34 protein-coding genes are annotated in these 45023 nt (G+C 58.9%); 25 read left to right on the forward strand and 9 right to left on the reverse strand.

Annotation, left to right across the window (positions count from 1 at the left end; genetic code table 11):
- Positions 1-2151: ATP-dependent Clp protease ATP-binding subunit ClpA (clpA, locus tag EV660_RS11545; protein WP_134047590.1), on the forward strand; the 2151-nt coding region annotated here is incomplete at its 5' end.
- 85 nt (positions 2152-2236) lie between these two features.
- On the forward strand, positions 2237-3013 hold the full coding sequence (locus EV660_RS11550; protein WP_071480591.1) for a rhomboid family intramembrane serine protease: 777 nt from the start codon (positions 2237-2239) through the stop codon (positions 3011-3013).
- A gap of 9 nt (positions 3014-3022) precedes the next feature.
- Here the strand turns inward: EV660_RS11550 and EV660_RS11555 are convergent, their stop codons facing one another.
- The 3 genes from EV660_RS11555 to EV660_RS11565 are packed head-to-tail and all read right to left on the reverse strand — an operon-like array spanning position 3023 to position 6705.
- Positions 3023-4120, reverse strand: coding sequence for an ABC transporter ATP-binding protein (locus EV660_RS11555; protein ID WP_198510629.1), 1098 nt, complete (start codon positions 4118-4120; stop codon positions 3023-3025).
- A 9-nt stretch (positions 4121-4129) separates the two neighbouring features.
- Positions 4130-5719 (reverse strand): ABC transporter permease, encoded by a 1590-nt coding sequence (locus EV660_RS11560; protein ID WP_071480592.1) that lies wholly within the window; start codon positions 5717-5719, stop codon positions 4130-4132.
- A complete protein-coding gene (locus tag EV660_RS11565; protein WP_071482076.1) occupies positions 5716-6705 on the reverse strand; it encodes an extracellular solute-binding protein in 990 nt (329 codons plus the stop codon). The genes EV660_RS11560 and EV660_RS11565 overlap by 4 nt, the downstream gene beginning before the upstream one ends.
- A gap of 238 nt (positions 6706-6943) precedes the next feature.
- Here EV660_RS11565 and deoC point away from each other — a divergent pair, with 238 nt between their 5' ends.
- The 8 genes from deoC (at position 6944) to EV660_RS11605 (ending at position 19843) form a co-directional block, all read left to right on the forward strand.
- Positions 6944-7885 carry a deoxyribose-phosphate aldolase gene (gene deoC / locus EV660_RS11570; protein WP_071482077.1) on the forward strand — a complete coding sequence of 314 codons (942 nt, stop codon included), beginning with the start codon at positions 6944-6946 and terminating at the stop codon, positions 7883-7885.
- Between the two features lie 10 nt (positions 7886-7895).
- Positions 7896-10190 carry an aldehyde dehydrogenase family protein gene (locus EV660_RS11575; protein ID WP_071482078.1) on the forward strand — a complete coding sequence of 765 codons (2295 nt, stop codon included), beginning with the start codon at positions 7896-7898 and terminating at the stop codon, positions 10188-10190.
- A 71-nt stretch (positions 10191-10261) separates the two neighbouring features.
- Entirely contained in the window at positions 10262-11299 is a 1038-nt protein-coding gene (locus tag EV660_RS11580) for a zinc-dependent alcohol dehydrogenase family protein (RefSeq protein ID WP_071480593.1), read from the forward strand.
- Positions 11300-11377: 78 nt separating this feature from the next.
- On the forward strand, positions 11378-12046 hold the full coding sequence (gene purQ / locus EV660_RS11585) for a phosphoribosylformylglycinamidine synthase subunit PurQ (RefSeq protein ID WP_071480594.1): 669 nt from the start codon (positions 11378-11380) through the stop codon (positions 12044-12046).
- Positions 12047-12104: 58 nt separating this feature from the next.
- On the forward strand, positions 12105-13868 hold the full coding sequence (locus EV660_RS11590; RefSeq protein WP_071482079.1) for a sensor histidine kinase: 1764 nt from the start codon (positions 12105-12107) through the stop codon (positions 13866-13868).
- Between the two features lie 80 nt (positions 13869-13948).
- A complete protein-coding gene (locus EV660_RS11595; protein WP_071480595.1) occupies positions 13949-15280 on the forward strand; it encodes a sigma-54-dependent transcriptional regulator in 1332 nt (443 codons plus the stop codon).
- Positions 15281-16113: 833 nt separating this feature from the next.
- Positions 16114-18945: an Rne/Rng family ribonuclease gene (locus EV660_RS11600; RefSeq protein ID WP_071482080.1), complete on the forward strand. Its 2832-nt coding sequence runs from the start codon at positions 16114-16116 to the stop codon at positions 18943-18945.
- A 145-nt stretch (positions 18946-19090) separates the two neighbouring features.
- Positions 19091-19843 (forward strand): cytochrome c biogenesis CcdA family protein, encoded by a 753-nt coding sequence (locus EV660_RS11605; RefSeq protein WP_071480597.1) that lies wholly within the window; start codon positions 19091-19093, stop codon positions 19841-19843.
- A 62-nt stretch (positions 19844-19905) separates the two neighbouring features.
- Here EV660_RS11605 and EV660_RS11610 read toward each other — a convergent pair whose 3' ends face one another.
- Complete coding sequence (locus EV660_RS11610) at positions 19906-20337, reverse strand: DUF1489 family protein (protein WP_071480598.1); 432 nt, start codon at positions 20335-20337, stop codon at positions 19906-19908.
- A gap of 116 nt (positions 20338-20453) precedes the next feature.
- Here EV660_RS11610 and EV660_RS11615 point away from each other — a divergent pair, with 116 nt between their 5' ends.
- Complete coding sequence (locus tag EV660_RS11615; protein ID WP_071480599.1) at positions 20454-22718, forward strand: adenosylcobalamin-dependent ribonucleoside-diphosphate reductase; 2265 nt, start codon at positions 20454-20456, stop codon at positions 22716-22718.
- Between the two features lie 160 nt (positions 22719-22878).
- On the opposite strand, the gene EV660_RS11620 is transcribed toward EV660_RS11615, so the two are convergent.
- Positions 22879-24633: an ABC transporter ATP-binding protein gene (locus EV660_RS11620; protein ID WP_071482081.1), complete on the reverse strand. Its 1755-nt coding sequence runs from the start codon at positions 24631-24633 to the stop codon at positions 22879-22881.
- Positions 24634-24828: 195 nt separating this feature from the next.
- Here EV660_RS11620 and EV660_RS11625 point away from each other — a divergent pair, with 195 nt between their 5' ends.
- The 10 genes from EV660_RS11625 to EV660_RS11665 all read left to right on the forward strand — a co-directional run bounded on the left by EV660_RS11625 (position 24829) and on the right by EV660_RS11665 (position 35981).
- Positions 24829-25974 carry a glycosyltransferase family 2 protein gene (locus EV660_RS11625; RefSeq protein WP_071480600.1) on the forward strand — a complete coding sequence of 382 codons (1146 nt, stop codon included), beginning with the start codon at positions 24829-24831 and terminating at the stop codon, positions 25972-25974.
- Between the two features lie 336 nt (positions 25975-26310).
- Complete coding sequence (locus tag EV660_RS11630; RefSeq protein WP_168800673.1) at positions 26311-27459, forward strand: glycosyltransferase 61 family protein; 1149 nt, start codon at positions 26311-26313, stop codon at positions 27457-27459.
- A gap of 188 nt (positions 27460-27647) precedes the next feature.
- On the forward strand, positions 27648-29603 hold the full coding sequence (locus EV660_RS11635; protein WP_100319149.1) for a protein meaA: 1956 nt from the start codon (positions 27648-27650) through the stop codon (positions 29601-29603).
- Positions 29604-29845: 242 nt separating this feature from the next.
- Positions 29846-30127: a LysE/ArgO family amino acid transporter gene (locus EV660_RS19055; RefSeq protein WP_331250869.1), complete on the forward strand. Its 282-nt coding sequence runs from the start codon at positions 29846-29848 to the stop codon at positions 30125-30127.
- Positions 30128-30178: 51 nt separating this feature from the next.
- A complete protein-coding gene (locus EV660_RS19060; protein WP_331250870.1) occupies positions 30179-30304 on the forward strand; it encodes a hypothetical protein in 126 nt (41 codons plus the stop codon).
- Between the two features lie 145 nt (positions 30305-30449).
- Entirely contained in the window at positions 30450-31883 is a 1434-nt protein-coding gene (locus tag EV660_RS11645; RefSeq protein WP_071480603.1) for an FAD-linked oxidase C-terminal domain-containing protein, read from the forward strand.
- Between the two features lie 100 nt (positions 31884-31983).
- The gene (locus EV660_RS11650; protein WP_071480604.1) at positions 31984-33084 is read left to right on the forward strand and encodes an FAD-binding protein; all 1101 of its coding nucleotides are present in this window, start codon (positions 31984-31986) and stop codon (positions 33082-33084) included.
- 6 nt (positions 33085-33090) lie between these two features.
- Entirely contained in the window at positions 33091-34407 is a 1317-nt protein-coding gene (gene glcF / locus EV660_RS11655) for a glycolate oxidase subunit GlcF (protein ID WP_071480605.1), read from the forward strand.
- Between the two features lie 76 nt (positions 34408-34483).
- Positions 34484-35314, forward strand: coding sequence for a trypsin-like serine peptidase (locus EV660_RS11660; protein ID WP_100319150.1), 831 nt, complete (start codon positions 34484-34486; stop codon positions 35312-35314).
- Between the two features lie 193 nt (positions 35315-35507).
- Positions 35508-35981 (forward strand): Hsp20 family protein, encoded by a 474-nt coding sequence (locus tag EV660_RS11665; protein ID WP_071482083.1) that lies wholly within the window; start codon positions 35508-35510, stop codon positions 35979-35981.
- Between the two features lie 365 nt (positions 35982-36346).
- On the opposite strand, the gene pgeF is transcribed toward EV660_RS11665, so the two are convergent.
- From pgeF to lgt, 3 genes are read right to left on the reverse strand one after another with little or no spacing between them, the layout of a single operon-like run.
- On the reverse strand, positions 36347-37111 hold the full coding sequence (gene pgeF, locus EV660_RS11670) for a peptidoglycan editing factor PgeF (protein WP_071480606.1): 765 nt from the start codon (positions 37109-37111) through the stop codon (positions 36347-36349).
- Entirely contained in the window at positions 37108-38172 is a 1065-nt protein-coding gene (locus tag EV660_RS11675; RefSeq protein WP_071482084.1) for a class I SAM-dependent methyltransferase, read from the reverse strand. The genes pgeF and EV660_RS11675 overlap by 4 nt, the downstream gene beginning before the upstream one ends.
- The gene (lgt, locus tag EV660_RS11680) at positions 38169-39059 is read right to left on the reverse strand and encodes a prolipoprotein diacylglyceryl transferase (protein ID WP_071480607.1); all 891 of its coding nucleotides are present in this window, start codon (positions 39057-39059) and stop codon (positions 38169-38171) included. Before lgt ends, EV660_RS11675 begins: the two co-directional genes overlap by 4 nt.
- Before the next feature lie 119 nt (positions 39060-39178).
- On the opposite strand from lgt, the gene EV660_RS11685 reads away from it, so the two are divergent.
- On the forward strand, positions 39179-39433 hold the full coding sequence (locus EV660_RS11685) for an accessory factor UbiK family protein (RefSeq protein ID WP_071480608.1): 255 nt from the start codon (positions 39179-39181) through the stop codon (positions 39431-39433).
- Positions 39434-39490: 57 nt separating this feature from the next.
- Here EV660_RS11685 and EV660_RS11690 read toward each other — a convergent pair whose 3' ends face one another.
- Complete coding sequence (locus EV660_RS11690) at positions 39491-41359, reverse strand: hypothetical protein (protein ID WP_071480609.1); 1869 nt, start codon at positions 41357-41359, stop codon at positions 39491-39493.
- Between the two features lie 142 nt (positions 41360-41501).
- Between EV660_RS11690 and EV660_RS11695 the strand changes: the two genes are divergently transcribed.
- From EV660_RS11695 to EV660_RS11705, 3 genes are all read left to right on the forward strand, one after another.
- Positions 41502-43805, forward strand: coding sequence for a DNA topoisomerase IV subunit A (locus EV660_RS11695; RefSeq protein WP_071480610.1), 2304 nt, complete (start codon positions 41502-41504; stop codon positions 43803-43805).
- Between the two features lie 79 nt (positions 43806-43884).
- Positions 43885-44523 carry a hypothetical protein gene (locus EV660_RS11700; protein ID WP_134013927.1) on the forward strand — a complete coding sequence of 213 codons (639 nt, stop codon included), beginning with the start codon at positions 43885-43887 and terminating at the stop codon, positions 44521-44523.
- A 156-nt stretch (positions 44524-44679) separates the two neighbouring features.
- On the forward strand, positions 44680-45023 hold a 344-nt coding region (locus EV660_RS11705), incomplete at its 3' end, for a GTP-binding protein (protein WP_184409749.1).

Raw genomic sequence — 45023 nt, forward strand, 5'->3', positions numbered from 1 at the left:
CGCAAGACTTTGCAAGAATTTGTCGAAGAAGAACTCGCATCGCTTGTCACAGATATCGAGGGATCAGAGGCGGTTCCGACAGCCGCATTCCAGCGGGTCATCCAGCGCGCTGCCATTCACGTCCAGAGTTCTGGACGCAATGAGGTAACAGGCGCCAACGTTCTGGTCGCTATTTTCGCGGAACGCGAATCAAACGCGGCCTATTTCCTGCAAGAGCAGGACATGACCCGCTATGACGCGGTTAATTTTATCGCCCACGGCGTCGCAAAGAATTCACAATATTCCGAAAACCGCCCGGTTTCCGGGGCCGATGAAGAAGAGGCCGCGCAAGCCAAGACTGATGAAAAGGCGAAAGAGACCGCGCTGGGTAAATACTGTGTGGATCTCAATGCCAAGGCGCGCAAGGGTGAAGTGGACCCGCTGATCGGTCGCTCCTCAGAGGTTGAGCGCTGCATTCAGGTCTTGTGCCGCAGGCGCAAGAATAACCCGCTTCTGGTGGGCGACCCCGGCGTCGGCAAGACCGCGATTGCCGAGGGGCTGGCAAAGAAGATTGTCGAGGGTCAGACCCCTGACATTCTGGCGAATTCAACAATCTTTTCGCTGGATATGGGCGCATTGCTGGCAGGGACGCGGTATCGGGGCGATTTTGAGGAGCGCCTGAAATCAGTGGTGCAAGAACTGGAAGATCACCCGGATGCCGTTTTGTTTATCGATGAAATTCACACGGTGATCGGCGCTGGCGCTACATCGGGCGGGGCGATGGATGCATCGAACCTGCTGAAACCTGCTTTGCAGGGGGGCAAGCTGCGGTGCATGGGCTCTACCACATACAAGGAATTCCGCCAGCATTTTGAAAAAGACCGCGCCCTGTCGCGCAGGTTCCAGAAAATCGACGTGGTCGAACCAACGGTGGAGGACTCGATCAAGATCCTCATGGGCTTGAAACCCTATTTCGAGGAACACCACGATATTCGCTATACCAATGATGCGATCAAGATCGCGGTGGAACTGTCCGCGCGCTATATCAATGATCGCAAATTGCCTGACAAGGCAATCGACGTGATTGACGAAGCGGGCGCTGCCCAGCATCTGGTGGCCGAATCCAAGCGCCGCAAGACGATTGGCCCGAAAGAGATTGAAGCGGTTGTCGCCAAAATCGCGCGTATTCCGCCGAAAAGTGTCTCGAAAGACGATTCGGAAACGCTGCGCGATCTGGAAGCGGGCCTTAAACGGGTCGTCTTTGGGCAGGATCAGGCGATCGAGGCGCTGTCCTCTGCGATCAAGCTTGCGCGTGCCGGCTTGCGCGAACCTGAGAAACCGATTGGCAACTATCTGTTCGCGGGTCCAACCGGGGTCGGCAAGACCGAGGTTGCCAAGCAACTGGCGGATACTCTGGGTGTCGAGCTGCTGCGTTTCGACATGTCCGAATACATGGAGAAACATGCTGTTTCGCGCCTGATCGGGGCACCTCCGGGTTATGTCGGGTTCGACCAGGGGGGGCTGTTGACCGATGGGGTGGACCAACACCCGCATTGTGTCTTGCTGCTGGACGAGATGGAGAAAGCCCATCCTGATGTCTACAACATCCTGTTGCAGGTGATGGATCACGGCCAGTTGACCGACCATAATGGCCGCACGGTGAATTTCCGCAACGTGATCCTGATCATGACCTCGAATGCGGGCGCGTCCGAGCAGGCCAAAGCGGCAATCGGCTTTGGCCGTGACCGGCGCGAAGGCGAAGATACCGCTGCAATCGAGCGGACATTTACACCTGAATTCCGCAACCGTCTGGACGCTGTGATTAGCTTTGCGCCATTGCCGCGTTCGGTGATCATGCGTGTGGTCGAGAAGTTCGTTCTGCAACTTGAAGCGCAGTTGATGGACCGCAACGTGACCATCGACCTGAGCGAGGACGCGGCCGCATGGCTGGGTGAGAAAGGCTATGATGACAAGATGGGCGCGCGGCCTCTGGCCCGTGTGATTCAGGAGTACATCAAGAAGCCGCTGGCTGAAGAATTGCTATTTGGCAAGCTGGCCAAGGGCGGGGTTGTGCATGTTCATGTTCGCGATGGCGAATTAGAGCTGACAATGGATGGCCCGGATGCCAAGCGGATCACGGGCAACAAGCCGCCACTGCTCACCGCCGAGTAAATTTGCCTGCGCTGCATCAATAATTGGACAACGGCGCCCATGAAAGCTTTTCAGGGCGCCGTTTCTTTTTGGAACACACGCCTCTATGCTCATTCCGATCCGCGATCATAACCCGTCCGCCCAGCGTCCATATGTGACCTATGCGCTTCTGGCGGCGAATGTCGTGGTTTTTGTTTTGTTTTTCCCTTTGTATTCAGATGAATACGCCCTGATGCGGCTGTTTCATGAATGGGGCATGTTGCCCGCACGCCTGACATATGGCGAAGGCTATGCCACGCTGATCTCGCACCAGTTTCTGCATGGTGATTTGCTGCATCTGGGCGCAAACATGCTGTTCCTGTGGATATTCGGCGACAATATGGAAGAGGTCTGGGGGCACTGGAAGTTCCTGCTCTTTTATCTTGTATGCGGGCTGGCAGCGGCCGGGCTGCAATATGCGACAGAGCCCACCTCCATGATCCCGATGGTTGGTGCATCTGGGGCTATTGCCGGGGTGCTGGGGGGGTATTTCCTGTTCTATCCCCGCGCGCGGGTGGATATGTTTTTGTTCCTGATCATCATTTTCCGCATCATCCCGGTGCCGGCATGGCTGGTTCTGGGCAGCTGGTTTGTATTCCAGATTCTTGGCGGGCTAAGCACGCCAGCCGATGCCGGCGGCGTGGCATATTGGGCGCATGCAGGCGGGTTTATCGCGGGGGTGGTCCTGTGCCTGCCCCTGTGGTTTCGGATGGGCGGGCGCGCCTATTGGCAACGCTGCGCAGGCCATCCACCCCATGCAGAGGCGCAGTATCGTTTCGTAAAGTCAGATATTCCAAAGGCCGGGCGCAAAAGCCGTTTCAAACCAAGCCCGTGGCGCCGATAAACGCGCTTGTTATGCGAGGGGCACGACGCAATCGCAAATGCGCAGCCGCACCCGCGCGCCAACATCAATCATCGCACCCGCGCCAGAGATGACGAGCATACAGCGCTCACCCTCTTGCACCCAGTATAGCTGGTCATGCCCGCGAAATTCCCGCCCGACCACACAGGCCGGTCCATTGGGGTCCGCTTCAAGCATGATCTGTTCGGGCCTGACAGACAAGGAAACCGCGCCATTCGCCGCACGCGAGAGGGGCAGGGTGCCAAACTCGGTCTTGACCTCCATCCCTGAAGCCGTGCCATTGAGAATGTTCGAGCGGCCCAGAAAAGAGGCCACAAAGGCTGAAACGGGGTTGCGATATATCTCGTCTGGAGTGCCGATCTGGATGACGCGGCCTTTCTCCATCACGGCAATCCGGTCTGCGACAGCCATCGCCTCTTCCTGATCATGGGTGACAAGGATCGCCGCTGATCCTGCTGATTTCAGCAGTTTTCGAACTTCTTGCCGGGTCTCGACGCGCATGGCGGCGTCGAGGTTTGAAAACGGCTCATCCAGCAAGACAAGCGGGGGCGCGACGGCCAAAGTCCGCGCCAGTGCCACACGCTGTTGCTGCCCGCCAGACAATTCATGGGGTTTGCGCGTGCAAAGTGATTCCAGCCCGACAAGGGCCAACATGTCTTTGGCGCGCGCCTCTGCCTGCGCGCGGCTGAGTTTGCGTAGGCCGAATTTGACATTGTCGAGTACGCTCAGATGCGGAAACAGGGCGTAGTCCTGAAAAACGAACCCGATCCCGCGGGCTTCGGGGGGCAGATGCGTGATGTCGCGGCCATTCAGGGCAATGCGCCCTTCATCGGGGGGCTCGAACCCGCCAATCATGCGCAGGGTCGTCGTCTTGCCGCAGCCCGATGGGCCAAGCAGGGCCAGCATCTCGCCTTCGCCAAGATCGAAGCTGACACGCTCTACTGCCGCCACGTCGCCTGTTGTGAATTGCTTGCGCAGTTTCTCGACGCTTAGCAAGGTTTTCGTCGGTCGAGTTCGATAGCCAAGGGGCGAGGCATCGGCAGGCATCTTGAAGCTGAGGATCTTGGGGCGCGTGGTCATGTCATTCATGATCGTGATTTATCCTGCCTTTTTGTCATGACGCAACACGAAGCCAACAAAAATGGCAGAGAATGCCATGATGGCTGCGGCATAAGGGGCGGCTTCGACCAGCATCCCTTCAGAGGTGCGCGAGAACATCGTGATTGACAAGGGTCTGAACCCCGTCGGTGCCAGCAAAAACGCGATGGGCAGTTCCTTCATGGCGATCACGAACACAAGCACCATTCCCGCCACGACCCCTGGTCTGATCGAAGGCAGCGTGACACGCCAGAACACCGATAGCGGGCCATGCCCAAGCGAACGGGCGGATTCCTCTATCGATGGCCGCGTCTGATAAAAGGCCGAGCGGATCGGCCCGATCGCCAGCGCCAGAAAGCTGAGCGCATAGACCAGGATCAGCAACAAATGCGTCTGATACAACCATCTTGCGCCCTGCAACGAGAAGAACACGAATGCCAGAGCGAAGGCCAATGCCGGAATTGCATAGCCCACAAAGGCCAGTCGGTTAATCAGCGTTGACAACCGCGAGGGGTAACGTACCGCCAGCACCGCGACAGGCAGTGCCATCAGGGCGGCCAATAGGGCCGATGGTACTGCAACGGAAAGCGACTGCATGAAGCTGTTGAACAAAGGCTGAAGGACAGGCCCGATGGCTGAGCGCGTCATCCAGAAGCTGAGTACGGCAACCGGCAGGCCCAGTGAAACAAACACGACAACGCCTGAAAAACTCCATCCCGCAAACTTGCCAGCCCATCCAAGTTTCAGCCGCTTCGATCCGGTGCCACTGCCAGACCCGGTGCGCGCATAGCTTGCGCCCTCGCGCAAGCGGCTTTCCCACCAGACAACCGACAGCGCAATCGCAATCAGGATCAGTGCCAGCCATGATGCATATAGCCTGTCAAAAGCAGCGGTATATTGCTGGTAGATCACAAAAGAGAACGCTTCATAGCGCATCAGGGCCACTGCGCCGAAATCGCCAATCACATAAAGTCCGATCACCAGCCACCCCGCCATCAGGGCAGGCAACAGATGGGGCAGGGTGACGCGGGCGAACACTTCTTTCGGGCCGCAGCCAAGTGCACGCGCGCTTTCTTCCAGTCCCTGATCCAACCCGGCAAAAGCGGCGCGCAGGTTAAGGTAAAGATAGGGAAAGCAATAGAGCGACAGCGCAAGCGATGCCCCCCACAACCCTTGCATTCGCGGTATGGTCACGCCGAAGACCTGATTGAGAAAGCCGTAATTGCCCGACAATCCAATGAGGGCGTAGGCCATCACATAGCCCGGTACCGCAAGCGGTAGTACCGCCAGCACATTGATAACCCGCCGACCCGGCAGGTCAGTGCGGCTGACCAGCCATGCCAGCGGCAGGGCAATCACCGTGCACAGGGCCAGAACGCAAGCGGTTAGCAAGAAGGTATTGACCAGAAGCTGTCCCGTGCGCGGGCGCGTCAGCAAGGCCCAAACTGTTGGCAAATCGGCCTGAAAGGCCCGCAACAGCAGATAATAGATCGGTATCAGCATCAAGGCCCCGATCCCGAGGCCAAGTGCTGAAAACAGCACACGGGCCGCCGGAATGCGGCGGCCCGGTATAAGGTCGAGTGTTGTCAAATCAGCCCCGATTCGCGGATGAGTTCCAGAGTCCCTTCCATATCAACGATCAGGTTGAGGTCAAACTCTGGTGCAGCTTCGGTCGCTTCCTGAAAAGTCAGCCCACGGCCCTGAACAGGGACGATCCCTTCACCTGTTACGGGGAATTCATAGACATTACCGGTGAAATACTGCTGTGCCGTCTGGCCCAGAAGGAAGTTCACAAAAGCAACAGCCTCTTCCTTGTTGGCACTTTCATCTATAACACCGATGCCCGCAACCATCATCAGATTGCCCAGATCACCGGCCTCAAAAGTTGTTTGAGCGACCGGGAAATCTGCATCTGCTGCCAGAAAACGCCCAAGATAATAGTTGTTGGTCAGCATGATATCAGCTTCGCCATCGGCGATTGCCTGATAGCCTGCGGTATTGTTTCTGACGATAACCGGCTCATTCGCGGCCAGACCTTGCAGCCATTCCAATGCATATTCGTCACTTGTCGCCTCTCGAAGGGCAGCAACATGGGCAACAAAAGATCCGTTTGTCGGTGCCAAAGCCATGCGGCCGCGGAAGCGTTCGTCAGTCAATGCCGCCATTGTGGCGGGCAAGTCATCTTCGGCCAGACGTTCGGGCGAATAGATCACCAGTCTGGAGCGCCCGGAGATGCCGATCCAACGGCCATCTGCGTCGCGATACACGCTATCGACCTTTTCCAGCGTTTCATCAGGTAGCTGCGCAAACATGGGTTTAACCATTCCGAGCGCCGTGACATCCTGTGCCCAGAACAGGTCAGCAGGCGAGCGGTCACCTTCTTCTTGCAGCAAGATGGTCAGCTCGGCGGTGCCGCCATAGCGCACCGCAACATTGATTCCTGTTTCCGCGGTAAACCGTTCAATGATCGGCGCAACCAGCGTTTCGCCCCGGCCAGAGTACAGCGTCAGATCAGCGAGTGTCGGCGTTGCAGCCAGGGCCGTAAGTGCAAAGACAGAATTTCGAAGAAAGTTCATGATGTCCCTCATTGGGTCAGGTTTCAGATCTGTGCAGGAACAAGATCTCGGTACTGCGTTCATGCGCTTCCCTCTCGCGGCGCGCCGCTTAATTCCTACTGATATTGTCAGTTATTATACCTGATTAGTTTCGTCAACATCATCTTGCGATTCAGCAGGCATGATTTTGAAACAGGGATTGCCTCGTCGAAAGGCCATGCGCATAGTGCACGTAGTTTTTCCAGAAATGGACCTGATGATGCCCCCCCGAACCCCCGGAACGCCCCTTGATTGTGACAGCTTCAAGCCCGTGAACACCCCCGCAGCCAAGCGTCGTGCGGCTAGCATGGTCGCGCGACGCGCGCTCAAGGGGCAGTATCAGGCTGCTTGGTTGCTGAACGCCATTGCCTGCATGGACCTGACTACCCTTGCGGGCGATGACACGCCCGACCGGGTGCGGCGGCTATGTGCCAAGGCACGCAGACCACTGAGTGATGAAATCGTCGTGGGTCTGGGGCTGAACGCGATGCCGCAAACAGGGGCTGTGTGCGTCTATCCGACAATGGTCGCGCCTGCTGTCAAGGCGCTCGAAGGGTCTGGCATTCCGGTGGCTTCGGTCGCAACAGGCTTTCCCGCCGGGCTGATGCCGCTTGATCTGCGTCTGGCCGAAATCCGTTTTGCTGTCGATCAGGGCGCGCAAGAGATCGACATCGTGATCACCCGCGCGCATGTACTGGGTGGCGACTGGGCCGCGCTCTATGACGAAGTTGCCGCCATGCGCGCGGCATGTGGCGCAGCGCATCTCAAGGCCATTCTTGCGACAGGCGATCTTGTAACCTTGTCGAATGTTTATGCCGCATCACAGGTTGCCATGCAGGCAGGGGCCGATTTCATTAAGACCTCGACCGGCAAGGAGGGTGTGAATGCAACATTGCCTGTCGGCCTGATCATGTGCCGCGCGATCCGGGATTATCAGGCTGCGAGTGGCCATATTGTCGGGTTCAAACCGGCTGGCGGAATGAAAACCGCCAAGGATGCGCTGAACTGGCAAGTGCTGATGCGCGAAGAATTGGGGCGCGCATGGCTGCGCCCGGAACTGTTTCGCCTTGGGGCCTCGTCAATGCTGGCGGATATCGAGCGCCAGCTTTCGCATCATGTGACGGGGCGTTATGCCGCGCAGCACCGCCATGCCCTTGCCTGAGGACAATTCCATGCCAACTATCACGGAGATACTCGAGACAATGGAGTATGGCCCCGCTCTCGAAAATGACAAGATCGCCCGCGACTGGCTGTCGCGTGGCCCGTTTGGCCATTTCATCGGCGGCGCGTTTACTGCACCGGGGGCATTGTTTGACAGCCTCAATCCCGCACGCGATGACGTGCTGGCGCAACTCACCCAAGGCAGCGCGCAGGATGTGGATGCTGCTGTAAATGCAGCGCGTGCGGCCTTTCCCGCCTGGTCGGGGCTTTCGGGCCATGCCCGCGCGCGCCATCTCTACGCCATCGCGCGCCAGATCCAGAAGCGCGAGCGGTTGTTTGCGGTTCTTGAAAGTCTTGATAACGGCAAACCCATCCGCGAGGCGCGCGATATTGATGTGCCTTTGGCAATCCGGCATTTCTATCACCACGCGGGCTGGGCTGAATTGGCGGCCGAGGAATTTGCAGGGCAGGTGCCGCATGGCGTGTGCGGGCAGATCATCCCTTGGAACTTTCCGCTGCTGATGTTGGCGTGGAAAATCGCGCCCGCTTTGGCGGCGGGCAACACTGTGGTGCTGAAGCCGGCCGAGTATACGCCACTCAGCGCGCTTTTATTTGCCGAAATCTGTATCGAGGCGGGCTTGCCTGCGGGTGTGGTGAATATTGTTACGGGCGACGGCACGACCGGGGCCGCGCTTGTGGCGCATGACGGTGTGGACAAGATCGCCTTTACCGGATCGACACATGTGGGCCGCGAGATACGGCGTGTGACAGCCGGTAGCGGCAAGGCGCTGACGCTGGAATTGGGGGGCAAGTCACCCTTCGTTGTTTTTGCCGATGCAGATTTGGATGCTGCTGTCGAAGGCGTGGTGGACGCGATCTGGTTCAATCAGGGCGAGGTGTGCTGCGCGGGGTCGCGCATTCTGGTGGCTGAGGCGGTAGCCGATCGCTTCACGGAGCGACTGCGCACGCGGCTGAAAGCCTTGCGCGTGGGCGAGCCGCTGGACAAATCCACCGATATTGGTGCCATCGTTCATCCGCGCCAGTTGGCGCGCATCCGCGATCTTGTGGCGCAGGGTCAGGCAGCAGGGGGTGTCCTTCACCAAGGCAGCGCCCCTGAAGGATGTTTCTTTCCGCCCACGATGATGGTTGAGGTGTCTCCCGCAAACCCTTGTGTAAGCGAAGAAATATTTGGGCCGGTCGCCGTTGTCATGACCTTTCGAACCCCGGATGAAGCGGTCGATTTGGCCAATAACACCCGCTATGGGCTTGCAGCGTCGATCTGGTCCGAGAATCTGACACAGGCAATGGATATCGCTGCGCGCGTCAGGGCGGGTGTGGTCTGGGTGAACGCGACAAATCTGTTTGACGCAAACGCGCCATTTGGCGGTATGCGGGAAAGTGGCTTCGGGCGCGAAGGCGCGCGCGCGGGCATGGCGGCCTATCTTCGGCCTGCGCGCGCCGGGGCTTCCACTCCAGCCCTGGGGGCGCTTGGGCCGCTGCCTCAATCGGCGTCCACCTCTGGGCTGGACCGGACCCATAAGCTGTATATCGGGGGCGCGCAGAAGCGCGCCGATAGCGGACAAAGCTATTCCGTGATTGTTGACGGGGCGTTGCAAGGCCACGCGCCCTTGGGTAGCCGCAAGGACATTCGCAACGCGGTCGAGGCCGCGCATAAAGCCACCGGCTGGACCGCGATGAGCGGGCATCAGCGCGCTCAAGTGCTATACTTTCTGGGCGAAAACCTTGCAGCAAGGTCCGTCAGCCTGCGCGCCTTCGCCTCTCAAGCCGAGATTGATGACAGTATCGCGCGGGCTTTCTATTATGCAGCATGGGCTGATAAATTCGATTCCAGCGTGCATGACACGCAAAGCGCCCATATCACCCTTGCCAAATACGAACCCTTTGGGGTGATGGGGCTGATCTGTGGCGAAGAAGCCCCGCTTACCGGGTTTTTGTCTCTTGTGTTGCCAAGCATCGCGATGGGCAATCGAGTGGTTACGATCCCGTCGCAATCGGCCCCGCTTGCGACACTGGAACTGGCGCAGGTCTTTGCCTGCTCTGATATCCCTGCAGGTGTGATCAACATTGTCTCGGGTCCGGTGGCCGATCTGGCGCAAACGCTTGCGGCGCATGACGATGTGGCGGCACTCTGGTCTGCGCAACCCGCGCTGACAAAGCTGGTCGAAGCTGAATCGGCTGGCAACCTCAAACCTGTGTGGCAAGTGACAGAGCCGCTGGGGCAGGGGCGTGATTTCCTGCTGGCGGCGACCCAGATCAAGACCATCTGGGTGCCATATGGTGCCTGAGGTCTGACCGCTTGACGCTGTCCGCGATAGCGGGCAGCTTGCGCTTGATAAAACAGACCGGGAGAGACGCCATGCGCGCAGCCGTGCTTCGCGAATATCGCAAGGATCTGAGCATAGAGGCGGTTCCAGACCCTGTCTGTGAAGAGGATGGTGTGGTTCTGCGCACCCTTGCCTGTGGCATTTGTCGGTCTGACTGGCATGGCTGGGTCGGTGAACACCCGCGCGTCAAACCTGGCCAGATTCCGGGCCATGAATATTGCGGCGAGGTGGTCGAGGCCGGGCCGCGCTCTGGCTGGGCGGTGGGTGACAAGGTGATTGCGCCCTTTATTCTGGCCTGTGGCACATGCCCGGCCTGCCGTTCGGGAGTGTCGAATACCTGTCCTGACCAGCGCCTGCCCGGCTTCGTCGAACCGGGTGCATTTGCTGAATATATCGGTGTGCCCCATGCCCATAACCTTGCGCGCCTGCCAGACGGCATGTCGCCAGTTCTGGCCGCCGGGCTTGGATGCCGGGTTACAACGGCGTTTCACGCGCTGACCGACCGCGCGGCGCTGCGCCCGGGGGAATGGCTGGCCGTCCACGGCACTGGCGGCATTGGGCTGGCCACGCTGATTCTGGGCCGTGCGCTGGGGGCGCGGGTTGTCGCGGTGGATATTGTGCCCGAAAAGCTGGAGCATGCCCGCGCCCTTGGCGCAGAGGCGGCGCTTGATGCGCGAGAGGGCGATGTGGCACAGGCCATTCGTGATCTTACTGGTGGTGGTGCGCATGTCTCGGTCGAGGCGCTGGGTATTGCGCAGACAACAAATGCGTCGCTGCTGTGTTTGCGGCCCTTGGGTCGGCATGTGCAGGTGGGTATGCCTGTTGGCCATACGGCGCGCATGGAAATCGACATGAGCGCAGTCTATCAGAAGAATCTGGCAGTTTATGGCACACGCGGCATGCCTGCACATAAATACCCCTCGCTTCTAGGGATGATCGCTGGCGGGCTGGTGGATTTCACCCCGATGATCGCGCGCGAGGTTGGCTTGTCGCAGGCGGGTGCTGAACTGGCTGCGTTTGATGGCCCAATGGCCCCGGGCGTTGCGGTGATCGCGGATTTCCTTGGCTGAAGGGACCGCTTTCTCTTTGCGCCGGGTGGGTAATCGCGCTAAAGGGCAGAAAAACGCGCACTGTCGGAGCACCGCGAAATGAAAGCCGCTGTCATTACCTTTCCCGGGTCGAACTGTGACCGTGATCTTGCTGTCGCCTTTGAGCAGGCTGGCGCGCAGGTGAGCCGCGTCTGGCACAAGGAAACACGCCTGCCTGATGGTCTTGACATCGTGGGCATCCCCGGCGGGTTCAGCTTTGGCGATTATCTGCGATGCGGTGCCATTGCTGCAAGGTCCCCGATTGCGCAAGCAGTAACCGGATTTGCCGAACGCGGCGGCCATGTTCTGGGCATTTGCAATGGGTTTCAGGTGCTTCTGGAGATGGGCCTGTTGCCCGGCGCGCTGCTGCGCAATGCACAGTTGAAGTATATCTGCAAACCTGTGGGCTTGCGGGTCGAAACCACGCAGACGCCGTTTACCTCTGCCTATGAGCAGGGAAGCGTCATCACGCTGCCTGTTGCGCATCATGACGGAAATTATACTGCAAGCGCAGAGACGGTTGCGCAACTCGAAGCAGAAGGGCGCGTGGCGTTTCGCTACACCGAGAACCCGAACGGATCGGTGAATGATATCGCCGGGATCGTGTCGGAAAACAGGCGTGTGCTGGGTATGATGCCGCATCCGGAACGCGCTTTTGCGTCCATTCATGGCAGCACTGACGGGCGTGGCCTGTTCGATGGGCTGATCGGCGCTTTTGCGCCCGCGTAAACGCCTCCGCGCTGCGCCGCGCTTGAGCGCGCAAAGCAAAGCCCGTATCCTGCGCGATATGGTTAGCCCGCCCGATCTTGACAATCGTCGCACCAGTATTCTGGGTGTGCCCCTGTGGGGGCGCGTGGTGGTGGGCGTTCTGGTCGTAGTGGCGCTTGTCAGTACCTGGTTTCTGAATGCCTTTCTGTCCGAAAGTTTCACGGAGTCCACGCGAAACCGTGCCGAATTGCGGCTTGTGCTCTATTCCGGCAACATCCAGTCCGAGTTGCAGCGAAATTCGGTTGTGCCGCTTTTGCTGGCGCGCGACCCGGATCTGATTTCAGCGCTGCGCGAGGCCAGCTTTTCGACCACCTCTCAGCGCTTGATTGACCTTCAGTCTGAAATCGGTGCCGCAACAATCGAATTGCTGGATAATACTGGCCGTGTCGTTGCCGCGACCGATCGCAACCAGCTGGGCAAAAGCCGCTCTTCCGATGCGGCCTTTGTCGATGCGCGGCGCTCAAGCGATACCGCCTTTCTGGTGCAGGAACTTGAAAGCGGGGGGTTCGGGTTTTCCTTTGCCCGTTCCGTGCGTCAGGGGTCAGAGGTTCTTGGCGTGGTGATCGTGGGCGCGGACCTGACCAAATTCGAGCGCAGTTGGGCAGGCTTTGCGGATGCAGTGGCATTGATGGATTCCAGCGGGCGGATCATTCTGGCAACTGAACCGCGCTGGCGGGGGCGTTCCCTGGAAGAGGCATTGGCCCTGCGCGATGCCCCTTCGGCCATTGCGCGCGCATTGCGGGCCACGGCGGATTGGGCGCAAAGCCCACCAGATGCCTTTGTGCGCGGTGAGGCCGTGTTGCAATCGGAAATCCGGGTTCCGTTTCGCGGCTGGCGGCTGGTCAGTTTCACCCGCTACGATTCCGTGCGCGAAAGTGTGAATGCGGCGCTGGCGCTACTCTTGACGGGCTTCGCACTGCTGCTTGCATTTGTGTTTTACATTGTCAGCCGCCGCGCGTGGTCGCAATCTGCTGTCTTTCAGCAGGAATCCGAAGAATTGCGTGCCCTGAATGCGCGGCTTCAGCGCGAGATTGCTGCGCGCGTACGGGTACAGAAAGATCTGGCTGTTGCGGAACAGACTTTGGCGCAATCGTCAAAGCTGGCCAGTCTGGGCGAGATGTCGGCCTCGGTGAGTCACGAATTGAATCAGCCCTTGGCGGCCATGAAGACCTATCTTGCAGGTGCGCGGCTTTTGTTGAAAAGCAAGCGCTCGGAAGAGGCGCTGGCCTCTTTTCAGCGCATAGATGATCTGATCGACCGGATGGGCGCGATCGCTCGCACGCTGAAATCCTTTGCCCGCAAGGGGGGAGAGGCATTTGCCCCGATCGACCTGCGCACCTGTCTGGCCGATGCCCTGACCATGATGGAGCCGATGTTGCGTGACAGCCGCGTATTGGTGGTGCGCACTGTTCCGCCAGATCCTGTCATGATCCGCGGCGATACTGTCAGGGTCGAGCAGGTGATACTGAACCTTGTGCGCAACGCTGTGGACGCAACGCGCGGGGTCAACAGCCCGCAGATCGACATCATCATCAGTCAGGGCGAGACGGCAAAACTGACCGTGCGCGACAATGGCGAAGGGATCAAGGATATCGACAGCCTGTTCGAGCCATTCTACACCACCAAGCCCGCAGGGATGGGCGTCGGGCTGGGGCTGGCAATTTCATCAGGAATCGTCAATGATCACGGGGGGCGGCTGACAGCGGTCAACGCCCCCGATGGTGGTGCAGTATTTGAGGTAGAGTTTCCCCGCGAAGGGATTCAACGTGATGCGGCAGAATAACGCCAAAGTGCCTGAGTTTGCCTTGCATATCAGGGACCAAGGGGTGCATTAGGCCCGATACCACATAAGGAAAGACCGATATGAGCCGTCAGATGCGTGTGGCGATAGTCGATGATGAACAGGACATGCGCCAGTCAATCAGCCAGTGGCTGGCGCTTTCGGGTTTCACGACCGAGACCTATGCCGATGGGCAAGAAGCACTGGCCGCCATTGGCCCGGATTTTCCCGGAGTGGTCATAACCGATATCCGGATGCCCAATCTAGATGGCATGGGGCTATTGAAGCGCCTCGTTGCGCTGGACAGCACGATCCCTGTTATTATGATCACAGGTCACGGCGATGTGCCGATCGCGGTTGAGGCCATGCGCCTTGGCGCGTTTGATTTTCTGGAAAAGCCTTTCAACCCGGAAAAGATGATGGCCCTTGCCGAGAAAGCCGTCAAGAAACGCAGCCTTGCGCTGGAGGCACGCGCTCTGCGTACGGAATTGTCGGATGGCACGACAATCATGCGCCGCCTTGTCGGCGCGTCTGAGGTGATGCAACGCCTGCGCGAAGATATTCTGGATATCGGGCAGGCCGATGGTCATGTGTTGGTCGATGGCGAAACCGGAACCGGCAAGACCCTTGTGGCCCATGCGCTGCATGCGGTCGGACCGCGCGCATCGCGCAAGCTGGTCAGTATCAGTTGTGCGGGCCTGTCTGATGATGTGTTGACCGCGCGCCTGTTTGGCCCCTCGGAAGAGGGGGCGGGCAAGCCCCTTGTGGAAGAGGGGCGTGGCGGTACGCTTGTTCTGGAAGATATCGAAAGCTTGTCAGAGCCGATGCAGGCGCGATTGCTGGGGCTGATCAACGATCTGGGCACGCCGCCTGAAACGCGTATTGTGGCGGTCTGCAATGCCCATCGCGCCGATCAGACAATCGAAGACGCCTTGCGCCCGGATCTGTTCTACCGACTGTCCGCGCATAAGATCACATTGCCCCCTTTGCGGATGCGGGGTGAAGATATCTTGTCTTTGTTCAATACCTATCTGGACCGCTTCGCCGAAGAATACGGCTGTAGCGTGCCGGAATTGTCGATGCCCGAAGCCGCACAATTGCTTCAGGCGCCCTGGCCGGGAAATGTGCGCCAACTGGTCAACATCGCCGAACGTGCCGTGCTGCAAAGCCGCCGCGAAGAGGCGGGCCTGATGTCGTTGATCATGGCTGACAACGAAGCCACCGCCGAAATGATGACGACCGAGGGCAAGCCGCTCAAGGATCATGTCGAAGCATTCGAGCGGATGTTGATTGACAACACCATGCGTCGCCACAAGGGGTCGATCACCCTTGTCATGGAGGAATTGCGCCTGCCGCGTCGTACCTTGAACGAGAAGATGGCAAAATATGGTCTGGTCAGATCAGACTATGTCTAGTGTTTGCCGTCGGAGGCAAGATCCCTGTAGACAACATCGAGGGCGTTGCGGACATTCAGTGGCGCGGAGTCAAGGTCGAAGGCCGCCGCGACTCAAAGGGCCGTACCCACGGCACGGCGATTGGGCCGCCCCCAGTGCAACGATCTGATCTTACGCGGACTTGGCCAGCATAAAGCGCTACAGAGTAGACCTTGGATCGCCGCACCGCGGCCCGACGCTGCGCGGCTTTGCACCCGGCCTCGCTATGTCCCCTTTGCCCCGCACAGCCGCCCCTCGCAAAGGCATGACATAGAGCGCGGGACCCTTTGTCAGATGGGAACACCAGCCGGCTTGTGCGGCCCCGAATTGGGCCACAATCATCATTCATGGTGTGAAAAACGTGCAGAAGGGCAGGGTGATGCAAAATCTCATTGTATTTGCCTGCCATTCCCCCCTATTGTGAACATGTAAAGATGTATCCTGAACATCAGGGCATATCCGAACGAATTTCGCTGCATGGGCAGACTGGCGCGCCGGTTATGTACCGCATCGCCCTCATGCAGATGGATCGGCCGAAAGGCACAGTGGTTCGCGTGGTCGCTCAAGGCTGCCGAACTGGACAGAAACCAGGCCGCAATGATGCGGCGAAACAGGAAACGCGATGACAGCTGTCGCACGCATATTGCCCGTCGCCCCGCCAAGGTCAAACCTTGTGGGCGCACTTGCGGCTAAAGCGCGGCACATGCTGCTCCCCGCACAGACAAGTCACGCCGCTACACGTCTTGCGCTGCCAACTCTTGCCAGAAGGCATGGGAATGGCGCGCAGCATGAAAGCAGGCGCGCATTGGACATACATGGCTCAGAAAATGCTGATAGATGCCACCCACGCGGAAGAAACCCGCGTTGTGGTGGTCGATGGAACCAAGGTCGAGGAATTTGATTTCGAAACCGCCAGCAGGCGACAGCTTGCAGGCAATATCTACCTTGCCAAAGTAACGCGGGTTGAACCCTCGCTGCAAGCGGCCTTCGTGGATTACGGCGGCAATCGCCACGGGTTTCTTGCCTTCAACGAAATCCACCCCGATTATTACCAGATCCCCGCTGCCGATCGTGCTGCACTTCTGGAAGAAGAGCGCGCACTCGCAGATGATGCGGAGGAGGAGGACAACTCCGACGCCGCACCAAAGGGGCGCAGGGGCGTACAGCGCAGTTCAAACAGGCGCAATTCGGGCGCGAAGGCAGAGCGTGCGAAGGCGGCCGATCAGGTGGAAACACGCGAAGTATCCGGTATGGATATCGTTGATCTGGAAGGCGACGAAGACGCCTTGCTTGACGACGGGAATGATGCGGCGCCAACACCCGAAGCTGAGCAGGAGGTCGCCGCACCAGAATCCGAGCCGACTGACAAGGCAGATACAGAGGCGAAACAGCCTGAGGCAGATCAGGAAGAGCCGTATCGCGCCGCTGATCATGCGACAGAGATAGATGACCGGATCGAAGCGATCTCGGACGGGGATGTTACGGAAGAGGTACGCCCCCGCCGCAAGCCGCGCATGCGCCGCTATAAGATTCAGGAAGTTATCAAGGTGCGCCAGATCATGCTGGTGCAGGTGGTCAAGGAAGAACGCGGCAACAAGGGGGCCGCGCTGACAACTTATCTGTCACTGGCAGGTCGCTATTGCGTTCTGATGCCCAACACGGCGCGCGGCGGCGGGATCAGTCGCAAGATCACAAATGCCGCTGACCGCCAGAAGCTGAAGGCCATTGCAAATGAAATCCTTGTGCCTGAAGGGGCAGGGCTGATCATTCGGACCGCAGGCGCAAACCGCACCAAGGCCGAGATCAAGCGCGATTATGAATACCTGCTGCGCCTGTGGGAACAGATCCGCGATCTGACGCTGAAATCCATCGCGCCAACCCCGATCTATGCGGAAGGTGACCTGATCAAGCGCACGATCCGCGATCTGTATAACAAGAATATCGATGAGGTTCTGGTCGAGGGCGAGGCAGGCTACCGCGTGGCCAAAGACTTCATGAAAATGATCATGCCGTCCCATGCCAAGAACGTGAAGCTGTATCAGGACCAGATGCCGCTTTTCGCGCGCTATCAGGTTGAAAGCTATCTTGCGGCCATGTTCAACCCGACAGTGCAGCTTCCCTCGGGCGGCTATATCGTGATCGGAATCACTGAGGCGTTGGTCGCGATCGACATCAACTCCGGTCGTGCCACCCGCGAAGGCTCGATCGAGGAGACGGCGCTCAAGACCAATATGGAAGCCGCAGCCGAGATTGCGCGCCAGTTGCGCCTGCGCGATCTGGCAGGGCTGATCGTCATTGACTTCATCGACATGGAAGAGCGCAAGAATAACGCAGCTGTCGAAAAGATGCTCAAGGACAAGCTCAAGCATGACCGTGCGCGCATTCAGGTGGGCCGCATTTCCGGCTTTGGCTTGCTGGAAATGTCCCGCCAGCGTCTGCGCCCCGGCATGTTGGAAGCCACAACGCAGCCTTGCCCGCATTGCCACGGCACCGGGTTGATCCGGTCTGATGACAGCATGGGCCTGACGGTTCTGCGCCAGATTGAGGAAGAGGGCACACGTGGCCGGTCGCGCGAAGTACTGGTGCGCGCGCCTGCGGCGGTGGTGAATTTCATCATCAATTTCAAGCGCGAGCATCTGGCACAGATCGAGGCACGCTACGGAATGGCCGTTCGGCTGGAAGCCGATCCGCATATGATCAGCCCTGATTTCGAGATCGAGAAATTCAAGACAGCGACACGCGTGCCGACGCCGCAGGCCGATGTCGTTTCGATTAACACGACACTGATGCCAGAGCTTGAAGAAGAAGAGGATCAGGTCGAGGAAAAAGGCGCCGACAGCCGGGCTGAAGACACTGCTGAAGCGGATAACCAACCGCGCAAGAAGCGTCGGCGTCGGCGGCGTCGGCGCGGTGGTGGCCAGAACGGCGCGGATGACGCAGATGGCGGGCAGGACGCCTCCAGCGATGCTGATAGCGCGGACTCCACATCTGAAGCAGAAACTGCGCCAGCAGCGGCCGAGGATCAGTCCAGTGATAAGGCAGAGGTCGAAGCTGCAGAAACCCCGTCTGCCAAGCCAAAGCGCGCCACGCGCAGCCGGTCCAAAAAGGCCGCGGTTAAGGCGGAGCCTGTAGATCAGGAGGGGACCGAGGGCGCAACACCAGCAGCCGCAGAAGACGTGATTGCTGCCGCTGCGCCCGAGGCTGAAACCGAGGCACCGCCTGCCAAGCCCAAGCGGACGCGCCGCAAGCCTGCTGCCAAGAAGAAAGATGGAAAAGCAGAGGCGACAGCCGTACCTGAAGCCGAGGCATCTGAACCCGCGACACCTGTTGACGCGGCACCGGAAATCGCGCCGGAAATCAGCGCGGCTGATCAGCCCGCCGCGCAAGCTGTGTCTGCGGCTGCGCAGGAAACAGCGCCGGACTTATCGGATGCAGACGCAGTGCCAGCAGACAGTCTGGCACCAACTGCTGTCGATGATGCGGACAAAGGAACTGTCGCCGCAGTGCCGGACACGACCAGCGCACAGGAGGCCCCTGAGCCATTGAGCGAGCCTGCAGCGGAAACGCAGGAGGCAGAGCGCCCTGAGCAAGAGGCGCCCGCCAAACCAGAAAAGAAACGCAGGGGCTGGTGGTCCGTGCGTGGGTAATCTGAGCGGCGGGCCGTGCAATCGGCCCGCCATCACTTTCATTGCGACATGTTTTCGCATGGCACGGGAAAGTGACAGATCATCTGATGACGTCCTTTGCCAAGGCGCGTATTTATCCGCATAGCAGAAATCAGAAGGCGGCCGCATGTTTGGAATAGATGTATTTGACGCAGGTCTGCTCGTTGCGCTGATGATTGCTTTCGGTGCCGGAATTCTGTCCTTTCTGTCACCTTGCGTCTTGCCCATTGTTCCGCCCTATCTGGCCTATATGGGCGGTATCTCGATGCAGGAATTGACAGATGAGGGGCGCGCCAGTCGCAGGGCGATCTTGCCTGCGCTGTTCTTTTTCATGGGACTTTCCACTGTTTTCCTGTTGCTTGGCTTTACGGCGTCAACGATGGGGCATCTTTTCTTGCGAAATGCTGAACTATTCGGCCAGATCGCGGGCGGCGTGGTGATTGTCTTTGGCCTGCATTTTCTGGGCGTGTTCCGCATTCCTTTTCTGATGCGTGAAGCGCGCATTGATGCTGGTGATCGGGGCGGGTCTGCTTTCGGCGCTTATGTCCTTGGGCTGGCCTTCGCATTCGGCTGGACGCCCTGCATTGGCCCCGTTCTTGGGGCGATTCTGACGCTTGCCGCAACAGATGCAACCGTCAGTCGCGGCACTGCGATGCTGGGGGTCTATGCGCTGGGACTGGGGCTGCCCTTCTTGCTGGCGGCGGTCTTCGTGCAGCGGTCCATGGGGCTGATGACGCGGCTAAAGCGCCATATGGCCGCGATCGAGAAAGTCATGGGAATAATGCTGCTGGCCGTCGGCGTGGCACTGTTGACCGGGGCGTTCTCTGCTTTTTCGTGGTGGCTGTTAGAGACTTTTCCCGTAATGCAACGTCTGGGATAATTTGCAAACCGGCGTTTTCACGGCGACCGTGGTATGAGTATTTGAAGCAAGAAAATGCCCGTTCACTGCAACCCAAGTTCAGCGAGTGCTGCGTCCAGTTCAGGCGGTAATTTATCGTCACCTGCGCGTGCCTTGGGCAAATCTGGCGGGGCATCTTCGGGTTTGAGGTATCGCCAGCCCTGAAATGGCCTTTTGGTTGCAGCGGCTGTGCGGATGATGTCCGGGTCCAGCACGATGGCGCAGCGCGCGATACCATCTGCCCCTGTCACCTCGTCCAGACGCAGAATGCGCTGACGGGCCAGAACCACCCCTTTGAACACCCAATAGAGCGACCCGCCGTCAAGGATTTCGGTGGCCCGCTTGGGGCGCATACGGGTAACATGGCGCGGGAGGCCATCCGCGCCTTTGGCGCGTGCAGAATTCTGCCACTGAATCAGGTCTTCGACCTGTTCGGCACCGACGCAGAGTTTGATCAGATGTATCGTGTTGCTCATGTTGGTTCTTCTAGCGTGGCTGGCACTGGCGGCAAGGGGGGTAAAGTCGTTGACCCGCCGCAAGCAGGCGCTTATCTTGTAGCATTCCCCGACAAGACCGCAAAGGATGCCGCGTCATGACCCGTTTTGCTGCCCCGATCGCTGAACAGATATGGGATATGAAGTATCGTCTGAAGGAAGCGGGCGGCGCAGCGCTGGATGCAACGGTTGAAGAAACATGGCGCAGAATCGCCCGTGATCTGGCCTCGGTCGAACAAGATCCGGCCCTTTGGGAGGATCGTTTCTATACAGCGCTTGAGGATTTCAAGTTTCTGCCTGCAGGACGCATAATTGCTGGTGCGGGCACAGGAAGATCCGTCACCTTGTTCAATTGCTTCGTCATGGGCACCATTCCCGACAGCATGGGCGGCATCTTCGATATGTTGAAAGAGGCCGCGCTGACGATGCAGCAAGGGGGCGGGATCGGGTATGACTTCAGCACCATCCGGCCAAAGGGTGCAGCGGTAAAAGGGGTCTCGGCGGACGCCTCGGGGCCGCTGTCATTCATGGATGTCTGGGATGCGATGTGTCGTACAATCATGTCTGCCGGCTCGCGCCGTGGCGCGATGATGGCGACAATGCGGTGCGACCATCCTGATATCGAGGATTTCATTACCGCCAAGCAGGATGCCGCGCGCCTGCGGATGTTCAACCTATCTGTCCTTGTGACGGACGCTTTCATGGAAGCGGTGAAAGAAGATGGTCCGTGGGAGCTGGAGTTTGACGGGCGCGTTTACCGGACCCTTCAGGCGCGCGATCTGTGGAACCAGATCATGCGCGCAACCTATGATTATGCGGAACCAGGTGTCATTTTCATCGACCGGATCAATGCAGCAAATAATCTAAGTTATTGTGAGACGATAGCCGCGACCAACCCCTGTGGTGAGCAGCCATTGCCACCGTATGGGGCCTGTCTGCTGGGGTCGGTCAATCTGGCACGCTTGGTCACGGACCCTTTCACGGAGGCTGCCGCACTGGATCAGGGCGCGCTTGAAGATCTTGTGCGGGTCGCCGTGCGGATGATGGACAATGTCGTCGATGTCAGCCGCTTTCCTCTGGACGCACAGGCACAAGAGGCGCGCGCCAAGCGTCGCATCGGTCTGGGCGTGACCGGGCTTGCCGATGCGCTTTTAATGGTGGGTTTGCGTTATGGGTCTGATGCAGCGGTGGTGCAGATGGATAGCTGGATGCGGGCCATTGCACGCGCGTCCTATCTCGCAAGCGTGGATCTGGCCCGCGAGAAGGGGGCGTTCCCATTATTCGATGCGGACGCCTTTCTTGCATCCGGGAATATGCGCGCGATGGATGCCGATATCCGCGCGGCGGTCGAGGCTCATGGTATCCGCAATGCGCTTTTGACCTCGATCGCGCCGACAGGCACGATCAGCCTGTATGCAGGCAATGTCAGTTCTGGGATAGAGCCTGTTTTTGCGTATGAATATACGCGAAAGGTCTTGCAGAAAGATGGGTCGCGCACCGAAGAAACCGTTGAGGATTATGCCGTGCGCCTGTGGCGTGACCTGCATGGCGATGCGCCGCTGCCGGATTACTTTGTGAACGCGCAAACATTGGCGCCGATTGATCATGTCCGGATGCAGGCGGCTGCGCAAAAATGGGTGGACAGCTCCATCTCGAAAACCATCAATTGTCCCGAAGATATCAGCTTCGATGCGTTCAAGGACGTGTACATGGCAGCCTGGGATATGGGGTGCAAGGGCTGCACGACCTACCGGCCCAATGATGTGACGGGGTCTGTTCTGTCGGTGCCCGTCGTAAGTGAGTCAGCGCCGCAAAGCGACAGCGGTGCCGATGTCGTCTATCTGTCTACTCCGTTCGACCGCCCCGAGGCGTTGGAAGGCCATACGTACAAGTTGAAATGGCCCGGATCGGAACATGCGATTTATGTGACCATCAATGATACGGTCATAAACGGACATCGCCGCCCGTTTGAGATATTCATCAACTCCAAGAATATGGAACATTTTGCCTGGACGGTAGCTTTGACGCGGATGATCTCAGCAGTGTTCCGTCGCGGCGGGGATGTGTCTTTCGTGGTCGAAGAACTGAAGGCGGTCTTTGACCCGCGCGGTGGGGCCTGGGTCGAAGGTCGCTATATTCCGTCAATACTGGCCGCAATTGGTGGCGTGATTGAGCAGCACCTTATTCGTATCGGCTTCATCGCTGGCGAGGGGCTGGGCCTTAAGACGGACCCGGAAGCTTTGAAACTAGCTATGGGTGACGCCCGGCGCGGCCGGGCGTGCCCATCATGTGGGGCATATGAATTGGTAATGATCGAGGGATGTAAGACTTGTCGGGCCTGCGGCCACTCGAAATGCGGCTGATGCCGGGGGAGGCTGTAACCTGTTCCGACAGGCAATTATCTGCCTTTTTGCGCAAAAGATTTTCCTCTTTTGGGGTCTATTTTTGCCTCTGTCAGATAATCCCTTGAAAACAGACAGAACGGAAAACGCCGCCCCACTGGGCGGCGTTTCTCCGGTTGGCTTAGCCGACAGCATGGAGCAGGCGATTCATCTCGCTTGGGCCCATCTTTCCCGCTGGCCCGCTTTCAATCAACTGCCCGTCCTTGAACAGCAGGAATCGGTCACACGCACGGATAGATGACAGATGATGAGACACGACAATGCTGATACCTTTGCCGCGTCTGCGATCCAGAACTTCCAGTGCATGGGATTCGGAAACCATATCCATGGCGCTTGTCGCTTCATCCAGAATAAGGATGTCAGGATCACGCAGAACAGCCCGGGCCAGAGCGATGCGCTGCCGTTGGCCCGCCGAAAGTTCAGTGCCACGATTGCCGACCCGTGTCTGATAGCCTTGTGGCAGTTCACGAATGAAATCATCGGCCCCTGACTGTTCGGCCGCTTTCTTCACGCTGTCGAAATCGGCCTGATCGGTGCCATACATGATATTTTCGATCACTGTGCCATCGAAGAGTTCTAGTTCCGGGCTTGCGACCGCAATTCGTGGCAACCACGCTGCCGGGCTGATCTTGGAAAGCGGGGTTGTACCGATCAGGATATTCCCGGTGTCGGGGCGTATCAGCCCACATAACATGTTGACAGCAGTAGATTTTCCTGACCCGGAGCGCCCGATGATGGCAACCACCTCTCCCCAATGCAGATCGAAACTTGTATCCTCAAGCGCGGCTGTGCGGCCCGGGGCATAGCTGAAGCTGACTTTATCAAAGCGGATGCCGTCCTGAAGGCTGGGGGACAGCATCTGCTCTTTTCGGCTGTCATTGCGCGCGGGTTGATCAAGAAGCCATGCAACCTCATCCAGAGAGCCAAGCCAACCGCGCAGCTCTGTCCGCTTGTTCTGAATGCCGCGGACCTGTGGCTGCATCCGGTAAAGCAGGATTGTAAAAGCGGCCGCTTCGCCAAATGTGATCCCCAGACGCCAAGCGACCCAGAGGACAACCAGAAACAGCACAGCATAGGCCACCTCTATCATTGGTCCTACAGCGGACTGGCGCACATGCAGGCGCAGTGCCGCACGGCGTACTTTGTCAGATGCATCCGAGAAGCGGTGCTGTTCGTTTGTTTCGGTGGCCGAGAGGCGGATCAGCCGCCATGCGCCGATCAGATGCAGCATCCGCTCTGCAAGACCACGATTGAGGCTTGTGACATCGCGGCCCAGCTTGCCAAAATGGCCCGTCAGCGCTTCTTGCACCAGATGCATGAACAACAGTCCAACGGCCACGACCAATGTCAGCCAGGGTGACAGATACAGCAAGAACAGTGCAAGAATCGCGGTTGCCGACATATGCACATAAAGCGCCAGCCGCGCAGCGACGGCATCTGCGGCGCGCCAGCTTTCATTGGACACCACGTTCAGCAAGCGAGAGGAAGATGCCGTCAAGCAAAATCTTGGGTCACTGTTGAGGAAGGCGTTGGACAGCTCGTCCCGGATGTTCTGGGCCGCCCGCCCGTAAATCCAGGCTTGCAGGGCGCCATTTGCCCAGGCGACAATATTTTTCGCGATAATGAGGGAGAAGATCACACCGCCCAGCAACAAAACCTTATCTGCCGCGCTTAGTCCGTCGCCAAAGGATGCCAACGGCCCGGGCAGTGAAACAGTGTCGCCATTCCCGGTCGCAATGCTGATCAGCGGGGCAAGCATAGCAATGCCAAACCCTTCAAGCGCGGTTGCCGCCAAGCCCAGAACAACAACGCCGGGGACCCATTTGCGCACGGGCGTTAGGGCAGATTCAAGTGTTTTATGCTGCCACTCAAACATCAATGACTCCGATTGCGAAAAGAAATCCAAGCCCACGCAACCAGCAAAAGGGTGATCTGTTCCCACAGTGCAGGAATTATCTCGCCCCTGTGGAACAAAAGATCGTTTCGGAAGGTAGAGGCTTCGTTAAGGTCTTGGACCGGGCTCGCCCGATCATATTGAACACGCCTTGTGCTTAGAGATGCTGAGGATCAAATGACAAAAATCTCGGTTATTTTGCCGATTTATAACGCTGGCCCGCATCTTGGCCTGTCCATTGCCAGCCTGTTGAAGCAAACACATGGTGATTTCCGCATCATTGCCATTGACGATGGCTCGACCGACGGGTCTGCGCGCATCCTCGAGGCGGCGTCGGCACTGGATTCCCGCATCACAGCTATCTCGCGCGAAAACCGTGGCCTGATTGAAACACTTAACCAAGGGCTGGCGCTGGCAGACACCGATATAATCGCGCGGATGGACGCAGACGATATCGCCTATCCAACGCGGTTCGCGGCACAGCTTGACGCTTTTGAAGCCAGCCCGGATATTGGCCTGTTGGGAACGAACTTCGACAGGCTTTTCAACGAGACGCGCCTGTCACCCGCTTCACGGCCGATTCTTACAGCCCCCGGCGCGCGGGGGATATTGGGGCGTTTTTGCACCTCACTGCGTCACCCGACCGTCATGTTCCGACGCTCAAGGCTTGGCTCGGCGGAGCTTCACTATGATGCGCGTTATCCCTATGCCGAGGATTTCGATCTGTTCCGCCGACTTGCCCTTTCGACAGAAATGTCCGAATTGCCAGCGCCACATCTGGCATATCGAATTCACTCCGGAAGTGTCAGCATGACGCGCATCCAGCAGATGTGTGCAACACATCTGACTATTCTGGAGGAAAATTTGCAGCGCCACTATCCCTCTGTCGCGACTGATTGTTTGAGTGACCTTGTCGAAAGGCTTGAGGTCGAGGTCGTGGATGCTGCCGCTGAAATGATCCGCAAACTTGACGCACTCGCACCTTCGCAGCCCGAGGCAGAACGGGAAGCATTTATCGAGGGGGTCAATACAACCTTCTATTTCATCTATGCGGTGATCTGCCGCGGGCATGCCTATTCCCTGGCGCATCGTTTCATTGATAAAGCGCAACGCTGGCACGCGATCCGAAGGCGCGAACGCGCCGCGTTGCGTGGCCGGGCGGCCTATCTAGGCATGAATCTGTCCAAGTGGCAGTTGGACATGCAGAGGTTACTTGCCTCGCGCAGCCTGACCAAGGCCCTGCCGGGCTATGCCGAGATCAATGAACTGGCGCGCCTAATTAAGCGGGAAGCAGAGCTGGACGCTACCCGTTATGTAGCATGAAGCTCCGTCACAGCCCGCAATTAAGCGCCAATCGCAAGGTTGACCCAGGCGACCTGAACGGGCTTGCTTGCATCTTTATCAAAGTGGTAACTTTAACTTACCGTAATTGGGGCTAAGGCTGACGTCGGTCCGTCTGGCGTGCTGAATACTGGCATTCTGCCAGATAATCGAAACTGGTTTTCGACATTGGGTTCAAAGCAGATATTTGTGTATAAGCGCGCTATAGCTGCGTGACGCGCTGTGTGATTGAAGTTTGGTTGAGTTGACATGACAAGCATGACGAAAGACGGGAAGGCAGCGCATGCCATAGATGAGCAGGATCGCCTGCCACCCCTCATGACCTTCGAAAATGTATTGATGGATAAGGCAGCAAACCGGCAGGTGCCGGGCGCTGCATGGCCAGATTTTGACACACAGGTTCATGCGCGGTTGCGGCGGCGGGGTCAACTTGTGTGCAAAGCCCCAAAGATAGATGAGACCACTGCTGAGATCGTCGAAAAACCGGTTGTATTTGCTTCGGTCTATGAAAATCATTTCGGACATCTGACAGCGGAAACTGTCCCGCGCTTGCCGCAGGCCCTTGCCGAATATGGAGATTTGCCGCTGATCTTCACGCGCATGCGGGGCGATACCTCCAATGGGCCCTCGCAGATGTTCAAGTCTGTCATGGATTGGTTGCGCATTCCCCAAAGCCAGATTCACTTTGTGGAAAAGCCCACGCTCTTCCGGCAGGTTCATGTCGCGGCCCAAGGCGAGCATCTGGATGGGCCGAGGACCCCGACAGAATACCTTGACCTGCTTGAACAGCGCATCGCCCCCAATCTGCGGCAACGCAGCCCGGGTGGTGTGGCCTTTGTCACCCGCGCAGGGTTGGATCACAAGATGGGGGCCCATGCGGCAGAACGGTATCTGGTTTCATGTCTGCGCGAGCTAGGGGTCAGGATCATCCAGCCAGAGGCTTTGTTGTTGCGAGAGCAGATGAGGCTTTATGCGCGTTCAAAGCATCTGGTCTTCTCCGAAGGCTCTGCGATACATGGCCGCCAGTTGCTGGGGCGTGTAGATCAGAGCATTTCCATCCTCAGGCGCCGACGTCAAAGCAATATGGCACGTGGACAGATGGAACCCAGATGCTCGGATCTGACTTATGTGCCCTGTTTCGGGGGCGCGCTGCATCTGACCAATCGCGGGGGCGCGCGCCTGCACTGGGCAATGAAGAGTTTTTACAATATTGATGCCTTGCACAGTTTCTTTGCCGACCTCGGGGTCAATCTGGCGCAGGTCTGGGTGCAGGAGAAATACCGCCAGTTTCGTGATAAGGATGTCTTGGGCTGGGTTTTCGCAATGTATGATCCCATGATCGAGCCCTGGCTGAAGCCAGCCAATAGCGACGAATACCTGCTGGACCAGTTTCCCGCACTGCATCTGTCACATCTTCAGGATCAGGCCGCCGCCATCATCAAGGCGCGCAAGTCTGCGCTGGGCTGAAAGCGGGGGCGTTTCATATCGCCGCACGCACGCGCGCGCTTTCGCATCGAACAGGCGCCATTGCCGCATTGCAGCGATTTCGCCTTGACATTATCTTGCGCCTAAAGCATCCAAAACGGTAACAAAATTACCTTGCCCTCACGCGATTAACGATGTCACAGGAGCTGAGAATGTCCGACGCCACGCCTATGAGAGACAAACCCTGGCTGTTTCGCACCTATGCTGGTCATTCTACCGCTAAGGCATCGAACGCGCTTTATCGCAACAATCTGTCCAAGGGGCAGACTGGTCTTTCCGTGGCGTTCGATCTGCCGACACAAACCGGGTATGACAGCGATCACAAACTGGCGCGCGGCGAGGTTGGCAAAGTGGGTGTGCCCGTCGCGCATCTGGGCGATATGCGGATGCTGTTCGACCAGATCCCGCTGGAACAGATGAACACCTCGATGACGATCAACGCCACAGCACCGTGGTTGCTGGCGCTTTATATCGCCGTCGCTGAAGAACAGGGCGCGGATGTCTCGAAGCTGAACGGCACCGTGCAGAATGATCTGATCAAGGAATACCTGTCGCGCGGCACCTATATCTGTCCGCCCGAACCCAGCTTGCGCATGATTACCGATGTCGCGGCCTATACCCGCGAATATCTGCCCAAATGGAACCCGATGAATGTGTGTTCCTACCATTTGCAGGAAGCGGGCGCGACACCAGAGCAGGAACTCGCCTTTGCGCTGGCAACGGCCTGCGCTGTGCTGGATGACCTGAAAACCAAAGTCCCGACCGAACATTTCCCGCAGATGGTGGGGCGGATATCCTTTTTCGTGAATGCAGGCATCCGCTTTGTGACCGAGCTTTGCAAGATGCGCGCTTTTGTCGATTTGTGGGATGAAATCTGCCGTGATCGCTATGGAATTGACGACCCCAAATACCGCCGTTTTCGTTACGGTGTGCAGGTCAACTCGCTGGGCCTGACCGAACAGCAGCCGGAAAACAATGTCTATCGTATTCTGATAGAGGCTTTGGCAGTAACCCTGTCGAAGAAAGCGCGCTGTCGCGCATTGCAACTGCCCGCCTGGAACGAGGCGCTGGGCCTGCCGCGCCCTTGGGACCAGCAATGGTCGCTGCGTCTGCAACAGGTTCTGGCCTATGAAACCGACCTGCTGGAGTTTGATGACCTGTTCGACAACAACCCGGCGATCGAGCGCAAGGTTGCCGAGTTGATGGAAGGCGCGCGCGAAGAGCTGGCCCGCATTGACGAGATGGGCGGCGCGGTCAAGTCGATCGAATATATGAAGTCGCGTCTGGTCGAGGCGAATGCCGAACGCATAACCGGTATCGAGTCCGGCGAGACTGTGGTTGTCGGGGTGAACAAGTTCACGACGACCGAACCCTCTCCGCTAACCACGGGCGATGGGGCCATCATGATGGCCGACCCACAGGCCGAGGCTGACCAGATTGCGCGTCTGCAAGCCTGGCGCGCTGCGCGTGATGAGGCTGCCGTCAAGGCCGCGCTCGCGGATCTGCGCGAAGCGGCGCGACTTGGGAGCAATGTCATGCCCGCCTCGATTGCGGCAGCAAAGGCCGGGGCAACGACAGGCGAATGGGGTGAAACCGTGCGGACGGCCTTTGGCCAGTATCGCGCACCCACGGGCGTAAGCCGCGCACCGTCCAACCGTACAGAGGGTCTGGAGCCTGTGCGCGAGGCCGTTGATACGCTGAGTGCCAAGCTGGGCCGCAGGCTTAAATTCGTTGTTGGCAAGCCGGGTCTGGATGGCCATTCCAATGGGGCGGAGCAGATCGCTGCCCGTGCGCGCGATTGTGGAATGGATATCCATTACGAGGGCATTCGCCTGACCCCGTCCGAGATCGTCAACGCAGTGCGCGAGGAACAGGCGCATGTGGTCGGCCTGTCGATCCTGTCGGGAAGCCACATGCCGCTGATGGAAGAACTGATGCACCTCATGCAGGCCGAAGGGCTGGGCGATGTGCCGGTTATCGTCGGCGGGATTATCCCCGATGACGATGCAGTCAGGCTGCGCGCGATGGGCGTGGCACAGGTCTATACCCCGAAAGATTTCCAGCTCAACACGATCATGATGGACATCGTGGCGCTGGTGGACCGGGAACCGATCGCCGCGGAATAGAAACAGGGAGTGCCGCCCTTGGGGGGATTGACCCCCCTGCGGGCGGCATTGCCATGGTATGCCTTTGGCTGCGGCGCTGACATGATGGGCCGTCGCCCGCCGGTCAGTTTACACTGTGCAATGGATGCCGGAGAGCGTCATGGATTCAATCGGATAGGCGCAACCATGTTTTGCAGTAGTGTTGCTGGTTTCCTCTCCGTTTGGGGCTGATTGCGGCCATCGGGGCGCAAAACACCTTTGTCTTGAGTCAAGGCTTGCGGCGAGAGCATGTGGGTGTGTTGGTGCGGATCTGCGCCACCTCTGATGCGCTTTTGGTGGCGCTTGGGGTGGCAGGTGCGCAATTCCTGACATCCACGCTTCCCGGATTTCAGAGCGTGATGCTTTGGGGCGGGGTTGCGTTTCTGCTGGTTTATGGAGCCTTGCGCTTTCGTGCCGCGTTCAAGGGCGGGGTAGCACTTGTTCCCATGGCTTCGGACCCGGTCCCAATGCGGCGCGTCGTGGCGATCTGGCTTGCCTTCACATAGCTTAATCCACATGTCTATCTGGATACGGTCGCGGTTTTTGGCGCGCAGTCGATGCAATATGCGACATATCAATGGGGCTTCGGGGCAGGGGCCGTTCTGGCCTCTTTCGTGTTCTTTGCGTCCCTTTGCTATGGTGCGCGGCTGCTGGCAGCGGTTCTGGCGCGCCCGCGTGCTTAAGTCGTGCTGGAAATCGTTATCGGGCAGATCATGTGCGCAATTGCCGGCAGCCTTGCGCTACGCGCGCTGAGCTTCTGAAGTTTTCCTTGCCTTTTCGATGGAATTGGTAATAATATTTTACCAATCACGACGGGAGGGTCTGATCATGGAAATGCCGATACCCAACGCATCTGTCATGTCCAAGCGTGACCGCGTGCTTGTGCGGCTGGCACAGGTGTTATCGGCCGAGGCGCTGATCACAGACGAGGCCGAGTGCCGCGCGTATGACTGCGATGCATTGACAGCCTATCGCTGCCTGCCGCTTGCCGTGACCTTGCCGACCAGCACGCAAGAGGTTTCGGATATTCTGCGCATCTGTCACCAAGAGGATGTGCCAGTCGTGCCGCGCGGCTCCGGCACCTCGCTTGCAGGCGGCGCTTTGCCGACGGCGGATTCCATTATTCTAGGCGTCGCACGCATGCGCGATATGCTGGAGGTGAATTACCCCGATCGCTATGTTCGCGTTCAGACCGGAATGACCAACCTGTCCGTGACTGGCGAGGTCGAGAGTGATGGTTTCTTCTACGCTCCGGACCCGTCCAGCCAACTGGCCTGCGCAATTGCCGGAAATATTGCGATGAATTCGGGCGGGGCACATTGCCTGAAATACGGCGTCACAACCAACAACCTCTTGGGCGTGACGATTGTCCAGATGGATGGCACGGTGCTCGAGGTTGGGGGGGCGTTTCTTGATGCGGCGGGCTATGACCTGTTGGGCGTGATCTGCGGGTCAGAAGGGCAATTGGGTGTGGTGACAGAGGCGACCTTGCGCATTCTGCCCAAACCCGAAGGCGCACGACCGGTCTTGATGGGCTTTGACAGCAATGAAGTCGCAGGCACCTGTGTTTCCGATATCATCAAGGCGGGCGTCCTGCCGGTTGCGATCGAATTCATGGACCGCCCTTGCATCCGCGCGTGCGAGGATTTTGCAAAAGCGGGCTATCCCGATTGCGAGGCGCTTCTGATCGTCGAGGTAGAAGGCTCGGACGCCGAAATTGACGATCAGCTTGATGTCATCAAGAACATTGCCCGCCGCCATAACCCCGTCGAGCTGCGCGAAAGCCAGTCCGATGAGGAAAGCAAAAAGATCTGGCTAGGGCGCAAATCCGCGTTTGGGGCGATGGGGCAGATCAATGACTATATGTGCCTGGATGGAACAATCCCTGTGTCCAGCCTGCCATATGTGCTGCGTCGCATTGGCGAGATGTCGAAGGAATTCGGTCTGGATGTGGCGAATGTCTTTCACGCAGGCGACGGCAATATGCACCCGCTGATCCTGTTTGACGCCAACAAGCCTGGTGATCTGGAACTGTGCGAAGAATTTGGCGCAGAGATCCTGAAACTTTGTGTCGAGGCGGGTGGCTGTCTGACTGGCGAGCATGGTGTCGGGATCGAAAAACGCGATTTGATGGATGTGCAGTTTGCCCCCGAGGATCTGGATGCACAAATGCGCGTCAAGGACGTGTTCGACCCCAAATGGCTGCTGAACCCGGCAAAGGTTTTCCCGTTGACCGCAAGCGCAACCCGGCGGGCGGCATAGGGGGCGTTGCCCCCTCTGGGCGCGTGCGCGCCCATTCACCCCCAGAGTATTTTTGGCAAGAAAATGCCCGTTCAGGGCACAAGACAGGGAGGCAGTGCTGATGCGGCCTGCAAGTGAGCAAGAGCTGTCAGATTTGGTGCGCGATGCTTCCGGGCCGCTGCGGATATGCGGTGGGGGCACAAGAGCGATTGGGCGGCCTGTGGTGGGCGAGCCTGTGCTGATGTCCGGATTGAGCGGAATAACCCTCTATGAGCCCGGCGCGCTGACTTTGGTGGCGCAGGCTGGCACGCCCCTTGCGGAGGTTGAGCGGGCAACTGCCGCCGAGGGCCAGCGTCTGGCCTTTGAGCCGATGGATATGCAGGGCTTGTTGGCACGCGAGGGTGTGCCGACTGTCGGAGGGATGGTGGCGGCGAATGCCTCTGGTCCACGCCGTGTGCAGGCAGGTGGGTGCCGCGACAGCCTGATCGGGGTGCGGTTCGTGGATGGGTCCGGCACGATCATCAAGAATGGCGGCCGAGTGATGAAGAATGTCACCGGCTATGATCTGGTAAAGCTGATGGCGGGAAGCTGGGGCACCTTGGGGGTTTTGACGGAATGTTCCTTCAAGCTGCTGCCGATCCCCGAGACGCAGGCAAGTTTGGTGAGCGATCAGGTGACGCCGCAGGAGGCAGTTGATTTGATGTCGCGTGCCTTGGCGACTCCGTATGAGGTGAACGGTGCTGCACGCGCATTAGATGGGCGTGTCTATTTGCGCCTGGAGGGCTTTGCTAGGCAGGTGGGGTATCGCAGTCAGGCCTTGCGCGAGGTGCTGGGCGGTGATTGGGAGTTACTAGAAGGCGACAAAAGCGCGGCACAATGGAGGGGCTTGCGCGATGTGGCGGATTTTGCCGCAAAGCCCGGGGATGTCTGGCGCGTTTCGGTCAAGCCGTCGGATGCGCCCGAATTGGTTGCGCGCGCCAATTGTCCTGTGGTCATGGATTGGGGCGGGGGCCTGATCTGGGCGTTGGTGCCGGAGGGCACAGACCTGCGCCGCCGGCTGGGCTCGTTTGCTGGCCATGCCACGTTGATCCGTGGCAGCGAGGCGACTCGTGCGGCGCTGCCGGTGTTTCAGCCTGAAGCGGATGCGATCGCGGCGCTGGCGCGTGGATTGCGCGCAAAATTCGACCCGCGCGGTGTGCTGAACCCCGGATTGATGGGATAACCGATCATGCAAACCAGTTTTACACCCGAACAATTGAAAGACCCGGCCACACAGCGGTCCAACGAAGTGCTGCGCACATGTGTGCATTGCGGGTTCTGCACGGCCACCTGTCCGACCTATGCCATTCTTGGTGATGAGTTGGACAGCCCGCGGGGCCGGATATACCTGATCAAGGATATGCTGGAGAAGGGACGGCCCGCAGATGAGAAGACGGTCAAGCATATCGACCGGTGTCTGTCCTGCCTTGCCTGTATGACCACCTGTCCTTCAGGGGTACATTACATGCATCTTCTCGACCATGCGCGCGACTATATCGAGCGGACCTATAAGCGGCCCTTGTCCGACCGGGCCCTACGCTGGGTGCTGGCGCGGATACTACCTTACCCCACGCGGTTCCGGCTGGCGCTGCTGGGGGGCAAGATCGTGCGGCCCTTTGCGAGATTGATGCCCGATGCGCGGCTGCGTGCCATGCTGGACATGGTTCCCAAACGCATTCCGCCGGTCAGCCGCAATGATGACCCGCAGGTTTTTGCGCCCGAGGGCGAGAAGCGGATGCGGGTCGCACTGATGACGGGCTGTGCACAGCGGGCGCTGAACACCGACATCAATGACGCCACCATCCGGCTGTTGCGCCGCCTTGGTGCAGAGGTGGTTATTGTTGAAGGGCAGGGCTGTTGCGGGGCGCTGACCCATCACATGGGCAAATCCAGCGACAGCCACGCAAGTGCAGCGCAGAATATTCGCGCATGGAACCGGGAAATGCAGGGCGCGGGGCTTGATGCCATAGTCATCAACACCAGCGGTTGCGGCACAACGGTCAAGGATTACGGCCATATGTTCCGCAATGACCCCTTGGCGAAGGAGGCGGAATCCGTCGCCGCCATAGCGATGGATGTTTCGGAAGTGCTGATCAAACTCGGGCTGCCACAGGGTGACAGGAAGGGGCTGAAAGTGGCCTATCATGCGGCCTGTTCGCTTCAGCATGGACAACAGATCAAGACTTACCCAAAAGATCTGCTGCGCCGCGCGGGGTTTGAGGTGGTGGAGCCGAAAGATAGCCATTTGTGCTGCGGCTCTGCCGGGACGTATAACCTGATGCAGCCTGAAATTTCCGGGCAATTAAAAGCGCGCAAGGTTCAGACGCTAGAGGCCAAAACGCCCGATGTGATTGCTGCGGGCAATATCGGCTGCATGATGCAGATCGGCAGTGGCACGAAACTGCCGGTGGTCCATACGGTCGAATTGCTGGATTGGGCCACAGGCGGTCCGATGCCAAGGGGCCTGCGCGTGGATGGCGGGGCTGAGGTTCCTGTCTTGCGCTGAATGCACGCTTGCCTGACACGCCATGTTGCTGCCATAGTCCAACGCTAGACCTACCTTGAGTGTTTCGGAGTGTGGCATGATCTGGCGTGTTATCCTGGCAATGGGTGCTGCAATTCTCTGTGCAGGTGCCAGTGCTGCGCAAGACAAGCCCCTTCAGATGCTGGACACCAGCTTTCAGGCGCAAGGCTGGGAAGCGGTGGGGCGCATTGATATTGGAAGCACCGGGTTTTGCACTGGTGCGTTGATCACCGACAGGCTGGTGCTGACAGCGGCGCATTGCCTGTTTGACCGCGACAGCGGCGCGCGCTTGGCGGATGATCAGATCTTGTTCCGGGCCGGTTTTCGCAATGGTCGTGCGGCGGCAGAAGGTCGGGTTTTACGCTCGGTCGTGCACCCGCAATACGCCCCGTTGGGGGGGGCGAGTATGAACAATGTCTCGCATGATCTGGCGCTGCTGGAATTGCTGCACCCGATACGGAACCGTGGCGTTATTCCGTTCGAGGTGTTTTCAGAACCACGGCAGGGGGATCAGGTTGGCGTGGTGTCCTATGGGCGCGATAGATTGCAGGCCCCTGCCTTGCAAGAACGGTGCCGCGTTCTGGATCGCGATGGCAGTGGTGTGTTATTGATGTCATGCTCGGTCGATTTCGGGTCATCCGGCGCGCCGGTTTTCGCCATGTCGCATGGGCGCCCACATATTGTGTCAGTCGTCTCTGCAAAGGGCAGCGCGCATGTTGCAGGCCAGCTTTCAGATGTATCGCTTGGGGTCTCACTCGGGCCGCGTCTTGACTCGCTGCGCAGCGCGCTGGCTGCCCGCGACCGGCGCTTCATCCAGCCGCCAACTGCCGGTAGCCAGGAACCTCGCGTGATGAGCGGTGGCGGCGGTGCGCGGTTCATGCGCCCGTAAAGCAATCTTATCAAATGATTGAAAGCTGCTTTTCATGTCGTGTTTTCGCGCTGCGAAGCTCTTGAAATCAGATAAGAGACTTCCCAACTCCACTCCGTCATCGGGTGCCACGACCTGGGCCCTTTGACGGAAAACTGCACCCGTCCAGGCTGGAGGGTGCGTGACTTGTATCGCTTCTGAATGGAGGATGCTTATGCGTCGATTTGATCCTACACCGCTTTACCGTGCAACCATCGGCTTTGATCGCATGGCCGACCTGCTGGATCGCGCCCTTGCAACTGACCTGCAAGCGCCCAGCTATCCCCCTTATAACATTGAGAAAACCGACGAGAACGCCTATCGAATCTCGATCGCTGTCGCTGGCTTTTCCGCAGATGACCTGATTGTGGAGGTCAAGGAAAACGCACTGGTCATCTCAGGCCGTTCTACAGATGATCAGGAAGATCGTGAGTACCTGCATCGCGGTATTGCCACACGCGCCTTTGAGCGCCGTTTCCATCTGGCCGATCATGTTCGTGTCCGTGGGGCAGTGCATCGCGATGGCATGCTGCATATAGATTTGCTGCGCGAATTGCCCGAAGCGTTGAAACCACGCCAGATCGAGATTGTCCGTTCTGGGGATAAGCTGGTTGAGGCGACACCCTCCGATCCTCAGAAAGCGGCTTAATTCGCTCCAAAACCTTTAAAACGGGCGCTCAGAATGAGCGCCCGTTTTCAGTTTATCAGTATATAAGTAAATAATAATAACAATAGCTTAAGTGGTGTGTTTAAGCTAAAACGCTTGCCTTCTCTGTCTGTCTGCTTGCCATTCTGCGTGCATGTTTTGTGCCGCGTTCCCAAGGCAGCATGGGGATCTCAGACGCGCTTTCGGCGACAAGCGTGTTGATCCAGCGGTATTTTGACAGATGTGGCATCAGGGTGTGTCCTTCCGAAAGAAATCCGTGTCATTCAAGTCTTAGGATCATATTCGCCTGAAAATCGGGCCAGATTTGGGCCAGATAGCGGAGTTTGCAGGGCTCTCGAAGCCGGAACTCAGAGACGGATTACTGAAATCAGGCGCCCATAATCTGCCTGAGCGTCATGAACGGAGCGACGATAGGAATAGAACCGCGCAGGGTCGCCATAAGTGCAATGGCCGATCCATGTCGCATCTGCCACGCCGGCATCGCGCAATCGCGCCAGTCCAAATCCGACCAGATCAAACTGGTATTTACCACCAACCCCATTTACGAAAAAACGCATGAAATCAGAATCTTCGGACAGAAAGTTTTCAAGAAACTCTTCGCCCACCTCATAAGCTTCCTGGCTGATGCAGGGGCCTATGACCGCGTTTATTCTTGATCTGTCGGCCCCCAATGCGACCATGGCGTTAATGGTGTTTTCCAAGATGCCAGACAAGGCACCGCGCCAGCCTGCATGTGCGGCCCCGATCACACGCCCGACAGGGTCCGCAAACAAGACGGGCTGGCAATCAGCGGTCAGAATCCCCAGTCCAAGCCCGGGTGTCGCTGTTACCATCGCATCAGCTTCGGGTTTCGGTTGCGTCTGTGGCAACGTGCCGTTCAGGGTAACCACATCTGCCGAATGTGTCTGATGCACAGTCACCAGTGCCTCGGTTTCGATGCCCATCGCCTCCGCCACACGCGCGCGGTTCAGCCGGACACTGTCGCTCTGGTCCGTTGATCCGGGCCCGCAATTCAACCCTGCGAATATGCCGGACGATGCCCCGCCGCGCCGGGTAAAAAACCCGTGTCTGAACGGGGTCAGGCTGTCTGCGGTCAGGATCTCTAGTGTCATGCGTCAAACCCGGGTGGTGCGGGCGCGGTTGGGGGGTAAAGCGCCAAACTCTTGAACAGGTGACCCATTTCTTGTGGATGCGTCAAGCGTCGATGTGCTGCAACATGCGCCTCTAGCGCATCCCCGGTCAGTCGATTGGCCAAAGCCTTGGCGCGCGCCGTGATCCCAATGCGCTCCAGCAGCACGCCTTGCGGGGTCATGTTTGTGGCTTCAAGCGGGGCGGCTGTAAGCGCCAATGCCTCGAAATCGACATGCGCGCTCAGATCGGATTCGCCGGGATGGGCGAGGGGGTCATCATAGCTTTGGCCGCGTAAGGCTTGCAGCGTGTCTCCCCGGCTGCGCCAGTCGCCATAGTCGATGATCAGTGCCAGACCACCATGCGCCAGAATGCGGGCACGCAGGGCCGCGATTATGGGCGCAATGGCGGGACAAATCTCGACCATATGCCCCGGTTGAGTGTTGTCCAGCCGGTGGGCCAGTTGGGCGGGGTGTGTTTCGGGCGACAGCCCAAAGCACAGATCGGCCCCGTCACAGCCCACCATGCGTTCGGCCCAGCCTGTTTCAGTGCGCAGGAATTGCCGGATGGGCAGCGCGTCGAAAAACTCGTTTGCGATCACGAACAGGGGGTGTTCGGGAAGCGTGTCCGCGGTGTCATGAAATTGCGGTTCATATGCGCGCAATCGGGTGGTCTGGATGTCACGCAGGACCGGGCTTGCCTCGACCAGATGCAGGCGCAAGGCTTGGTGAAAGCCTTCCACCTGCTCTGTTGCACGCAAGATGTCAGCCATCAATGTTCCGCGCCCCGGTCCCAGTTCTGCCAGTGTGAACGGCGCGGGCCGCCCCTGATCCAGCCAGACTTGCGCAACCAGTAGGCCCAGCATCTCGCCAAACATCTGGCTGATCTCTGGCGCGGTGGTGAAATCGCCACGCGCACCAAAAGGGTCGCGCGTGGTGTAGTAGCCATGCCTTGGGTGCAGCAGGCATTGCGTCATGTATTCCGCAATGGATATTGGCCCCTGCGCCCTGATCTGGCGCATGAGAATGTCTTTTAGCGCTGTCATGCGCGCCTGCGCCACAGCAGCAGGCCAATTCCGATGGCGATCATCGGCAAGGATAAAAGTTGACCCATGGACAGGCCCAGCGGCCCAAGGCTGATGACATGGCCCATCGGGTTGTCAGGCGTGATGAATTGCGCATCGGCCTGACGCCATATCTCTACCGTGAAGCGGGCCAGACCATAACCAGCAACGAAAACCCCGGTAATCAGGCCTGGCCGCTTCAGCCAGCCACGCCGCCAGACAAGAAAGGCCAGCAGAACAAACAGGACAAGCCCTTCAAGCGCGGCTTCATACAGTTGCGTCGGGTGACGCGCGCAATAGTCAACGGGCCAGTCCCAGGGGCAGTTCTGGGCATTCGCGCCGGGAAAGATGACCCCCCAGGGCTGTAGCGTAGGTCGCCCCCAAAGTTCGGCATTTATGAAATTCGACACCCGCCCAAGGCCGATCCCGATTGGCGCGACTAGCGCCATTGCATCGGCAATCTGCAAGGGGGGCACGACATGGCGCTGGCAAAAGATCAACCCTGCGACGATAACCCCGGCAAATCCGCCATGAAAGGACATGCCCCCTTCCCAGACGCGCAGAATCTCGCCCGGATTGGCCAGATAATATCCCGGCTGGTAGAACAGCACGAATCCCAGCCGCCCGCCAAGAATCACGCCAATGATGACATAGGTCAACAGGCCCTCAACCTTGGCGGCTTCCATCGGGGCCGTGTTGGCAGGCCACAGATTTGGGCGCTGCATCAGGCGTTGAATGATCCACCAGCCCGCAAGAAAGCCAGTGATATAGGCCAGCGCATACCAGCGCAGCGCGAAGTTGAAATTTCCGATCGGGATCGAAAAGATTTCAGGGCTTAGATCGGGGAAAACAATGGCAAAAGGGGTCATGTGCGCCTGCGGCTGGATGTGGTTGCGACTGTCTGGCGCGGGCTGGCGGTGGAAGTCAACCTTGAGTTTCCCGCGACAAGGTCACATATGTGAAGTGAAACCATATACCGAGGTGCCCGATGCAGACCCGCAACCGTTTACTGGATGATGTCTCTCAACTGATGACCAATGCCATGGGCGTTGCCCAAGGCGCGCGCACAGAGGCAGAGACTGCCATGAAAAGCCTGATGGATCGTTGGCTTGCAGATCGCGACTTTGTCACGCGCGAAGAATTTGACGCAGTGCGCGCAATGGCGCAGAAGGCGCGCGAGGAAAATGAAGCGCTGAAGGCGCGGCTTGCCGCACTTGAGGCGCGCAGCGACACCAAAGGCTGAGCCAGATCAATCAGAAGAAGCTGCGTGTCCGACCCGCAGCTTCCGCTTTTGGTTCTGTCACGACTGGCGCAGCAAATCGCGCAATGCCTGTTCGATCTCTGTCTGGCGCGCCTCGGCATCATCGCGCGCACGGCGCGCCTGCGCAATTTCCGCGTCTATCGCATCGACCCGTGCGCGCCGTTCCCGAGTTGCGGGGCTATCATCGCCCAATTGCACGATCAAACCCGCCAGCCGGTCCTGATCTGCGATAAGCTCTGCCTCGATCTCGCGCTGGCGCGCCGCCTCGCGGCGCAAAACCGCTTGTTCTGCGCGCAAATCCCGAAACTGGTTCAGCATCGCGCTTAATTCGGCATCAGGCACACGCGCGGACCAGAAGCCAAGCGCCTCCTGATCCAGTTCCAGCAGGGCAATACGGGTGCTGGTGACGCGTTGTTCGACCACCTCTTGCGTTACAACCTCGCCAGCCGGAACCTCGACGCGAAACCTTGTATCGTCAAACCCGCGCTCGGCGCCCGCGTTTTGAATGTCCCAGCCCTGCCGCAACGGGTGACTGAGTGTCAGCACCCGCTCTGCATCTGGTGCACCTTCTATGCGGTAGCTTGTGCGCCGTTCAAGCCGTTCTTCAGCTACAAACACCCCATCAACCATTCGCGCCGATTGCAGGCTGCGCGTCTCTGAGAGCGATTCATCAACCTGCATCGCCGTGTCGCGGGCAAATTCGATTTCTGCCTCTGCGCCCGGCGCAAGCTCTGGCAGGGTCGCATCGCCCGCATGGCCGCGCCCGTCTTCATACAGGGTCACAATTCCGGCGGGCAGGCGCAAGGGCAGGGGGTTTTCAAATGAGATTGCAAGGGACGGATGCACAGCGCCCGTTCCGCCGCGATACAGCGTCAGCCGCGCATCCTGTAGCGTTTCGCGCAAAAATGGCAGTGAGATCACATCGCCCGCCTGCAAGGTCACTGGGGTGGACAGCGTGTAGCGCGAAAAGCTGTCGCCATCATCCATGCTGACCGGGGCAATATCCATCGCGGATTCGAAGGCCATGCTGCGTGACAGTGGCGCGCTTGCCATCAGGGCGTCTTCCATCATCGGTTTTGCCAGTTTGCGCCCGGCGTCCAGCCGGTCGTAAAGCTGCGCCTGGAGGGCCTGAACGGCACCTGTGGCAAGGGTCAGCTCGACCTCGTCCCAATCCTGCCCGGTTGTGTTTTCAATCACTGCCCAGCCCGTCAGAATCAGCCCGTCAGCGCTATCTTCAGCGCGCCATGCGGTTTTCCAGACTGGCGCGGGTTGCAGCCATCCAAGGCCGATCTCGCGCTGGTCGGTTTCGGTGCTGGTCAGTGACACATCCAGCATCAACGCGCGCCCGGCCTGCCGCAGGGCGGCCAATCCGCGCGCGATGGCGTCGCGGTCGCTGGCATCCCCGAATGTCAGTTCTGTGCCGTCATCCAGCGGCACTTGTCTGATCGCGCCATTATCGCCAAGCACCGCCACCGCAACGCAGCCAGATTGCGCGTCATCGGCACAGGGCAGGGGGCGCGTACCCATCAATTCCCCCGACACCGTGATCCCGCGCCGCTCTGCCGTGATGGGCGCGCCGATCATGGTATCCAGCAAGGCACGCAGATTGCCAAGCGCTTCGGGGTCAAAGGGCAGCGCGGCAAAGACATCATCAACCCCGCCCGGCCCGGTCATCGACAGCATCGGGACAGCGCCGGAGGGGTCAGACAGGCGCAGGGATTTCAGAAAATCGTCTATGTCGGCGCGGCGGATCGACAGGGTCAGCGGCTGTGGACCCAGCGCGCCTTGCGCTTCGATCATGGCGACACCCGCGCGCGACAGGGTGACGGCCCTGATCTCGGGGGGCTGATCTGCAAACGCGGGCAGGGCGACCGCCCCCAGTAAAACGGCGACAGACACAACACGCATGGGCAGACCTTCCGAATTTAGGATGACACGCTGCAGCCTAGGCGCGACAGCCTGACGCCTTCAAGCGCCAAGTTTTCGGGCAGCGTAAATTTGCCGTGTTGAGGGGCTGGACGCGGGGCGCTTCTTGGGGCTATTGCAGGGTATGGCACAAGATGATGACGCGCTTCCCGATCTGACCGCCCCAGTGGCCGAACCTCTGCGCCGCGCGCTGGGGTCACGCTACCTGCAATATGCACTCTCGACGATCATGCACCGCGCGCTGCCCGATGCGCGTGACGGCTTGAAGCCGGTGCATCGCCGCATTCTGTTTGCAATGCGCGAATTGAAGCTGTCATCAACCGGGGGCTTTCGTAAATCGGCCAAGATTACCGGCGATGTGATGGGTAATTATCACCCGCATGGTGATGCCGCGATCTATGATGCGATGGCGCGTCTTGCACAGGATTTCAACGTCCGCTACCCGCTGGTCGACGGGCAGGGCAATTTCGGCAATATCGACGGCGATAACCCCGCCGCCGCGCGTTATACCGAGGCGCGCATGACCGCTGCCGCCGAAGCGCTGCTGGAAGGGCTGTCCGAGAATGCGGTCGATTTCCGGCCCAATTACGATGGCACACTTGAAGAACCCGTCGTGCTGCCCGCCGCCTTTCCCAACCTTCTGGCCAATGGGGCAAGCGGCATTGCAGTTGGCATGGCGACCAATATCCCGCCCCATAATCTGGATGAACTGATCGAGGGTTGTCTGGCGCTTATCGCAACCCCCAATTTGCCTGACGAAGATCTGGTGAAGCTGATCCCCGGACCCGATTTCCCGACTGGTGGCGTGGTTGTGGAGCCACGCGAGTCGATTCTGAACGCCTACAAGACCGGACGCGGATCATTCCGGCTGCGTGCACGCTGGCAGGTCGAGGATCTGGGCCGCGGCCAGTGGCAGGTGATCGTCACGGAAATTCCCTTTCAGGTGCCGAAATCCCGCCTGATCGAGAAACTGGCCGAGGTGATCCAGACCCGCAAGGTGCCGCTTCTGGCAGATATCCGCGACGAATCGGCGGATGATGTGCGAATCGTGCTTGAACCCAAAAGCCGCAGCGTTGACCCTGAATTGATGATGGGGATGCTGTTCAAGAATTCCGATCTGGAAACGCGGTTCAGTCTGAACATGAATGTCCTGATTGACGGGGTGACCCCGCGCGTATGCGGGTTGCGCGAAGTCCTGCGTGCCTTTCTTGACCACCGGCGCGAAGTTCTGACACGGCGCAGCCAGCACCGGCTGGACAAGATCGACCATCGGCTGGAAGTGTTGGAAGGCTTTATCATAGCCTTTCTGAACCTTGACCGCGTGATCGACATTATCCGCTATGACGAGGCACCGCGCGCCGCGCTGATGCGCGAGACGTGGGGGCAGGATTTCGCCCGCGCCACGTCTGAGGCCGATTATGTGCCGCCCGCACCGGGTGAGGGCGAATTGTCAGAGGTGCAGGCCGAAGCGATCCTGAATATGCGCCTGCGCAGCTTGCGGCGTCTGGAAGAGCTGGAGCTGAAGCGCGAGCGCGACGCGTTGTTGAAAGAACGCGCCGAACTGGAAGACCTGCTGGATTCCGACAGATTGCAGTGGAAACGAATCGGAACCGAATTGCGCGATGTGCAGGCCAAATTCGGCAAGGCCACCGATCTGGGCCGCCGCCGCACCGACTTTGCCGAGGCGGGCGAGGTCGAGGATGTGCCGCTGGAGGCCATGATCGAACGTGAACCGATCACCGTGCTATGCTCGAAAATGGGCTGGATTCGCGCGATGAAAGGCCATGTCGCCCTTGATCAGGCGTTCAAGTTCAAGGATGGCGATGAAGGGCGCTTTGCCTTCCATGCCGAAACCACAGACAAGATCGTGATCTTTGGCTCAAACGGGCGCTTCTACACGCTGATGGGGGTCAATCTACCCGGCGGGCGCGGGATGGGAGAGCCTGTGCGCCTGATGATCGATTTGCCCAATGAGGCTGAGATTGTCGATATCTTTACCCATAAGCCCGACCTGAAGCTGATTGTGGCATCGTCCAGCGGGGACGGGTTCATTGTCGCTTCTGATGAGGTGATCGCCCAGACTCGGAGCGGCAAACAGGTGCTGAACCTCAAGGAAGGGGTGCGCGCGCATGTCTGCCGCCGGGTCGAGGGGGACCATCTCGCCGTGGTGGGCGAGAATCGCAAACTGCTGGTTTTTGCCTTGGCCGAATTGCCCGAAATGGGGCGCGGCAAGGGGGTCAGGCTGCAATCCTACAAGGATGGCGGCCTGTCCGATCTGCGCACGATTACCTTGTCCGAGGGGCTGTCGTGGAAAGACCCGGCAGGGCGCACGCGGACAGAAGCCGAACTGGCGGAATGGCGTGGCAAGCGCGCCAGTGCAGGCCGTATGGCCCCGCGCGGTTTTCCGCGCGATAACAGATTCACCTGAAACCTGCGCCCGGTTTGTGTGATTTGCCTCTCATGGCAGGATCAGATAGCAAGGCCTTGGATTAACTCGGAGGATGCAGATGGTTGCAGTGTCTGTTCCGCGCCCCGTGCTGGCGCTTCTGGCCGCGCTTGCGGTGTCGGCCTGTGCCAGCGGCGCACAGCTTCAGGATGAACGCGCAGAGCTTGGGGATTTCTTCCTCAGCCACGCCATTGTCGTCGCAGATGACGCCACGCCCCTGCCCGGATCACGTCCGGCAGAGGCAGAGGAATGGGAAGACGCCATCGTCTCGGAGATGCGGCGCAGATTGGGCCGCTATGATGGTGACAAGCTTTATCATATCGGTGTCAATGTTCAGGCCTATATGATCGCGCCACCAGGCATTCCGCTTGTGCTGTCGCCCAGATCCGCGCTTGGGGTCACGGTGGACCTGTGGGATGATGCGGCGGGCCGCAAGCTCAATGCGCGCCCCCACAGGATCATTGTGGGCGAGGCCATTTCTGGCGAGACAATCGTCGGCTCGGGCAATACCCAGACACGCGAAAGGCAGATGCAGAATCTGGCCGAGAATGTGGTCCTGTCGATCGAAAACTGGCTGGCCTCGAACCCTGACTGGTTCCCGCCCAGACCCGAAAGCGCGGATATGGAAGATCCGGGAATCGACGCCGAGGGCGCGCGCGCGACAATCAATCCGGATGCCCCAAGCGGTTCAGCGAGTTAGCTGTGAAGCAGCTGGCTGTTCCGGACCAACAGAAAATAGCATGAAGCGGGCGATAGAGGGCAAACCGCGCTTGATTTTCCTGCCCAAGCTGCGTAAGTGGCCCGCGTGTCTTTTCGGGCGCCGCAAAGCGGCCCAGCAACAAAGGGTGCCGAAACCATGGCAAAGCAAAAGTTTGAACGTAATAAACCGCATGTGAACATCGGGACGATTGGTCACGTTGACCACGGCAAGACGACACTGACGGCTGCGATCACGAAGTATTTCGGTGATTTCCGCGCCTATGACCAGATTGACGGTGCCCCTGAAGAGAAAGCGCGCGGGATCACGATCTCGACCGCGCATGTGGAATATGAAACCGATGCGCGCCACTACGCGCATGTCGATTGCCCCGGCCACGCGGACTATGTGAAGAACATGATCACCGGTGCCGCGCAGATGGACGGCGCGATTCTGGTTGTGAACGCGGCTGACGGCCCCATGCCCCAGACCCGTGAACACAT

Source organism: Roseinatronobacter bogoriensis DSM 18756, from assembly GCF_004366635.1.
GTDB lineage: Bacteria > Pseudomonadota > Alphaproteobacteria > Rhodobacterales > Rhodobacteraceae > Roseinatronobacter > Roseinatronobacter bogoriensis.

Bases quoted from the DNA above. Each gene is read 5' to 3' on its own strand.
- lgt (WP_071480607.1), bottom strand. From the start codon at position 39,059: ATGACCCCTTTTGCCATTGTTTTCCCCGATCTAAGCCCTGAAATCTTT.
- EV660_RS11580 (WP_071480593.1), top strand. From the start codon at position 10,262: ATGCGCGCAGCCGTGCTTCGCGAATATCGCAAGGATCTGAGCATAGAG.
- EV660_RS11700 (WP_134013927.1), top strand. From the start codon at position 43,885: ATGGTTGCAGTGTCTGTTCCGCGCCCCGTGCTGGCGCTTCTGGCCGCG.
- EV660_RS11565 (WP_071482076.1), bottom strand. From the start codon at position 6,705: ATGAACTTTCTTCGAAATTCTGTCTTTGCACTTACGGCCCTGGCTGCA.
- EV660_RS19060 (WP_331250870.1), top strand. From the start codon at position 30,179: ATGCAATATGCGACATATCAATGGGGCTTCGGGGCAGGGGCCGTTCTG.
- EV660_RS11625 (WP_071480600.1), top strand. From the start codon at position 24,829: ATGACAAAAATCTCGGTTATTTTGCCGATTTATAACGCTGGCCCGCAT.
- EV660_RS11635 (WP_100319149.1), top strand. From the start codon at position 27,648: ATGAGAGACAAACCCTGGCTGTTTCGCACCTATGCTGGTCATTCTACC.
- deoC (WP_071482077.1), top strand. From the start codon at position 6,944: ATGCCCCCCCGAACCCCCGGAACGCCCCTTGATTGTGACAGCTTCAAG.
- EV660_RS11665 (WP_071482083.1), top strand. From the start codon at position 35,508: ATGCGTCGATTTGATCCTACACCGCTTTACCGTGCAACCATCGGCTTT.
- EV660_RS11695 (WP_071480610.1), top strand. From the start codon at position 41,502: ATGGCACAAGATGATGACGCGCTTCCCGATCTGACCGCCCCAGTGGCC.
- purQ (WP_071480594.1), top strand. From the start codon at position 11,378: ATGAAAGCCGCTGTCATTACCTTTCCCGGGTCGAACTGTGACCGTGAT.
- EV660_RS11595 (WP_071480595.1), top strand. From the start codon at position 13,949: ATGAGCCGTCAGATGCGTGTGGCGATAGTCGATGATGAACAGGACATG.
- EV660_RS11660 (WP_100319150.1), top strand. From the start codon at position 34,484: ATGATCTGGCGTGTTATCCTGGCAATGGGTGCTGCAATTCTCTGTGCA.
- EV660_RS11630 (WP_168800673.1), top strand. From the start codon at position 26,311: ATGACCTTCGAAAATGTATTGATGGATAAGGCAGCAAACCGGCAGGTG.
- EV660_RS11575 (WP_071482078.1), top strand. From the start codon at position 7,896: ATGCCAACTATCACGGAGATACTCGAGACAATGGAGTATGGCCCCGCT.
- EV660_RS11645 (WP_071480603.1), top strand. From the start codon at position 30,450: ATGGAAATGCCGATACCCAACGCATCTGTCATGTCCAAGCGTGACCGC.
- EV660_RS11610 (WP_071480598.1), bottom strand. From the start codon at position 20,337: ATGAGCAACACGATACATCTGATCAAACTCTGCGTCGGTGCCGAACAG.
- EV660_RS11550 (WP_071480591.1), top strand. From the start codon at position 2,237: ATGCTCATTCCGATCCGCGATCATAACCCGTCCGCCCAGCGTCCATAT.
- EV660_RS11620 (WP_071482081.1), bottom strand. From the start codon at position 24,633: ATGTTTGAGTGGCAGCATAAAACACTTGAATCTGCCCTAACGCCCGTG.
- EV660_RS11650 (WP_071480604.1), top strand. From the start codon at position 31,984: ATGCGGCCTGCAAGTGAGCAAGAGCTGTCAGATTTGGTGCGCGATGCT.
- EV660_RS11675 (WP_071482084.1), bottom strand. From the start codon at position 38,172: ATGACAGCGCTAAAAGACATTCTCATGCGCCAGATCAGGGCGCAGGGG.
- EV660_RS11600 (WP_071482080.1), top strand. From the start codon at position 16,114: ATGGCTCAGAAAATGCTGATAGATGCCACCCACGCGGAAGAAACCCGC.
- EV660_RS11590 (WP_071482079.1), top strand. From the start codon at position 12,105: ATGGTTAGCCCGCCCGATCTTGACAATCGTCGCACCAGTATTCTGGGT.
- EV660_RS11685 (WP_071480608.1), top strand. From the start codon at position 39,179: ATGCAGACCCGCAACCGTTTACTGGATGATGTCTCTCAACTGATGACC.
- EV660_RS11605 (WP_071480597.1), top strand. From the start codon at position 19,091: ATGTTTGGAATAGATGTATTTGACGCAGGTCTGCTCGTTGCGCTGATG.
- EV660_RS11555 (WP_198510629.1), bottom strand. From the start codon at position 4,120: ATGAATGACATGACCACGCGCCCCAAGATCCTCAGCTTCAAGATGCCT.
- EV660_RS11690 (WP_071480609.1), bottom strand. From the start codon at position 41,359: ATGCGTGTTGTGTCTGTCGCCGTTTTACTGGGGGCGGTCGCCCTGCCC.
- pgeF (WP_071480606.1), bottom strand. From the start codon at position 37,111: ATGACACTAGAGATCCTGACCGCAGACAGCCTGACCCCGTTCAGACAC.
- glcF (WP_071480605.1), top strand. From the start codon at position 33,091: ATGCAAACCAGTTTTACACCCGAACAATTGAAAGACCCGGCCACACAG.
- EV660_RS11615 (WP_071480599.1), top strand. From the start codon at position 20,454: ATGACCCGTTTTGCTGCCCCGATCGCTGAACAGATATGGGATATGAAG.